Source organism: Emticicia sp. W12TSBA100-4 (assembly GCF_040253585.1).
Classification (GTDB): domain Bacteria; phylum Bacteroidota; class Bacteroidia; order Cytophagales; family Spirosomataceae; genus Emticicia.
The window spans coordinates 1-40500 of the sequence record NZ_JBELAU010000023.1; the positions used below are offsets into that span (position 1 = coordinate 1).

Here is a 40500-nt window from a genome sequence, read left to right on the forward strand (position 1 = left end):
CACAATACATTTTGTTTTACAGACTTATTTCTATCGTTTCTGGTTCTTGTTTTTGATTATATCCATTGTCTTTTTCATCGGTAGATTTATCTAATTCTTCTCGGATAACCAAGCTATCTAATCCATCTTGATTAATTTTTTCAAGGTCAAATTTTTCAATTTTATGTACCGATATTTCACCATCTTTTTGTACTTTGACTGAATAATCAGCAATGGCAAGTATTTCGCCTTGTGTATCAGTTATGGTAATTTCTTTCAAGTTCAAATCTTTTTTCAACAATTCCACTTTACTTGTGTTATCCATTTTCTCAATGTTTTGCTCATTACGTTTTACAAATTTCTCTCCCAACAATAGACTTTCATGCAAAACTGGAACTGAAAGAAGTGTTATGCTATCTTGTTTAAAAACAACAGAACATTTATCTGTGGAAGCAGCATTAATCTTCTCCATGAATACGGTATCATTACTAACCATTGCTTGTAATGGTGTTTTACTAACCGTTTGGAATCTACATTCCAACGAATTATCTTCTCTGTGGTGCGTTGATAGCAAAACCAGTTCGTTTTGTTTGAATATAGTATCAGTAATCGAAATGGCTATTAACTTCTGTTTTTCTAAGGCTTGTTGTTCTTGGAATTGTTTTTGACTGGCGGCAATATCTTTCTTGAAGGTTTCATTCCTAAATTCAATATCCTTATTTTTAATCGTCGCTACCAATTCGGGAGCTTCATATTCTTGATAGGCTGTATATTTCTCCAGATAAATATTGGCTGCTTTACTATCTTTTGTATCCAAACTTTGGGCATACGCTAACGCCTCGATAGGTCGAGCGAAGCGATTCATAGCCAGTTCAATAATCTTAGATTCTTTGGTAAGTGTTTCTTGGCTTACTACAAAAGGTTTATTTCTGCATATTTCTAAGTTATAATCTTTTTGTTTTGGATGTTCTAAGGAGATGGTATCTTCTAAGCCTTTCATGGCCACCAAACCTTTTTCGGCTTCGATAAGATAATTTTTGTGGTAAGGAAACCTAATTTCTATCTGTTGATGATGGGCTGAATCAGATAAAATACTGTACTTAATGGTATCTTCACTTCCTTGATAAATTTTACTTTCTAAGGGTTTTATCAGTTTATCTTCTACCTGTTTTTGTTGAGTTAATTTATCCTCAGCATTGATAATTGGCATTTGAAGTCTCAAAACGACCTCTTTTTTGTGAATACATGAAAAATCACCTTTGATAAGCTCAGAGGTTGGTGCGTTTGGGTGAGAAATCTGACCAATGATATTCAAACTATGCCGATACCCACCATTGTCATTATCAAAAGCAAGGATTATTTTTTCGGGCTGGGTTTGGTTAATTACTTTTTGAAGGGTAGCATAAGCCGCATTGGCTGGTGTACCTGCGGTGGCAATATAAATGTTGCCTTCTTGTTTTTCTCGAATAGCTTTGTGGTGTAATTCAAGATAAGAAAGTGTATCTATTGGACTTTCTGCAATGATGAGTTTATCAATCTTTTTTGAATCAAAAATACCCAAATTAGAAATGTGCATTGCACCGTCCCGTTCATTCGTTAACCTATTCCACTGTTCTTTTCGATAACCATTTTGTTCATCACTTCGATTAATAGCACACACAAAGGCTTCATCGGTTCGTAATGGGAAGCTTATATTTTTCCAACCATAAACTCTGCTATTGAATATTTGACCTTGAAATTCGGGAGAATGAAAAGAATTTTCAGTCAATCCACGACTTTCCAAATATCGGGTGTCAGTCAATGGATTCATGTTTAGGTGAAAAGAATCTACCTGTTTTTGTAAATCCTTATCAGGTTTGGGTGGTGAGGGGGGCAGTTGTACATGGGTAGCATTACCCATATAGTTGTTCAAATGAGCAAATATTTTTGCCCAATCTTCTTTTTCAACAATAGAAAAGTTTTCTTTCTTTACCAAAAAATCGACAATTGTTCCTCTGTCTGATGGGTCGCCATCTGTGATGTAGCGATAACCTTTTTGGTTGTCTTTACGAACCAAAATTGTTTCAACACTTCTGTCGTCTTCTAAACGTTGAACGACTGTGCAGTTTTTATCACTTTTACTTTGGTTGATTTGCCAACCTTTCGATACTGCATAAGATGCAATGTTAATTTCCTGCCTAAATCTACCTAGCAAACCGTTGCCCGAATTATTTTCCATAAGAATAGATAATGTTTGTAAATGAAAACACAAATGTTGTAAAAATACTATTATATATTTTCATTAAATATAAAAAATATTTGTTTATGAAAATATAAATATTTACGTTTGTACCCAAAGTATTCTTATTTCATTTAAAAATGGTCGAATGGGAGCGTAAAGAAATAATACTATTAGCCAAAGGGTTAGGACTTTTTTCAATAGGCATTTTTCTTATAGCATGGTTTGGAAACTGGGCTATTTATTTTTGGATGAATGATGTTACGACACTTCCAATCAAAGAGTTGAGAGGTGTATTGTTAGGGCTTTCATGCTTCTTTTTGGGTATAGGGTTCATCTTTGGGTCAGTTTTTATTTTTGAAAAAACAGTAAAATACAAACGGTCGGCGTTCCGAGAGGCGGTATTCCTATGGACAGTACTTAGACATTGGACACTGGAATGGGTAGGCATAAAACAAAAGGAAGAAATATTAGCGGTAGAATGGCAACATTTCAAAGCCAAAGAATTAACCAAAGAAACTAATAATCCTGAGAAAAATATCCCTAAAGTTATTGACGAACAAAAAACTTCACCTAAACATCAAATGCTAACAAGGTCAAACAAGGAGATAATCAAGACCACCCAAGCAACCGCAGTATTGAATGAGGAAGACGTTGCCAAAATCAAAATCAGTTTAAATTTCACAAACATCAATTCAAAATTATGAAAACACTAAAACTTCGTGTAACCAATCAAAACTTACAATTGTTTGGCATCTACCTAATTCTGAGCATCATTTTTTCTGTGTTGCCAAATGAAGTCATGGCACAAGGCGTTGTTGGCGGCTTAAAAAATATTAGTAAAACGGTGCAGCTTGTAGTAAATGTTGTTTTCACGATTGCTATTGTCCTCGGACTTATTTCTGTCATTATTGGATTCATCAGTGATAGCCCCAATAAAATCATGCGATTGGTTTATTTGATAGTGGCGGTTCTACTTTGGTTCGGATTTACGTTTGTTTTTGAGCAAATCAAAACAGATGTGGGTGGACAAGGTGGCTTTAATGGTAATTGAGGTGAATATCAGAAAATCATTAGAAAAACCAACCCTTATTGCAGGAGCAGAAATGGGTGATTTGATGCTATTTCTTATTACAAGTTTTGGGTTTGTAATTGTGCTTAGTATCATGCGTACATTTTTGCTGATTCCTTCATGGGTTAATATGGTTTTGTTGGGATTACTGATAGTTGGTTTTATTGCTTTACGAAAAATGACAGCGAATAAGCACGCCACATTTTTGAAAAGCCTAATCTATTGGTATTTGTCTGCTCCCAAAAAAGTAGAGATGTCTAAACCTAAATTACTCAGAGAGTATCATTCTAAATTTCTAAAATCAAACCAATGATAGACCAGCACAGAAATTTCGAGCAAGTGTTTCCCTATTTTGCTTTTGAAGATAATCTATTGATAATGTCTGATGGAAGAGTGGGAATTGGCTACCGTGTGCAAGGTGTTGAAATGGAGCGATTAAGCACGGGTGAATATAACAAGATTGGCGAAAATGTTTCGCAAGCCTTGAAAAGTTTAGAAATCGGTGCTTGTGTTCAAATGATGGGTTTTTATTATTATGACCAAGCTAATCTTTCGGTGAAGGATAAAAACTATTACGAGCAGCGTTTCATTCATTCTTTTGGTGAAAGACCTATTCAACGCCACGAACAATACTTGTTTATCAGTTTTGGGGAAGAAAAAAACAAGGATTATACCTTGACCAATAATTGGTTTGGTCGGGGCGGTCGGGTCTTTGAAAATATATTTAAAGACATCTCATCGTACAAAAGAAAAATAGAAACGATTGCCAATCATTTTATTTCGATGGTCAGTATAGGCGATTTGAGCTATCAACGCTTGACTGAAGATGAGGTAATGAAAGTTCTTTGTCAATATTTCAACCTTGATTTTACACCTGACCAATATACTATCTTCAAAACCTTCACACCCGATAAAGAACGCTTGGTTTTGGGAACGGATACTGTCAATATCATCAGTATGTCGGGGCAACCTACAAATGTCAATAATGACATGGATAATGGTTATAATGTATCTTCTCCACAGTTGTATGCCTTGATGAATGAGTTAGAAATTCCTCATGTGCTGAGTGTTACATTCAAACCTTTGGATACCCAAAAGGCATATAACAAGATTGAATTTGAAGCAAAGAACATTGCTCGTCTGGATTTTTTGATGTCGGAACAGCACCGTGCCAAAAGTAGAGATATGTTCGAGTTTTTGAATGAGATTACGACCAATGGCAATTCTTTGTTGAATGTATCCGTGCAATGTGTCGTTTGGAAGCCTTCGGGCGGGATGCCGCCCAGCGGCGTTCCGCACAAACAAATAGAAGATTCCATTCAAAAAGTAATGAAAGCCTATCGAGAAATCGGAGCGGAATCTTATTTAGAAAATTTGGATACTACTAACCTTTTTGTCAGTAATGCTCCTTGTAATTCGTATCAGAATTTTCGTTGGTTATTAATGGATAATATGGTGGCAGCTTGTTATTTCACTACGACTGCCTTACTAAAAAGCGACAAGAAAGGTGATTTATTGTGCGATAGAATGGGCAATCCACTATTGGTTGATTTTTACGATACGATAAGATTTGAAAACAATAATTCTTTGACAATTGGGGTGCCAGGTTCGGGCAAAAGTTTCACGATGGGTAATTTGATTTTACAAAGATTTTATAGAGGTGAAAGACAAATAATTATTGATGTGGGTGGTACGTATCTTTCTATCTTCTATGCCATTCCGCCTGATAAATGCCGCTATTACGAGTACGACCCCGAAAAGCCATTAAGGTATAACCCTTTTTTAGTAAACTATGATGAAATCTCTGGCGAGTTCAGATTGACAGAAGCAAAAATGGAGTTTTTGATTAATTTGATTGCTACGATTTGGCGAGGTAATTCAAATCTTACTAATGCTGAAAGGAGTATTCTGAACAAGTTTTTGAATCAATACTTCGACGAGTATAACCAACAAAAACAAAGTACAATGCCTTGTATTTGTGGCTTTTATGATTTTTTAAATACTTTTCAGCAAGAAAACGATGGGCAAGAGGTCTATCAAAAGATTGAAAAGAACCTCAACATAGATGAATTACTCATCACCTTAGAACCCTTTGCAGTTGGTAATTACAAGGATATACTCAATGCCGAAACCCTTGACGATATATCCGCTTACCCTCTTATTTGCTTCGATTTAGCCAAAATAAAGGCTAACCCTACATTATATCCAGTTGTCGGAATGCTCATCATTGAACTATCCTGCGATATTATAGATAAATATCCCAAAGTAATCAAACGCATTTATATTGATGAAGCATGGTCGATGTTAGATGGTTTGTTGGGTGGTTTTATAGAATATATGTATCGAACTGTTAGAAAATGTGAGGGGACAATAAGCATCATTACCCAAGGCATTTCGGAAATCCAAAACTCTTCCATTGGTACTGTTGTCAAAGATTTATCTTCAACAGTTTTCATACTTCGACATACCGATTCCAACATGATTGATAAAAACGTCAAATTCTTTGGATTGAACAAACACGCCGAAGACTTATTGAAGTCTTTACGAAAAGATGCCGCTGATAAATGGCGAGAAATTTTTGTCAAAAGAGCAGATTTAATCAATGTTTATCGGGTAGAAGTGCCGTCGAAAATTATCCCATTGCTTACCTCTCGTGCAGAAGAGCGTAACAAAATTCGAGAAATGGCAGAAGGTGGAAAATACTTTGATTATGCTATTAACCGCTTCGTAGAAGAATGGGAAGCAGAATACCATCCAGAGTGGCGATTCCCGACGGAACGCCGCCCGAAAGAACATGAAATTTAAACTAAATAATTATGACAGACACTATTTTGCAAGTTACCATTAGTGGTGATGCCTTATTTAAAACGGCTCAATTACTCGCCACCAAAGCAAAAGGAAATTGCTTAGAATTGGCAGGAATCATGCTATTCATTCATTTTGCTTATATGCTATTCAAGGTCTTAGTTTTTGGCGAATCTTATGGTTCAAATGTATTGAATCTAATTCGTGTCGTGGCATTAATGTTTCTGATTGGTTATTACAATGAATTGATGGGCTTGGTGGTTGGTGCAATCAATGAATTAGCCAATACCTACACGAAAGTTGATGACATATTGGCTCAAATGAAAAAGGTTTCAGGCGATGCCAACAATCCTTCTACCGAAGCAAGCGGTTGGGATTTATTAACAATGGATTTTGGAAAACTAATCAATGTAGTGCTGACCGCTATTCAGAATGGCTTATCTATGATTATTAGGCTTTTGTTAGAAAATGTCAAAAATGTGTTAGTCGCATTTACTTACTCGGTAGGTATTTTTGCCACTGCCCTCAGTACCGTTCCAGGTTTAGGCGGAACAATTACACATTGGTTTCGCTCAATGCTGAACATTCTCTTTTGGACACTTACGCTATCTATTTTGGACAACTTGGTGGTTGGTTTATCAACCACAATTCAGACCACAACACAAGGAAGTGATATTGTCAATATGTTGGTTATCAACCTTGCTTTGATTCTGATGTATCTCGGAGTTCCGCTTTTAACCACACTTTACATTGGCTCTTCGGCGATTGGTGGCATTATCAGAAGTATTCAAGGAGCAACAGGGGGCATGGTCGCTGCTGGGGCAAGTGTAGCAGGAAAGTCAGTTTGGGAAAAATCAGCAGGAGCAAGAACCAAAGCATGGGAAGCAACTAAGCAAGGTTTTTCAGATGTTTTTAGTAGAAATGACACTACAAATCGTACAAAATCATGATAGAAAATACCCAAACGGCGATTAGGCATTTCTTTGCCGCTAATGATGTCAATAAATACATTGATAGACTTTTTAACCTTTTGAAAGCGAGTATGTTTCTATTGCTTCTTTCAAATATTCTTTGGGGAACTTTGTTTTGGGATGCTACTAAAAACTCAGACCAAAAGGTATTTGTACGTTCGGGCAAAGAAATGTTTGCCGCTTTATTAGCTGATAACGATACTCGCAACATCGGACAGGTAAGAGGCTTGATAAACACATTTGCCAAATTGTTTTTTGAAAGCGATGCAAAATCATTTAGTGAACGACTCAATGAAGGTTTTTGGCTACTAAACAAGCAAGATGCACAGGCCATTTACAAGAACTTTATTGATGAAAAAGTACAAGAAAATTACACCAAGTTCAATGCTTATTCCAAGATAAAAATAGATAGCATGGGTGTAGATATGTCGGTTGTACCTTACAAATGTACCTTACTTTTCAAACAAGCTATCTATTTCAACGAACAAGAAAAAATAAGCAACGTAGGGGCAATTTTTGAATTACAGCCAGTACCATATTCAGAAAAGAACCCGTATGGATTACAAATTCAAAATTTTAACTATATCGAGTATAAACCAAAACAATAAAAATTATGAAAAAGCTATTACGAGCGGCGTTCCGTCGGGAGTCGCTACTCTGGACAGCATTCCGCTTTTCTTTGTTATTCATCTCATTTGCGGTCTTTTCTCAAAAAAAGATAGACACCATTTATGTTAATGCTACATCAACAACTTACTTGATTTTTGATGATGCCATTACTCTTGTCAATTTGGGTAATACTGATTATCAAGCACAACCCGCATCAACCAATCAATCAAGTGTAGCTACACAAGTTCTGTTTTTAAAGGCGAAAAGTACGAGTGCCAAGCCAACAACTTTACTTTTGACACACGGGAATCAAATTTATGAAGCCTATGTAAACTACCAAGAACCCTTATCAAAAGCCTTTTATGATTATAGAGGCTTAGAGAAAAGAGTAGAAACACTCAAAATAAAGGACGATAATATGCTACTGAACGATAAGTTTAAAAAGTTAGCATCTCTTAGTCCAAACATTTTATTTAAAGGCTATCAATCGGGTATTGCTGTTAAATGTGAAAACCTTTACAATGATGAAAATGGTACTTATCTTAAATTCTTGGTGAAAAATGAGAGTTCCATTACCTATGAAATAGATAATGTTTCCTTTTCATACATATCCAAAATGAAGAAAAAAGCTATTAATCGCTTGCAATCATTAGGTATTGAGGAAGTAAATGCCTTGAAAAGTATTGAACCAACCAAAACCATTTCCCCACAAAAGCAGATTACCTATCTCTATTATGTGCCACTCTATGCAACAACGGACAATGGTTATTTGCAAGTGATTTTCAGGGAAAAGAATGGTTTACGCAATGTAAGCATTGATATTCCTTTCAAAAAAATCCTAAAAGCTGAAATGCTCTAATGACAAGCAAAATGGAAACTGCGAATCAAAATGAAGGTGTGAAAGAAGAAACTAAAGCATTAACTTCTCCTGCAAAAAAAGCAAGCGGACGGCGTTCCGTTTTCAGTGAAAAGATGTTGAGCTTGTTTAGTAAAAACAGACTTGTCTTCATTTTAATAGGCTTGTTTTTACTACTAATTGTTTTCTATGGCGTGTCAAAATACGTTCGTCAAGAGATTGTTAAAAACATGACTTTTTCGATGCCCAAAATTGATGTAAGTCAAGATAATGAAAGGGCGGCTCTCCACAATAACGGCAAGAAGGATACTTCTGGTGATATGCTTGATGAAGTGAAAAAATCAATTGATGAAGATAAAACTTCATCGGGCGGAGTTCTGCTGGGCGGCACTCCGCTAAAAGTCCATGACAAAGGTTTGAAAAACTATGGTGTGGGTAATGTATTCAAAGAAAATACATCAGAAACGAATAATTCATCTGAAATAACAGCCTCAAATCCACCTTTGACTACTCATTTAATTGAGCAAGTGTCAGTCCCAAAAATAAGAAAAGAAGGTTATGGGGAAAGAAAAAGAATTGTAAAGTCTCGTGAACCTATCAAAGTAGCCACAGGAGAAAATCCATTTAATACGATTGTTTTGGAAAACACTACCAATAAAGTCCGTAACACACCGATTCATAAAAAAGAACTCGTCAAAGCAGCTATTTATGGTACGCAAGTGGTGCGAAATAATTCATCGGTCAGAATACGATTATTAGAACCAATGATAATTGATGGTATTATCATTCCTGCCAACGCTCTATGTAGTGGCATAGCCATGATGGGTGGAAATCGCTTGATAATTATGGTAACGGCTATCAAATCAGGAACTGAATTTATTCCTACAAAAATGGTGGTTTATGATAGTAACGATATGTTGCCAGGCATTGCGTATCTAAGTGATGATACCAAAGGGCAAATTCGTCAGCAAAATAATCAAGCAATTGATAACATTGACAATGCAGTTTATAACATTGGCAGTGCAACAGGAGTAGTTGGGCAAGTGGGGGCTGGCGTGGTAAGTGGTATTTCTCGGTCATTGCGTTATGGTGGTGTTCAGAGAAAAGCAGGAGAAATTGAGTTAAATGAAGGTTATAAAATATTCTTAAAACAAAATTAAATGATGAAAAAACTATTACGGGTGGCATTCCGCCTAAGTTGTTTGTTGTGCATGAATCTTGACGTTCAAGCCCAAGTATCTATTGACCCAACAGCAATAGAGCGATTAATTCAGTTAAAAAATTTGGTAGATAAAGCCAAAACTCAGATTGCACAATTAAAAAGTGTAACTAAACAAGGTGCTGCAACAAAGGCTAATACTACTGGTATTTTGGAAACAGGTTCAAAAATTGAAGACCTCCTGCGAAGCCCCGATGAGTATCTGAAACTGGCTTACCATTCAATGATGTACAACGATGCCACCGCCATCATGAAGTTGAATAGTGCTTTAAAAGGTTCTTTTACCTCTAACTTGAATACCAATTTTAAAATCTCAGATTTAACACCCTATATGGATGGTAAAAACTATTCCGATAAAAGTGGTTCAACTTTATACGACCTTGTAATGAGGGGAACAACCATTGATAACAAAAATGGTGTTCAGTCATTCAGTGGTTTTTTGAGTAGTCAAAAATCCTTTATGAGTCGCCAATATGCCCTACAAACTGCTTTACAAAAAAAGAAGATGCAGCAAGCCATGACTTACTATCAAATGGCTGAAGAATTAGAAAACAAAGCGATGGCAATTAATGATGGTGTAAAAAGCCGAAACAATGGCACGGCTTTTCGATTGAGTAATCAAGGCGTATTTGGCGATATTGGTAGCGATTTGGGCGGAGATTTATTTGGAGATTTATTTTCTTCGGAGGGAATTTCAATGCCTTCCTTTTCATCGGGAACAATGACTGTCAATGGGAAAAATTATGTCATGGATGCGGTAGGCAATGTTTATGATGCTAACGGCACATTAATTACCAAAGATTTAAGTTTTGGGGCAAAAGAACAAGCATTAGAGGCATTTCTAAAAGATAATCCTAACCTAAAAGCTACACTGGGGAATGCTTTTAATGATTTTATGTCAAATCCATTTGGGTCAATTGGGGCTTTATTTAAAGGTGGTCCCAAAACTCCAGCCGATTACTTGGACGAAATTTTGAAACAAAGAATGATGACTTTGGAACAAAATGAAGCCAGTGCTATTCAAAATGAAATCTACAATAACATTATGAAAAATGCGTTCGCTGCAAAAAATGACGATTATTCTTCTTTGGCTAATAGTTTTGATACAAGCCCAATCGGGAATATATCGGGAATGTCAGCAGGACTACGCATGACAACTGGCGAACGAATGCTTCTCAATAAAGCAAGCCTTGATTTACTGACTAAAGCCCAAGAATTGCGAGAAAAAGGTGATAAGTTGATGTTGGAAGCCTTAGACCGTACCGAAACACAAAAACGCTTGGACGGTATTTGGTCAGCACAACTATTCAGAAATACACTTGCTAACATTAAACTCTGATGCAGAAATTCATTTTTATAGGGCTAATTGCCTGTTTCTCCTCTTGTCAACATTCAAGTAATCATTTGTCTAAAAATCCACAAAAGGCAGCCATTGCTTATTGTCAATTAGCCAATGAAGGTATTAAGGGCGATACGACAAAATACAATTTGTATCGCAAAGGGTATCTCCAAGATGATGTTACCCAAAAAGATATTTTTGGTGCGATGCTCATTTACAGTACTGCAAAAATGACTCAGAAAGGAACAGTTACCAATTTTAAGCATTTGCGAGAACTGGTACTTAAAAAAGATGCTTCTGGTCGTGAGGTCGAAGTAGCTGAGAAAATTCTGTTTACTTTTGAGAATAGTTTAACGGATACCATTGTAGTAAAACTTGTTTATGATAAAGACGTTTGGCGTTTGAAATGGCAAAATAGTGATGATTTAGAAAGAAAATAAATGATACGTCTTGCTTTTCTATTTTCAAATTAAGTAATAGATTTGTGTAATTGAAAAATACGCTGTAAATATATTTTAATACACAAAATAGAAATGGAACGAGACAAGCAAGCATATTTAGAAACAATTGATAATTACGCCCAAATCATTGCTGAGTTACCCCAGTTTTTAGATAATGCCGATGATACAATTCACGAAATTGCCAGTAAGATTGAAATTTCCTTTTCGGCACTGAGCAATAAAAAACATGGTCGTCGAGATTGGAAATACGAGGAAGTCAATAAATTGATGCAATTACTCGGTAATGAAAAGCGGAAGGAAGTAGTTAAAAACTATATTTTAATCGTCAATGATATTTTGCCAATTATTCAAGAAAATGGTATTCGATTCAGCTTTATCTTTGAAAAAGCTGGTATGACAGTAGGGAATTACCAAGTGAGAAGTAAATCAATTTCAGCGTGGGATGTTTCAGAAGTTCGGCGAATCATTGATGCTTTGAAGTTTTAAATTGCATATCAAAAAAAATAAAGCCTGATAATCGTATTGTAGATTGTCAGGCTTTATTGTTAAAATATAATTTTTGAAAATGTTATTTTACAATCAAATGCAATTGTGTATTGCATATTGTATTGCATGTAGTAAACTTACGAAAAGGCTATAAATTAAAAAAGCCTCATAATCTGTTGATTATAAGGCTTTTAACTTGCTCCCGAAGCTGGGCTCGAACCAGCGACCCTCTGATTAACAGTCGTATTTAGACCTTATTTTGGCTATTCGTCTGTTTACCAATATTTACATAAACACCTGATAGTCAGTATATTATTTACATCTGTTTATGGTCTGTTTATCGGGAACTTTACAATTTGTAGTGAGACTTGTAGTGAGACTAAATTTAGTCTCACTACATTTTATTCTTTCAAATTTCATCAAAAAGTTCAATGAATTTATTTTTTCCTATCTTGCGAAAAAATGGAATTACCACATCTAATATGTATCAATCAAACTTCTACCAAAAAGCGTTTGAATCTGAAGTTTATCTCGAAGAAGTTAGGCTGTTAGCAAGTGTGCACGGGCTTTTTGAGATTTACCCTTTTTCCAATTCATTTATCGAGGAGTTTGTTTACCATGAACTTATTACATTCGATACTCGAAAAATCAATCTTGGTGATATACTCAAATCAATAGTGAATATTCTTTCTGAATGGAAAATAGTGATTGATACTTTCAGAAAAGCCACTCCTACCGATTTGATTAAATTTAATGAATACACAAATGATGTTTTGTTTGTTCTCGGTGGTATTTCAAATCGGGTGTTTTCGAGTACGATAAAAGATTACGTAGATTATTTATTGAGTACAATCAACGAAGTGTGGCTAAATAAACTGATGTTAGATTTTAGTAAACTCGAACGTTTAAGTCTCAATGAAATCAATTACGCTTTGTTGGTATTGAACGAAGGAATGATTACGCAAAAAGAACGTTTGAATCACTTGTTTTATCTCTTAGAGATAATTACCAAGCGATTTGAATTCATCAAAGAATCAAGCTCACAAGAAAAAAAACAAATAAAAACTATTGGGCTAAAGAAACAGGATGGACTTCCTTTATTTGAAAGTTTCTTGACCAATATTTCATTTCAAACAATGAAAGAGTGCTTCATTGAACATCAAATTTGTACGGTTGAAGGTAAATTTATTACAAAAATAGGTGGCAGAAATCCATTCCCAAGTCCAATAATGATTACTTTTTTACCTGAAATATTAGCTGGTTTATCTTTTTTCAATATTGAAGACTGGGAAGCTCTTAACTTAAAACAAAAAACCGAAATCCTGAGCAAAACATTCGGAGTAAAGTCAAATCCGTCCTTTTTTTCCAATGCAGTTTCTAAAAACAGTCGCCCGTCCGACGAGAAAATCCTACGTTTTCAAGAACTTATCAGAAGTTCTTTGCATAAATTCTTCATCTAATAAGCTCTGTGCTATTTGAAATGAAATATTTAAAAACATTTCATTTCAAACAAGCTTTTATAAATTTCCTTCCCCTTGTTTTGCAGCAGTATTAACTAACACCTCATACGCTGTAATGATGAAAAAACTATTTCCCAATCAAGCTAAAAGCACATCAGATTTACCAGTAGAAGGCTCATTTGATTACTTTATTCAGCAAGCTGTCGAAAAGGCATTAATGAACGTTTCTGAGCCTCTTTTGGAAAGTGTAGTCGATAGAATTATAGCTCGTAAAATGACTGAAAATAAAGATGAGCCTCTAACGATTGACCAAGCTGCTGAATTGATACACAAGAAAAAACAAACCATTTACAGCTACTGTTCTTCGGGAAAAATTCCATTTCATAAAAACGGTAATCATAATATTTTCTTTCGCAGTGAACTTGTTGAGTGGCTGAAAGCAAACTGATAAGCTATAAACATTTGAAGAAATAATATTTATTTTTCGATTATGTATCCGCTTAATAAGTTTAAAGCCTTGATTCTTAGGATTTGAGTTGCCATTTGATGAGTTAATAGTCATAATTGAAATAAACCAAATAACTGAAAACAATCTCAGCCTGTCTGAAAATATAAAAGGGGTATATTTCAAATAAAACACCTACGAAATTGAGATGAATTTTACTGGAAAAATTGCTCATAAAATTTTACATATGAAAGATTGTAACGCATTTGAAAAAATGTGTTTCAATACAGCAAAAAAGATAGGGATTCTATACCTGTCTTTTTTGTCCTTCCGCTTATACTGCGAGAATGAAATCGAAGTAGAAAAGCAATCGCATTCTCCCCCACAAAATAATTATTTACAGAATAGTTGTTTTCATCTAAAACCTTTATTCACCTCCTTCCTAACTTTCTAAATCCTTTAAATAATATAAGTAGTGCATCACTGAAAACCCATATAAGCAATGAAGTCCCAAACTGAAAAAATCGCTGTTGACATAAAAGATTACATACCCGAATTAAAACAAAAGTTCATCATAGCTGTCGGACCAACCAACCAAATGGAACAAATTCTGATTAATGCTGCCTTTGAAAACTATGAGTTATATTTAGCGTTTAGAGGCAATAATAATGTTATCTCGGTCGAATCCACAGAAAGAATGAAAAAGTCAGGCGAAAGCGACCATCTTCAACTGGCTTCAATAGCATTATACTACGATAAATTGACGAAGCATTTCAAACATGGCAACTTTATTGAAGTTGACACCAATTTATTACGAGAAATTTTTCAGTTCTATCGAGAAAGTATGCTCCATTTTAAATTTCAAAAGGTCGCTTTTAAGGCTATCAAAACTTCATTGAGTAATATCATTAATGCCTAAAATACATTAAAAAATTCAGACTTATATACACTTTAAAAATTATTAATTATGCCCAAATTTACTTCAATTATTGCTCTCAAATATCTGCGAGCAGACTTTCCTCCATAAAATAAGTACATAAACCATCGACAATAACGCAATTCGGCACGAAGGACGCTCATTCGTATTGTAATTTACGTTATTCTCAGCAACGGAAAAAGCGAGTCTTTTTGCCGAACAGATTTTTATTGTCCAAAATGTCGATTTTTCCACATTTTTTTGAAGTTTCCTCAGTTTCCAAAAGTAGAAACTATGAACTTTTAGAACTATGAACTTTAGAAGGAAACTTAGAACTTAATTTTATAAATTATTTTTTTCTTTAACGGAAACTGTAAAAAACGAAAAAAATGTGGATAAGTTTCTCTCAAAATAAATCACAAAAATGAATACTTATCCGAAAAACTTGACCAATCCATCTTACCACAAAAAGTCAGAAAACTTCCTGAATGCAGAGTTAGACCTGATTAATTCGAGTTACAAAATGCTTATGTATCGAGAAGGATTTTCTCATCCAAATACGTATTACAGCAAGAAAAAACACTTTGCCGAGCCACAAGACAAAGAATACTTGATGTTATCAATGATTGAGCGTTTTGTTGGGCGAAACAATTGCTTTTTCAGAAAGCATGACCAATTGAACGGTAAAACGTATAGTCCCGCAACAATGATTGAGTTTTGGCGAATCTTCAACGATGATAACCAAGAACGTTTAGTCTTGCGAATGTTTCACCCCACCAATAATATTCTGTCTTACGAAGTATTTGATTATTTGCTTGAAAATTTTCAAGTAAAATCAAGACTTAATCTGTACTACGAATTGATGCGAGTGGGGAAAACCGAAGCAATTGGGGTATCCAAGCCAAGAAGTTTAGAGCAAGATGAACTCACCGATTTCACTTGGAAGAAAATGCCGAAGCAAGATTTTGCCAAACACATTGCTCATTTGTACGCCAAATATCCCTCACGTGGTAGAATTGATATTTATAAAGAAACCTACATGGAAAAACATTTTTGCGAAAAAAAGCTACTCACAGAATATAACAAGTACACCGCAATAGCAGGCGAACAAACAAATAAAAATGTAATGAAAGTTTGGGCAAAATGTTTAGAATTTATTTGCTTAAATGTAGATGAAACTACTTTTCAGACTTGGTTTCTGCCAATCCTTCCATTAAAACTGGAAAATAGCAAATTAACTTTACAGCTTCCCAGCACCTTTTTTTATCATTGGATTGAAGAAAACTATGTCGATTTACTACGAAAAACTATTGACCATCACATCGGACAAGATACAATTTTAGAATATATTGTGTAGAATAATTTTCATTTTAATACTATTTTAATATTATTTTAGAATATTTGTTTTTACATTTGTTTTCAATTTAATATATAATAAACTATTTTAATGAAAATATTTAATCTATTTTTTGACTCAAGTTGATACACTTATATCAAAAAAACTAAGTATTAAGACTTACTTAAATAAACTCAATTCAGAAAATGAAAAACAAATTTTATCTTTTATTGCTGTTCTTAACAGCAATAGTGGTTTTACCCACTTCGGCTCAAATCACTTTCAAATTAAAAAGTGTAGTAGGCCAACAAAACCCCAGTTCCAATGGACTGTTTAGTTATGGTACAATTGATGGAAACAATAATTTTGTACCTTTTCCTGCGTATGGCAATGATAATACTTATGGCGGCGGAACGGCTGGACAACTCGGTTGGACTTTTAATGTAGGTCAAGAAAGTTATCCATTTTTGGCATACGAGCAGTTGAATGCAGGCGAGGTCACTCCCCAACCCTTTCCACCGTTTGGGGTTTTCTTACACCCTGGCGAATCCCCTTCTGTCGTTAGATTATCTGTTCCAAATAATGTGCATATTCTTGGCATTACCAATGCTCTTCAACGAGCCACTTTTGGCTGTGGCGATAATATTGGTTACACCATTAAAACCGATAATTTGACCCTATTTCCTCGAACTATTATAGCCACTTCCAGTAGTCCGACCACTTATAATGTTCCAGCAATTAATGTAAGTGCGGGGAGTTATATCTATTTTATTGTCGATAAAGGTGATGATGGGAGTACCTATTGTGATGATACTGCTTTGGATGTGGAAGTAACTTTACAATACGATAAAATAGTTACCCCAATTTTATCGGGTACATTGAATTGTGGTGCTACAAGTGCCACATTTGATATTGCGTTCCAACAATCAGGGACATTAGAATTATATAAACTCGGAAACCCAAGCCCAATTGCAAGTACTACTATTTCACAGGTAGGGAATACTTTTAATGGACAAGGTACATTCACGGGTTTAAATTTATTGGCAGGTGGAAGTTATTATGCCATTGCAAAAAATACAGGACAAACACAATCGGAGCAAAGTGCAATAATGAATGTAACACCTTGTTGTAGTAATGCAGTTGCCCCAAATATCACAGTAAATAATTTATCCTTATGTCAAGGTGAAATTGGTACGCTTACTGCCACAGGCTGCACCAATGGAACAATTACTTGGAGTAATGGAATTATCGGAACGAGTACAACAGTGAATGAAATGGGAACGTACACGGCTACTTGCAAGGTACTGGCAACGCCTCCGTGTGCTGATGCAACAAGCACAGCTTCTGGCATAGTTACTATCAACACATTACCAATACTTACCATTGGCGGAACAACTTGTAGTTCAGATTTACTGACTTATACTGTCAACTTTTCAGGCATTGGAGCAATCACAAGTACTGCTGGCACAGTTTCTGGAAATTCAGTAATCAATATTCCCGCAGGATTAGATGTTCAATTAACAGCAACCAGTAGTGCAGGTTGTGCTGTTACTAAAACGGTCAATTCACCTACCTGTAATTGCCCTGTGATTAATTCACCTGTGAGTGGTGGAAATAAAAGTATTTGTCAAGGACAAATTATTCCAAGCCTGACTGTGAGTGTCGGAGAAAATACCACCGCAGATTGGTTTGATGCCAATTTAATCATAGTAGCCAGTAACACATTAAGTTACAAGCCTACTACGTCTGGCACCTATTATGCCCAAGCTCGAAATCTACAAAATAGTTGTGTAAGTGCTACTCGAACACCCATAAGTTTATCTATTAATGACTTACCAACTTCGAGTGCAGGAATACCCGCTTGTTCAGCAGATTTATTGACTTATTCCCTATCTTTTGCAAGTAATGGAGTAATTACAAGTTCCGTTGGCATAGTATCTGCCGCAGAAGGCATCGTTTCAGGCATTCCAACGGGTACAAATGTTGTCTTGAATGCCACAAGTAGTGCTGGTTGTATTACCACGCAAACGATAAATTCACCCTTGTGTACTTGTCCTACTGTTAATATTCCAATCAGTGCAGGAGATAAAACCATTTGTGCAAGTCAAGCAATTCCAACTTTATCTGTTAGTATTGGAAATAATGAAGTAGCGGAATGGTACGATGCTCCAAGTGGGGGCAATTTATTGGCAACGGTTTTAAGTTTTACACCGAGTTCGGAAGCTGCAAACAATGGTCTTTTCTATGTTCAAGCAAGAAACACTACTAATAACTGTAAGAGTAATGCAAGAGTCTTGGTCAAATTAATCATTAACGCAAATGGTGCTACTCCAACAATTAGAGCTTCTAAAAATCCTTTAGTTTTAGGTGAAACAGCTACATTGAGTGTTGCAAATTGTAACGGAATTATTTCTTGGAATACGGGTGAAAGTTCAACCATTATTTCTGTAACTCCGAAAGCAACAACTGAATATTCAGCTATTTGCACCGCCAATGGTGGTTGTGTTGGAGGAAATGGAAAGATAGTTATTGAAGTAAACGCTCCCAAAATTACAGTAAAGGCTTCTCCTAATGTAGTTTGTATTGGCGGCTCAACAACTTTGAGCATGAGTGGTTGTCCATCAAATGATATTTATTGGACTTCGCCAGAATATGGTCGAAGGAATGAAGCTTCTCCTACGTTTAATGGAGTAATTCAAGCAGTTTCGTTCAAAGGCCATTGTGTCACATCAGCGGGCGAAGCCACCGAAACCATCGGTGTAAATATTAGACAGCCACAGGATTTTCAGATAATGGTCACAAAAAATTCAGTTATTTTAGGGGAATCAACGATTTTAAGTATAACTGGGTGCGATGGTGTGGTTAGTTGGCAAAATGGACAAGCGGAAGGGAATCCAATTACCGTTTGGCCAACCGATAAATACACAGAATATGTGGCAGAATGTTTAAGTCCGAATGCTTGTGGTGGAAAAGGTAAAATAACCATTGAAGTAAAACCTCCCATGATTCAGGCTAATGGAAAAGATGTTTGTTGGGGTTCTACGGCTATACTTGGTCAAAGTGGATGCTCTACTGCATTTTATTGGGTGGTTTGGCACAAGGATGATTTTACAGATGCCAAACCAATTGAGAATCCTAATTCATACCCAATTACTCAGAAAACTAATTTCAGAGTGATGTGTTCAACTCCGGTTGGTGAAGGGGCTGGGGATATTACGATAAATCCAATTTCATTGCCCAACAAACCTAACATTGGTAGTGAAAGAACAACCTATTTCTTAGGAGAAACAGTAAGAATCGGCACTGGTGGCTGTAACGGTTCTATTAGATGGTCAACTGGTGAAAATGATGTAAATACTATTGAAGTTAAGCCAAGACGAAGCACAAAATATACTGTTACTTGCGTAGGCGGCTTTGGTTGTACAAACGCAAATGAGATTGAAATTACAATGATAACTCCACCGCCAACAGCCAAAGACCAAACAATCTGTTATGGCGATACTATAAAATTGGTGAGTGGCTGTATGACTGGCACGGAGGTTCATTGGACGAAAAATTGGATGGATATTCCGAACAGAGTAGAAGTAACAGAAGGATTTCAAGAGCGATTGACCGAATCAAATACTTATGCCGTCTCATGTTATAGTCACGAAACTGGTTGGAGCGAAGCGGTGACCATCAAAGTTACTGTCAAAGCAAAAATAGCCCCACCAATAATTACAGTCAAAGATGTTGAAAAAACTGCAATTATTGTCAAAGGAGAAATAATTGAATTATTGGCAAATGCTTGCAATCGTACTGAATGGAAAGCCAAAAGTGTTTTACTGGCAGATACTTTGAGTAAGCAGAACGCCGCCCGAATTCAAGTAAAACCCTTACAAACGACTACTTATTCTGCACGGTGCTATATTGATGGTTGTTATAGCGAATGGAGTCAATTCAAGGTTTATGTAAGACCTAAAATGCCCGTTGTGACTGCAACTGCTGATACTTTATGTATCGGGGCTTCAACAACAATTACTGCAAAGAATTGTGAAGATGGTGGAACTTTGGTTTGGTTAGACAATCAAGATTTAAAAGAACTATCATTTACTGTTTCACCCAAATCTGATATTACTTACAAAATTATCTGCATAGGAGTTGACTCAACGGAACGCCGCCCGTTAGTCTCAGATACAACCACAGTTTTTATCAAAGTTTATCATACTCCCAAAAAGCCAATCATTAGTGGAAATTTAGTAATTCTTGATGGTGAGAAAACTACGCTAACTGCCAGTGGCTGTGAAGAAAACTTACTTTGGAATACAGGAGATAAATCGCAAAATATTACTGTAAGACCAGATAAAAATACGGTTTATTCCGTTACTTGTGGTACTTGGCAATGTATTTCTGATACTGCATCGGTCAAAGTGCGAGTAAGACCTCGCCCGATTGAGATTGAAACGAGTAACGGTATTCGTGGTTATTCCATCAACGATACACTTTGTTTGAATAAGCAACTAATCCTATCTACTCTCACGCAATGTAATGGCACGATTGTCTGGTCAAATGGTCAAAGTGGTGAAAAGATTGAGGTAACGGGAACGAAGGTTGAAACACAGAAATACAGTTTGTACTGCATCAATGCTAATAATGAAAAATCAGATGAATCAACGGTGACTATTACTGTTTTAGATTATAACATCAACGAAGCAATAGCTTACCCAAATCCGACTTCGGGCAAATTATACATCAAATCGAAAGGATGTATTGATGGGGTAAAACTCATTCTTTACAGCCAACGAGGAGAAGTTCTCTACGAAGGTGGTGGACAGGAAAGGTATTTGGACAATATCGTACTCGACTTGTTCAATTTACCATCAGAAACCTACATTTTATACATCGTTGGCACAGATGGAAACAAACCAGTTACCTTGAAAAAACGCATTGTTAAAGTAAATAATTAACACATTCACCAATTCCTTGTCAGTCAAGCTGGCAAGGAATTTAATCATAAAATCAAATGAAAAATTTAAAAATGATTGCCTTGCTATTTTTAGTAAGTCTTCAAAGCATAGCACAAGCCTACACACCTGTAAACGAGAATAGAATTTTAGTCGGAGCATTTCCTTTTCAAAACTTCACCTATGATGCTCGTAGTGCAGCACTGGGAGAAGCAGGCATTGCGATTTCTCCCGATGCCAATAGTGCATTGATAAACCCAGCGAAATTGGTATTTCTATACAATAAGGAGACAACCGATAGCATTGAAAAAGCAAAAAACTTGGGTTTATCGTTGCATTATACACCCTATTACAGAAACCTCATTCGAGGAATGAATTTATATGCGTTGAATCTATTTCAAGCCAAAGAAAGGACTGCGTATGGATTTGGTACAAAATATTTTGATGCTGGCAGTGTAGCAATATATGGCGACAACAGAGCGTTTATCAAAAACTTCAAATCAAAAGAGTTTTCACTTAATGGTTTTTATAGCCTTAAACTTAGTGATAAAAAGAGCCTTTCCTTTGGTTTGAAGTATATTTATTCCAACTTATCGGCTCGTTCAACTACTCGAAATATTACCACAAAACCAGTCAATGCCATTGCAGGAGATTTGTACTTTTACCACGATGGAAGAAATACAAAAAAGCGTTGGTTAAATTATGGAGCATCATTGACTAACATTGGTGGTAAAGTTTCTTATGGAGATTACAAGCGTAGAACTTTTCAACCAACTTTACTAAAACTTGGTGTAGCACAAAATTTTATTTTGGGAAAGAAACAAAACATCTTAATGTTTACCATCGATGGCAACAAATTGCTCGTGCCAACGCCTTCTGTACGAAATATTCAAAATGAAGTGATTGCAGGACGAAATGAAGTAAATATCACAGGCATTGGCACAATTTTTCAATCGTGGGGTACTGCACCAGACGGTTTGCGTGAAACCATGAGAGAAATTACTTATTCATTTGGTACAGAATTTCAGTTTCGGGAGTTCCTTTATGCACGTGCTGGATATTATACCCAAAATAAACAAAAGGGAGATATAAAATACTTCACACTTGGCTTAGGTGGGAAATTCAAGAATTTTGGACTTGATTTATCATTTTTAATTTCTAATGAACAGGGTCAAGTTTTGGCAAATACCTTTCGAGTTTCGTTGAATCACTTAGTCAGTAAATGATAATTTTACCTATTTTCTAAAATTTAACACAAATATTTTATGCAAATAACTCAATCTATGGGTACTATTTGCATAAAATATTCATTGTAATAACAATCAAACTTATACAACAATAAAAAGAAACATTGAACCTACATTCAAAAACGAGTATCTTTGGTCACTTAATTCATTTCTAATGGCATGAACACTGCGAAAATTTATAGTTGTTATAAAGTTATTTTATGTTTAGACACAGAGGTAATAAGAGAACATTTATAGATAATTTAAGAATTGCTTCATTATTATCTTTTGTGGCAGGAACTGTAAATGTTACCAGTTTTTTTAGCCGTTCAGCGTTTAACGACTAATGTAACGGGGTATTTCGCTTTTTTTATTGATGAAGTCTTTAAACTCAATATATCTGAAGGGTTTATCTACTTTCTCTACATTTTCTTTTTGGGTTCATATATACCACTTGAATAATTAGATGAAAATACCTAATATTACAGAATGTTTTAAACCATTTTAATTTAAATCATTACCTATTTATCGAATAACCAAAATTATGCCAAGAAATGTCGCTTATTTGAGGGTTTCAACCATTGACCAAGACCTTGAAAAAAACAAATCTCAATTACTACACCTTGCCAATGATAAAAATTTAGGTAAAGTTGAATTCGTTGAAGAAAAGGCTTCGGGCAGAATTCATTGGAGAGAAAGAAAAATTGGAGATATTGTTGAAACGCTTACTTCGGGAGATACCATTCTATTAAGTGAATTTTCTCGATTGGGTAGAAGTATGCTTGAGTGCATGGAAATAATTTCGATAGCCACTCAGAAAGGAATAAAGATTTATACAGTTAAAGGAAACTGGCAATTGGACGATACCATTCAGAGTAAAGTGATGGCAATGGTCTTTTCGATGGTAGCTGAAATAGAAAGAGATTTAATTTCTAAAAGAACAAAGGAGGCACTACAAACTAAAAAAGCGAATGGGGTAAAACTCGGAAGACCAATAGGTGCAGGGAAAAGTAAATTGGATAAATATAAAGTTGAGATTGAAGCACTTCTCAATAATGGCTCAACTAAAAAATTTATTGCTAAACGTTATAACTCCTCAGAGTCGAATCTTTTTAACTGGTTGCAGAAAAATAAATTGACTTAACCATTTTCAGAATTAAACTTCAAAAACATAAATTCGAGATTTTGTTTGGTCGTTTTTCGAGATTTCGTTTGGACCACTACACTCGATGCACTTGAAAAAGCAGGTTGTGAAATCATATTTGCAGAAACAGCATTAGGAGCTAAAACGGATAGACCAGAACTGATTAAATTATTAGCCCAAATTCGTAAAGATGATATTGTGGTGGTTTATAAACTTGACCGTTTGGGACGTTCATTAAAGCACCTTTTAGAAGTAGTAGCTCAACTGAACAGTAAACAAGTAGGCGTTCAAAGTATTAGTGATGCTATTGATACAACCACACCACAAGGACGTTTATTTTTTAACATCTCAGCTTGCTTTGCTGAATTTGAAAGAGATTTGATTCGGGAAAGAACCAAATCGGGCTTGGAAGCAGCAAGAGCCAGAGGCAGAAAAGGCGGTCGCCGACAAGGTATGACAAAAGAAGCCGAACAAAAAGCAATTTTAGCCGAAAGTTACTACAAAGAGGGAAAAATGGGGGTAAATCAAATTGCTACTGAAATAGGCGTTTCAAAAATGACACTCTAAAAATATCTCAAGCATAGAAAAGTCACGATAGGAGCTTATCAAAAAGTAAGTAATCCTGAAATTTAATTTTTATTCGAGTGCAACTAAAATTAGTTGGAAACCGTATATTTCCGCAGATTTGGAAGAAGAACCTCAAAACACATTATGGATTATTCCGAAAATTATATAAACTAAATAGAATAAAATATCACAGATAATATATAGAATGATTGCATATTTGCAATTATTTTCATAAAATGAAACAAATACTTACTCGCATATTGTGTCTCTTCATGGCGTTTCAAGTGCTTTTTGCAAGCACTGGATTTGCTATGATAGAGCATTTATGTAAAGTAAAAGGTAGAAAAACTTTCATTTTATCCAGTCCGCCTAAATGTTGTCCACAAAAAATGCTTAAAAAGGAAGCGAAATCCTCGAAAGCAAATTTTAAACGGACTAAGTGTTGTGAAGAACATTCTACTTTTGTTCATATTAACACCGCTTCATCAAGTGTTAATCAAGTTTTACTGAGTACCCCTATTTTTATCAGTGAGTGTTGTTCTTTTTCACCTTTTTGTACTTTCAACTGGTCGAGTGAGCCTGTATTATTTAAAGTAAGTCATTACTATAATACAGCTCCCCCAAATGCAGGTAGAAAACTGCTCGTACACATCCAATCCTTCTTAATTTGATTCTATTTATTGAACTTCTTGTGCCTATTTTTCAATAGGTAGTTTTTCTATTGTTCAATAAATTGAATCATTTTATGTTAAAAAATATCATTAAAATGGTAATACTATTTGTATTACTATTTACTTCAACAGTATATTCGCAAAACCTACAAGGAATTGTATTAGAAAAGAAAATTGACGGCAAAACCGAACCCATTATTGGTGCGGTACTCCGTTGGAAAAACAGTAAAAATGGAACTTCTGCCGATATTGAAGGAAAATTTTCTATTCCTAAGACTTCTCAAAATCATGAATTAATTATCAGTTCGATTGGCTATAAAACCGATACGATAATGGTTCATTCAAATGATTTTCAAACGATTTATCTCCAAACGGAATCTTCTACCTTACAAGAAGTAGTTGTTAGAAGTGAAGCCAGTGTGATAGACCGCCTGAATCCTATTCAAACTGAGATTATAACCACCAAAGCACTTGCCAAAGCCGCTTGTTGTAACCTTTCTGAGAGTTTTGAAACCAATGCAAGTGTATCAGTAAGTTATGCTGATGCCGTTACAGGTTCAAAACAAATCCAATTGTTAGGGTTGAGCGGAAATTATGTTCAAACCAATACTGAAAACATTCCAAATATTCGTGGATTAAACACAACGTTTGGGTTAAACTATGTGCCAGGTACTTGGATAACATCAATTGATGTTGGTAAAGGAGCTGGGTCAGTAGTCAATGGCTATGAGTCAATGACTGGTCAAATCAATATCGAACTCCAAAAACCAGATATGGCTGACAAATTGTATTTGAATACCTATGCAAATAGCTTTGGGCGTGGCGAAGTCAATCTAAATTTAGCAAAGAAATTAAATAAGAAATGGTCAACAGCTTTGCTTACTCATGCTTCTACCTTACAAAATCGCATTGATAAAAACGGAGATAGTTTTTTAGATATTCCACTTTATAATCAATACAATGTGATTAATCGTTGGAAGTTTCAGAATGAAAAGATGATGGCTCAGTTCGGAGTTAAAGCCTTATATGAAGACCGTTTGGGTGGACAATCTAACTTCAAACCCGAATTACAAGGTTCGTCTTTGGTCTATGGTTTTGGCAGTCAAACCAAACGAATTGAGTTTTTTAGCAAAACAGCCAAACTATTTCAAAGTACCCCCTATCGAGGTTTAGGTTTAATTGTAAATGGTACAATTCACAATAATCAATCATTCTTTGGATTACGCAATTATTCTGGTCGCCAAAATACGATTTATGCCAATCTAATTTATCAAGATATTATCAATAATACCAATCATCAATATAAGGCAGGTGCAAGTTATTTATTAGATGATTATAATGAAACATTTACAGGCATTAATCCTCGTTTACGCACGGAGTCTGTGCCAGGTGTATTTGCTGAATATACCTATACTTACCCTGAAAAACTAACAGTTGTAGCAGGTGGTAGAGTAGATTTTCATAACCTTTATGGTACTCGATTTACTCCCCGAATTCATGCCAAATATGATATTAGTAAATCGGTACATCTAAGAGCCAGTGCTGGAAAAGGTTGGAGAGTACCCAATCCATTAGCCGAAAATTATGGTCTATTGGTAAGTTCAAGGGCCATTTCTATTGAAAACAACTTAAAACCCGAAGAATCTTGGAATTATGGATTAAGTCTATCAAACGAGTTTGAATTATTCGGGCAAAAGGCATCCTTTATTGTTGATGCTTACCGTACTAATTTTCAAAATCAGTTGGTAGTAGATATGGAACAGGCTGGATATTTAAGTTTCTACAATCTGAAAGGTCGCTCTTTTTCTAATAGCTACCAAGCAGAACTAAATTTCGCTCCAATCAAGCGTTTTGACTTCAAATTAGCCTATCGTTGGTTTGATGTGAAAAATGATTTTCAAACAGAAAACGGAACGTTGGCATTAATGACCAAACAATTTCTGAATCGAGACCGTATCTTATTAAATATGGGATATGCACTGCCTTATGATAAATGGAAATTTGATTTTACTTGGCAATGGAACGGCTCTCGACGAATGCCCGCTATGTCCGAGCATTCGATGATGGCAGCAGGTACTGGTACACTTACCACTGCACCTGCTTTTTCAAACATCAATGCACAAATTACCAAGACTTTCTTAAAATGGGATATGTATGTTGGGGGAGAAAATCTCAACAATTTCACTCAGAAAAATCCGATTATTTCATCTAATGACCCTTTTGGACGACATTATGATGCTGGTATGACTTGGGGACCAGTCATTGGCAGAATGGTTTATGCAGGAATGCGATATAAAATAAAATAACCAAAACATCAAAAATCATGACTTTATATATAAAAAATATGGTTTGCGACCGATGTAAAATGGTTATCGCTGACCTATTCAAAAAAACAGAGATTACAATCAAAAATATAGAATTAGGTGAAGTTGAAACGTTGAACGAATTAACTCCCGAACAATTACAACTGATTGAGAAAGGCTTGCAAACTGTTGGTTTTGAGTTATTGGATGATAAACGCAAGCAAATCGTTCAGAGAATCAAAACAATTATCATAGAAATCGTACAAAATCAATCGAAAATTTTACAGAAAGTCAATCCATCAGTATATATCGCTGAAAATATTGGTCGAGATTATAAGTATCTGACAACCTTGTTTTCTGAGGTTGAAGGTACTACGATTGAACAGTTTTTTATTCATCAAAAAATAGAAAAAGTAAAAGAGTTATTGGTGTACGATGAATATACATTGAGTCAAATTGCCGATATGATGTTTTATAGTAGCGTGCAGCATTTGTCAATGCAATTCAAAAAAATAACAGGGCTTACACCAAGCCATTTTAAAGAATTGAAAGCCAATAAACGAATTTCCATCAATCAACTATAAATAATTTCAAGATGAAAAAAGTAATTTTCTCCGTTTTAGTTTTGGGCGTAGTAGCGTGTATGGACATGAGCAATGTTCAACCCGAACAAAATATCAATTATCCAGCAGCATACATTGTCAATGGTGAAAGTAGCACCTTATCGGTTATCAATCTAAATACCAACGAAGTTGCCACCACTATTCAACTAACTGATGGTTCAAGCACTTCAACTCATGGAGCAGGACATACCGCAACGCCAGGCTTTTTAGCTTATCCCCATCATATTTATATCAATGCTGCAAAATCTCAAATCGCAGTGGCGGCACCAGGTGTTGATTTAAGTGCAGGTCATGCAGGAGGTACTCACGCAGGTACAGGAAAAGTCGCCGTTTTGGATGCAATGAAAGGTACAAATGTGAAAATTTTTGATGTACCAATGTCCAATCATAATGCTGTTTTTTCACCTGATGGCAAAGAGATTTGGACATCTCAAACTGATGGAAAAGTATTGGTTTATGATGCCACTACCTATGCCCTCAAAAATACAGTAATGGTTGGAAATGGTTCTGCTGAAGTTACTTTTTCTTTTGATGGAACAGTGGCTTTTGTTGCCAATGGTGAAGACAATTCAGTTTCTGCCATAAGCCCTATAACTAAAACTGTTTTAGCAACAATAGCCGTTGGAAAAAATCCTGTTGGAGCATGGATTGGTGCTGATAATAGAATGTATGTAGATAATGAAGATGGGCAAACTGTCTCAATTATTGATGTGAAAACATTAAAAATAGTCGAAACCGTTGCATTAGGTTTTATGCCAGGTTTTGTTGCTTACCAAGCCGATATGAAAGAAATGTGGGTAACAGACCCCACCGCAGGAAAAGTACATTGGTGGACAAAAGGAGCTGATGGGAAAATGACACGAACAGGCTCTTTTTCAACGGGAGCAGGTTCTCATGCTATCGCTTTTAATGCAATGACCGCTTATGTTACCAACCAAGAAGCCGCCAGTGTATCAGTTATTGATATAATGCAGCATAAGGTTACAAAAACACTTACCGTTGGCTTAAAACCCAATGGAATTGTTATTAAACTTTAATTTATTTAACCTATTATTTAAGAATGTACAAGCAAATTAACCGTAGAGATTTTCTCGAAAAATTAGGATTTGGACTAAGTTCTACCGTCCTAATGTCAAGTTGTATGGGTAATATGGACATGGGAGGTAGCGACCCTGTTCCTGTCAGTGGCGACACCACTTTTAAAAATGCTTTGAAAATTCCTGAGACAATCACAAGCCCAAGTAGTATGATTGCCCAAGCGGTGCAAGATACCGTTATGGATGGGAAAAATGCCAAATATATCGGTTATCGTTCGGGCCTATTAGGCCCTACTTTTAGGCTTCAAAAAGGAGCAAATTTTAATGTAAAATTCAGCAACCAATTAGCCGAGCATACTAATATTCACTGGCATGGTTTGGTTATTCCTGCCGAAATGGATGGACACCCCGACCAAATGGTAATGCCAAACGAAAATTTTAACTACCAATTTACTATTAATCAGCAGGCTGGTACAAATTGGTATCACCCACACCCGCACGGATTAACAGGAAAACAAGTAACACAAGGTTTAGCAGGTTTTTTCATCGTTGAAAGTCCCGAAGAAAAGGCTCTAAATCTACCTAATGGTAGCTACGAAGTGCCTTTGGTTATTCAAGATAAACGCTTTAATAATGATGCAACAATCAAGTATAGTCCTACCATGATGGAAATGATGTCTGGTTATATGGGCGATAATATTTTGGTCAATGGTACTGCTTCGCCTTACCTAAATGTTTCTACACGTTTTTATCGTTTTAGGGTATTAAATGGCTCATCAGCGAGGATTTATAATTTAGCTTTAAGCAATGGAGCAAATTTTTATGTCATTGGAGCTGATAGCGGAATGCTTGAAAAACCTGAATCTGTCAACTCATTGCTCCTTGCTTCTGGTGAAAGAGTCGATATTTTGGTTGATTTTACCAATATCGCCCTTAATACAGAAGTGTATTTGGAAAATAAAACCTTTACTGGTATGGGTACGGCACAAGGAACACAAGCATTTAAGGTTATGAAATTTATTGTTAATAAGCAAGAAACGGATACTTTCAAAGTGCCGAGTAGTTTAATTTCACTTGCAAAATTGAGTAATGCCACCAAAAATAGGTCTTTTGCTTTAACAATGGATATGGCAAATATGAGTGGTGGAATGCACAAAATTAATGGCAAAATATATAGTGCTACCCGAATCGACGAAACTGTTGCCATTGGCTCAACCGAGACTTGGGAGTTTGATAATTCTACTGGTGATGAACCACACCCGATGCACATACACGGTGTTCAATTTCAAGTCGTCAGTCGTTCTGGCGGAAGAAACACTATTTTTCCTCATGAAAAAGGCTGGAAAGATACTGTTTTGGTAGCACCTAAAGAAAAAGTACAAGTAATCATAAAATTTGAACAAAAGGGGAAATTCGTTTTTCATTGCCATAATCTCGAACATGAAGACGATGGTATGATGCTCAATTTTGAAGTAAAATAGTTTTAAACATCAAAACATACAATACAATGAAAAGGAGATTTTTTTTAACCACTGGATTAGCAATAATTGGTTCTTTATCAATGGCAAATATTCAAGAACCACCTGCAAAACTTAGAATCAAAACATCGGCAATATGCGAAATGTGTAAAGAACGTATTGAAAAACAATTAGCTTTTACAAAGGGAGTAAGCGAATCAAACCTTGATTTAAACGACAGGGTTGTAACCGTAACTTTCAACCCAAAGAAAACGGATGCCAGCAAAATCAAGCAAGCCATCAATGATGCAGGTTATGATGCTGACGAAACCCTTGCCAATGATAAAAGTTATGAAAAACTCCCATCATGCTGCAAGAAGGATGGCGAACCAATGAAAAACTAACATTCTTTTAACCAAAATAAAATTGAAATGAAAAAAATTGCAATCATATTATTTCTCAGCATTTCTTATTTGGCAAATGCCCAAGTTGAACTAAAAACGCCACCACCAAGCCCCGAAGCTGAATGGAAACAAAAAGTAGGTTTCACAGAGATTGGCCTCAAATATGAAAAACCATTGATGCGTGGTCGTAAAGTGTTCGGCAACTTAGTAGCATTCGACCAAATTTGGCGAACAGGTGCAGGTGAAAGTACACGTATTCGTTTGAGCGATGACATGACTATTGGCGGACAATTAGTAAAAAAAGGGCATTATTCACTGTTTACAATTCCTAATCCAAGCGAATGGACAATCATTTTGAATACTGATACTACCAGTCACGGAGCATTTAGTTATGATGAGAAAAAGGATATATTACGAGTGAAGGTGAAACCTGAGACGACCACTCGTACTTACGAATCGTTTTCAATTACCTTAGAAGACATCATGCCTGACCATTCGGCAAATTTGTACTTAAATTGGGAAAATACACAGGTCAAAATTCCAATGCAAAGCAATGCCGATGTGGTTGTAATGAATGAAATCAACAAGAAAATCAATGTTGAAAAATTAGAAGATGCCAAATTTTTTAATGCTTCGGCTCAATACTATTTTGCAAATAAGAAAGATTTGAAACAAGCCCTTGCATGGTCAAAGAAATCAGAAGAAATGGTTGACGACAATTTTGTTTACGCCAATTTGACTACAAAAATCTTAGAAGAACAAAAAGATTATCCAGCCGCCATCAAATCAGCTCAAAAAGCAATTGAGTTAGGAGCTAAAAAGAACATGAAAACCGCAGTTGCCAATTGGCAAAAGAAGGTAGAAGAATGGCAAAAAATAACGGGCGTAACTGCACCTGCCGCAAGTCCAATGACTGCCAACAACCATTCTGAACACAGTGGGCATGACATGGCTTCGATGAACAACGACAAAGCACAAGCTAAAACCAATCTACAACCACTATTAGATGCTTATTATGCGATAAAAGATGCCTTAGTAAAATCCGATGCAAGTGCATCTGCCAAATCGGCAACAGCATTAGTAACAGCCATGAAAGCCGTCGATATGGGTAAAATGGAAATGAAGCAGCACATGGAGTTTATGAAAGTAAACACTAAAATTATTGCTGATGCTCAGAAAATTGCTGATTCAAATGATTTGAAGAAGCAAAGAGAAACTTTCCAAAGTCTTTCTGATAATTTTTATGTGATGGCAAAAGGCGTAAAACTATCAAGTGAGCCTATTTATCAGCAATATTGCCCAATGAAAAAAGCAGCTTGGTTGAGTAATGAAAGTGCCGTTAAGAATCCTTACTATGGTAGCTCTATGCTCACTTGTGGAAATGTAACGGATACCATAAAATAATACAAAAAGGGGGTAATTCTTGCAATTCACCCCCTTTTTGACCAATAATTATATAAATCATAGCCCCAATTTTATAACAACTTTTAGGTGTAAGTATCAGACATTTGTAGTGTAGAAATGCTTCTACCATAGACAAATAATTATATGAAAAATCACCAAAATTGTATTGATGCTTGTTTGGCTTGTGTAGCCGACTGCGAAAATTGTAATTGCCCCGAATGTTGTGATACAGATGGTTGTAATTGTTGTAAAGACTGTGCAGATATAGCTGCTTTATGTGCTAAACTATGCTCAAGAAACTCTATTTATGCCGAAACCGTAATGGCTCTTTGTGTACAAGCCTGTGAGCGTTGTATCGAAAATTGCTCAAAACATGACAAAGATTGTTGTCGAAAATGCGTAGAAAGTTGTAAAAAATGTGCGGAAGCCTGTAAAATCTAAAATTCATACCAATGACACATACATATCAATTAACTGGAATGACTTGCGGAAGTTGCGAAGCAAAGGTAAAGTCTGCTTTGCTAATGGTAGAAAACGTAACGAAAGTTGATGTTTCAAAAGATGAAAACTCGGCTACTATCACGATGGATAAACACATTGCCTTACAAGACTTTCAAAAGGTATTAGACAATAAGTACCAAATTTCAGCAATAAATCATAGTGAAGCTGTCGAGCAGACAAAATCTTGGTTTGAAACCTATAAACCAATTTTGCTTATTTTTGGATACATCACAACGGTAAGTTTATTGATTCAGTTGAACAACGATTCTTTCAACTTGATGCAATGGATGAATCATTTTATGGCAGGTTTCTTTTTGATTTTTTCATTTTTCAAAATGCTAAACCTTAAAGGTTTTGCAGAAAGCTATGTAATGTATGATGTTTTAGCCAAACGTTTACCTATTTGGGCTTATCTCTACGCATTCATTGAACTTGGTTTAGGATTGGCTTTTTTAAGCAATTTTCAACCAATTCTGACAAACTGGCTAACACTTATCGTAATGACAATTAGTATTATTGGAGTTTTGCAAAGTGTTTTGAACAAAAAGAAAATACAATGTGCTTGTTTAGGAGCAGTTTTTAATCTGCCCATGAGTACCGTAACCATCATTGAAGATGCTTTAATGATTGCCATGAGCGGAGCAATGCTTCTAATGATGAACAATTAAAATAGTCTTTACACCGATTTTAACAATTATTCCAATGAAAAATACATTCGCAATTTTCGCATTCTTTTTTATCGCTTCATTCGGCGTATTTGCTCAAAAAACAACTGAGATGATTCCAAAGGTTGATTACAAAGGGCATGTCCATTACGAAAAGAAACAAATAGGTTCGATAACCGCCAAAGGTGGTCTTGACCAAACAGGCAAACCAATGACAATGGTGGATAATAATGGAAATATAGTAGATGCCAATGGTAAAGAAATAGGAAAAGCTCCTAAAAATGGAACATTTGTCTATTATAATAATGGCGTTGAAGAAAAATATACTATTGGCAAAGCAGCACATACTGGTATGTGCGAAGTGAAAAATGCCAAAAGAGAAGTAGTAATGCTTTTGCACAATAACTACAAACAGCAAGCTGCCTGTGCAATTCATTGTTTATATGAAAACCATTGTATGCCCACTGATAAAATGGCAGAGCATAAGCATTGATTCCTGACGAAGTTTGTTTTTTTCTTCATCTATTTTAAAATGGCAAATCAAATGAAAAACGTACTAATCAAGGTCTTTAAATTTCTTTTTATAAAGAAATGTTGTCAATAAACCATTTATCGTCCATTATTTAATGTTAAAAAAATGAAAAAATCAATGTTTTCAGCCATTGCAATGGCATTCGTATTCACCGCTTTCAATGCCAATGCAGACACAACAAGCGGAATGAAGGTATCATCAGCGACAGTCCAAAAAACGTCGATTATTGATGAAATAGTAAGCAATTACTTGGTTTTGAAAAATGCCCTAATCAAAGATGATGCAAAAGGTGCTGCCAATGCAGGAAAAGCAATCATAGTAGCAATGGCTAAGATTGACATGAAAAGTTTGTCAGCCAGCCAAATGAAAGGCTATATGGATGTTGCCGATGATTTAAAAGAAAATGCCAAGCATATTGAAGAAAATGCTGGGAAAATAGCTCATCAAAGAGAGCATTTTGTGATGCTCAGTAAAGATGTGAACGATTTACTTAAAACCTTTGGCAATAATGGACCAAAACTTTATCAAGATTTCTGTCCGATGGCAAATGGAGGTAAAGGTGCAATGTGGATTAGTGAAACAAAGGCAATCCAAAACCCTTATTATGGTAAAGCAATGATGACTTGTGGTTCAGTAAAAAAAGAGATTTAAGATGAAAAAAGTCCTCTTTTTTAGCTTAATTGTTTTTTTACTCCTGCAATTCTACCAACCTGCCCGAAATTCAAACAACGGGCAGGTTTTGCCGATTCATATTGCCAAAGTCTATAATATACCCACCAAAGTACAGCAAATTTTGCAAAACTCTTGCTACGACTGCCACAGTAACAACACACATTACCCTTGGTATTCTTATTTACAGCCATCAAGGTTTTTAATGGAATACCATATAAAAACAGGGAAAGAGAACCTAAATTTTAGTGAATGGGGCAATTATAGTAAAAGAAGACAAGAATCTAAATTAGATAGAATTGCTAAACAAATCGAATCAAACGAAATGCCGCTGGCATCTTATACGCTGATTCATCAAAAGGCTAAATTATCGGAACAACAAAAACAAGACATAATTACTTGGATAACCACTATCACTACGGACGAATAACTACTCATGCAAACAACTCAAAGCTATATACCCGCATTAGGCTATGATTTTTTGACGGCATACTACGATTTAGCAATCAAACTAACCATGCCCGAAAAGAAATTTCGTAGGCTTTTGGTTGAAAAAATCAAACCAAATCCCAAGGAAAAGATTTTAGAATTTGGATTTGGCACTGCCCAAAATTTACTATTGGTCAAAAAAGAGTGTACGGATGTAGATTTGCAAGGTGTTGATATTGACCTAAAAGTAAAAGAAATAGCAGCCTATAAAATAGCAAAAAACAATCTTTCCATTCCATTAGACCTTTACGATGGCGTTACGTTGCCTTATGCCAACAATCAATTCGATAAAGTTTATAGCTGTTTGGTATTTCATCAGTTAGATGTTGAAACCAAGATAAAATGCCTAAAAGAGTTATTTAGAGTTTTGAAACCAAACGGAAAGTTGATAATTGCAGATTGGGGCGAAGCAGCAAATATACTCATGCGACTAACTTTTGGACTGGTTCAGATTTTAGATGGTTTCAAAACCACCAACGATAACGTAAGAGGACTAATGCCCAATTTCATAGAACGGGCTGGTTTTGATAATATTTTTATTGCCCATTCAATCAATACCGCCATCGGTACATTTTCATACTTTACTGCTCGAAAAAATGAAATTATTAAAGTGGATTTTCAAAAAAATGGGTGGCATTCTGCTGGTTAAAAAGTGTTATCAATCTATTGCTTTGATAATGCTCTCTAACTGCGTATTTGCTATGAATCACGTAACTAAAATTGAAATTGTTGGTAAACAACCAAGTCAGATTTATGATTTTATGTTTAGTTTAGATAAACCCAAATACATGGCATGGCATCCCAAAGACCATGCTGGTTTTATAATAATCAAGCAAACGGATTTAAAAAGAGGGTCGGTTTTCTATTTCGATGAGAGAATAGGCGATTTTCGAGTAAATCATCAGTGGGAAGTAGTTGGGGTTATTAAAAATCACAAAATCATTATGAAAGCTAAATACAAAATCCCTATCTATTTGATTTTAACCTTTGATAAAACACTAAATGGAACACTCGTAACACATGATTTACAAATAGGTAATCAGCATAAATCTGATGGAATTAAAGATTGGTTTATCAAAAAGTTTATTTTTACTCTTTCAAGACAAAATGCACTCACAAAGCACGCCATCGAAGAATTTAAAAACTTGGAAAAACTAATCGAATGACAACACATCTAACCCAAATCATTCAGCAATACAAAAACGACAGCCAGAGTGTCTTTAATACTTGGTTTATTGATAACGACCAACGCCTCAAAGCCTTTCGCACCATCCGAAGGGGTGTTTTGCAGGTGGTCGAAGACATTAAAAACAAAACTTTTCCTAACGATTTTAAAGGCAGTTCCTTAGAGTTTGTCTTGAATTGTATTGCCGAACAAAAACAAGTTTTTGTAGGGGTGTCGCATCCGTTTTATTGGAAACCCAAACTTAGGATTCCTGATATTTATGAAAACCAAAACAACAAAATTGCTTTTGGTCAATTTCTCGAAAACTGCATCAATGCCAAGACTGAGGAACAAATTGTTAAAGAAATTGTACGTTTAGATGCCCTTAAAATCAAAGGTTTAGGTCCAGCCGCAGGAAGTATTTTATATTTTTTACATCCTACTTTATTTCCCCCTTTCAATACCGCCATAGTCAATGGCTTCAATACGTTGTTTAACGACAAAAAGAAATTAGGCTCATGGTCTGAGTATTTAAAAATTAGAGAGGTTTTGATGGAAACCAATCAAAAACACAAGGCTGAATTATCAAATGATTTAGGAGCAATTGCAGGGCTTTGTTTTGAAATAGGAACACAAAAAATGCTTATTGGCAATGATGAATATTTGAGTGAAGAAGAACCAAACAAATTAGAAAAAAGCATTGAAAAACGCCAAAAGGAAATTAGAGATGAAAAATTGGAAGAAAACCTTCATTCTGAAATGCAATTTCATTTATTGAAAATTGGTCAAAGTTTGGGTTATGATGCTTTTGTGGCATCTAATGACCGTTCGAGGTCTTATGATGGCAAAAGTTTTTCATTTATGAGTCCTGATAAGTTTCCTGCTATTGATTGCGAAAAAGACACAGCAAACACCATCAAATTGATTGATGTTTTGTGGTTTGAAAAAAATACAAACAATGTGATTTGTGCTTTTGAAGTAGAAAAAAGTACAAGTATCTATTCAGGAATTTTACGATTGACAGACCTTTCCTACTCAATCGCTGATGGTGATGAAATCTTTTATTTGGTTGTTCCCGAAAGTCGTGAAAAAGATGTGGTGATGCAGCTTTCACGTCCATCAATCAAACAAATCAAAACGCCCATAAAGTATATATTATTTACAGAATTACGCCAAAATTGCGATGCACTTTGCCGATTTGGCGACAGTCATAGAATCATGGAAAAAATCTCGAAAACGGTTTAAATAAAATGAAAAAAGCAGAATTTCATAGAAAGATTCGTAAAACACACCGTTGGTTAGGTCTTATCTTGGGTATTCAATTTCTATTTTGGACAATTGGGGGCTTGTATTTCAGTTGGTCGAATATGGACGAAGTACATGGCGACCACCAAAAAGCTCACATTCATCCGCTTGAAAGTGATATAAAATTAGCAAATCCACAAGATATTATTCAAAAAATCAAACTGAAAGATACCGTTAATTACATTTTTGATATTCGGTTAATTCAGCTTTTGGGTGAACCTGTTTACCAAATTTTTTATTCAAAAGAACATGATAGGGACAAAAAAATACAGTTAGCTTACGCTACATCAGGGGAATTACGTTCTCCTTTAACAAAAAAAGAAGCCACCGAAGTTGCCCAACAAAACTTTTCAGATGATGGAAAAGTAAAAATTGTGGAATATTTGACCACCACCAATGGGCATCACGAATATCGAGAAAGCCCATTGCCAGCTTATGCGGTAACTTTTGACCACCCATCAAATACAACAGTTTATGTGAGTGCTGAATTAGGAACAGTTCAAAAATTCAGAAACAACAAATGGCGAATCTTCGATTTCCTTTGGATGCTACATACAATGGATTATCAAAGCCGAGATAATATTTCTAATTGGCTATTAAGAGCATTCTCAATTTTTGGCTTGCTTACCATTTCAACAGGGTTTATTCTATTTTTCGTAAGTCAAAGAAAATCAAAATAATATGAAATTTACAGTTTCTTTAATCGTAGGTATTTCCTTTGTGGCTTTTTCTCTAAAAGCCCAGCATGAGCATCATACAACGCCTATGCCTCAAAAAACGACCACAAACATTGAAAAAGTCAATGATAATATCTCAAATAAAAAGGAGAATTATACATCTAAAACAGTTCGCTATGACTTATATGTAAGAGATACTATCGTGAATTTTAGCGGCAAAGAAAAAAGAGCTATTGCTGTAAATGGACAAATTCCGATGCCTACACTTACTTTCACTGAGGGCGATACTGCCGAAATTTATGTTCATAACGAACTCAATGAAAACACTTCATTGCACTGGCACGGTTTGCTTTTACCCAATAAAGAAGACGGTGTGCCTTATCTAACACAAATGCCAATCAAGCCCCACACAACGCATTTGTATAAGTTTCCTATTATTCAACATGGCACACATTGGTATCATAGTCATTCGGGTTTGCAAGAACAAATCGGAATGTATGGCTCATTTATTATGAATAAAATCGACGAACCAACAATACCCACAGTACCAATAGTATTGAGTGAATGGACAGACTACAATCCTGATAATGTGCATCGAATGTTACACAATGCTTCTGATTGGTTTGCTATCAAAAAAGGGACAACACAAAGTTATGGCGAAGCAATCAAACAAGGGTATTTTAAAACCAAAATAGCCAACGAATGGAAACGAATGAACGCAATGGATGTAAGCGATGTCTATTATGAGAAATTTCTAATAAATGGTAAGAATGAAAGTCAGCTTTCACAATTCAAAGCAGGAGATAAAGTACGTTTGCGAATTTCAAATGGCGGAGCTTCAACCTATTTTTGGCTAAATTATGCAGGCGGAAAAATAACCGTTGTAGCCAACGATGGTAATGATGTAGAACCAGTGGAAGTTGATAGACTGATTATTGCCGTTTCTGAAACGTATGATGTAATCGTTACCATTCCAGATGATAAATCGTATGAATTTTTAGTTACATCCGAAGACCGCACAAAGTCAGCCTCCTTATTTGTAGGAGCAGGGAATCAGGTAAAAGCCAAACCAATGCCAAAACTCAAATATTTTGAGGGAATGAAAATGATGAATGGCATGATGAAAATGAATGGCGATTTGGATGATATGGGAATGTCTATGAGCCTTAATCAGATGGATATGAATGTGGTGATGTACCCCGAAATTACAGGAGAAGCAAAAAAACATGACATGAAAAACATGGAAATGGGCGATATGAAAGGGCATGAAATGAAAATGGATGAATCTCAATACAATAGCAACGAGCTTTCGGATATTGTTACATTGAACTATGCGATGCTAAAATCGCCTACAATTACCAACCTTCCCAAAGTTGCACCAGTCAAAGAATTACGTTTTGAATTGAGTGGAAACATGAACCGCTATGTTTGGAGTTTAGACAATAAAGTAGTTTCGGAAGCTGACAAGATTTTAATAAAAAAAGGCGAAAATGTACGAATTGTCCTTTATAATGGTTCTATGATGCGACACCCAATGCACTTGCACGGACACGATTTTAGGTTACTAAATGGGCAAGGTGACTATTCTCCATTAAAAAATATCGTTGATATTATGCCAATGGAAACCGACACCTTAGAATTTAATGCCAATGTTGAAGGCGATTGGTTTTTTCATTGCCATATTCTCTACCACATGATGAGTGGCATGGGTCGAGTTTTTACTTATGAGAATCAAGCAACAAATCCTTTGATACCTAATCCTAAATTAGCTCAAAGAAAACTTTTTGCTGATGATAGAAAGTTTCATTTGATGGCTGAAAACGACTTTGCTACCAACGGAAACGATGGAATGTTAATGCTACAAAACACTCGTTGGAGTATCGGTACTGAATGGCGATTGGGCTACAATGATATGCACGGCTATGAAACCGAAACCCATATCGGGCGATACATTGGTAAAATGCAATGGTTTATGCCATTTATTGGATTCGATTGGCGATATAGAAAATTTGGCATGGATGAAGTAGAAAAAAATATTTTCGGACAATCCAATACCAAAGATAATCGTAGTTTATTGAGTTTAGGTTTCAATTATACTTTACCTATGTTGGTACGTTTGCAGTCAGAGGTATTTACTGATGGTAATTTTCGTATTCAATTATCAAGGGAAGATATTCCATTGGGCAAACGAGTCAGAGGAATGTTTATGCTCAATACTGATAAAGAGTATATGGGTGGGTTTGATTATATTTTTTCAAGAAATATAAGAGGTCGAATCCACTATGATAGTGATATGGGCTTTGGTGTGGGGATTAGTTTGAATTATTAAAGTATGATAATAACTACAAATGAGTTGATGGATTTAACCAATCCGTCAACTCATTGTTCTATTAAACCACCCTTTTCTGAAACTCTCAATTCGAGATTTCGTTTGGTCTTTTTTCAAGAATTTGTTTGGACCACTACATTTTGTCACATCCATATTTATCCAAAAGGTCGATTTGGGTGTCGAGATTTTGGTCAATGGTCGAAACACGGGCATAGCC

At 35.5% G+C, this 40500-nt stretch carries 39 protein-coding genes; 36 read left to right on the top strand and 3 right to left on the bottom strand.

The window, feature by feature from the left end:
• Nucleotides 1-16: 16 nt before the first annotated feature.
• Nucleotides 17-2197 (bottom strand): toprim domain-containing protein, encoded by a 2181-nt coding sequence (locus ABR854_RS24080; protein ID WP_350268413.1) that lies wholly within the window; start codon nucleotides 2195-2197, stop codon nucleotides 17-19.
• 140 nt (nucleotides 2198-2337) lie between these two features.
• Between ABR854_RS24080 and ABR854_RS24085 the strand changes: the two genes are divergently transcribed.
• From ABR854_RS24085 to ABR854_RS24150, 14 genes are all read left to right on the top strand, one after another.
• Nucleotides 2338-2904, top strand: a complete 567-nt coding sequence (locus ABR854_RS24085) for a hypothetical protein (RefSeq protein WP_350268414.1) — start codon at nucleotides 2338-2340, stop codon at nucleotides 2902-2904.
• Nucleotides 2901-3251: a hypothetical protein gene (locus ABR854_RS24090; RefSeq protein WP_350268415.1), complete on the top strand. Its 351-nt coding sequence runs from the start codon at nucleotides 2901-2903 to the stop codon at nucleotides 3249-3251. Before ABR854_RS24085 ends, ABR854_RS24090 begins: the two co-directional genes overlap by 4 nt.
• Nucleotides 3217-3582: a type IV conjugative transfer system protein TraL gene (locus ABR854_RS24095; RefSeq protein WP_350268416.1), complete on the top strand. Its 366-nt coding sequence runs from the start codon at nucleotides 3217-3219 to the stop codon at nucleotides 3580-3582. Before ABR854_RS24090 ends, ABR854_RS24095 begins: the two co-directional genes overlap by 35 nt.
• A complete protein-coding gene (locus tag ABR854_RS24100) occupies nucleotides 3579-6074 on the top strand; it encodes a VirB4 family type IV secretion system protein (RefSeq protein ID WP_350268417.1) in 2496 nt (831 codons plus the stop codon). Before ABR854_RS24095 ends, ABR854_RS24100 begins: the two co-directional genes overlap by 4 nt.
• An 11-nt stretch (nucleotides 6075-6085) precedes the next feature.
• On the top strand, nucleotides 6086-7024 hold the full coding sequence (locus ABR854_RS24105) for a hypothetical protein (protein WP_350268418.1): 939 nt from the start codon (nucleotides 6086-6088) through the stop codon (nucleotides 7022-7024).
• Nucleotides 7021-7653: a hypothetical protein gene (locus ABR854_RS24110; RefSeq protein WP_350268419.1), complete on the top strand. Its 633-nt coding sequence runs from the start codon at nucleotides 7021-7023 to the stop codon at nucleotides 7651-7653. The genes ABR854_RS24105 and ABR854_RS24110 overlap by 4 nt, the downstream gene beginning before the upstream one ends.
• Nucleotides 7654-7658: 5 nt before the next feature.
• Nucleotides 7659-8513 carry a DUF4138 domain-containing protein gene (locus ABR854_RS24115; RefSeq protein ID WP_350268420.1) on the top strand — a complete coding sequence of 285 codons (855 nt, stop codon included), beginning with the start codon at nucleotides 7659-7661 and terminating at the stop codon, nucleotides 8511-8513.
• Between the two features lie 11 nt (nucleotides 8514-8524).
• The gene (gene traM, locus ABR854_RS24120) at nucleotides 8525-9670 is read left to right on the top strand and encodes a conjugative transposon protein TraM (RefSeq protein ID WP_350268421.1); all 1146 of its coding nucleotides are present in this window, start codon (nucleotides 8525-8527) and stop codon (nucleotides 9668-9670) included.
• 3 nt (nucleotides 9671-9673) lie between these two features.
• Nucleotides 9674-11068, top strand: coding sequence for a hypothetical protein (locus tag ABR854_RS24125; protein WP_350268422.1), 1395 nt, complete (start codon nucleotides 9674-9676; stop codon nucleotides 11066-11068).
• Complete coding sequence (locus ABR854_RS24130; protein WP_350268423.1) at nucleotides 11068-11508, top strand: hypothetical protein; 441 nt, start codon at nucleotides 11068-11070, stop codon at nucleotides 11506-11508. The genes ABR854_RS24125 and ABR854_RS24130 overlap by 1 nt, the downstream gene beginning before the upstream one ends.
• Nucleotides 11509-11601: 93 nt before the next feature.
• Entirely contained in the window at nucleotides 11602-12015 is a 414-nt protein-coding gene (locus ABR854_RS24135) for a hypothetical protein (RefSeq protein WP_350268424.1), read from the top strand.
• Between the two features lie 431 nt (nucleotides 12016-12446).
• Nucleotides 12447-13475 carry a hypothetical protein gene (locus ABR854_RS24140; RefSeq protein ID WP_350268425.1) on the top strand — a complete coding sequence of 343 codons (1029 nt, stop codon included), beginning with the start codon at nucleotides 12447-12449 and terminating at the stop codon, nucleotides 13473-13475.
• 118 nt (nucleotides 13476-13593) lie between these two features.
• Entirely contained in the window at nucleotides 13594-13923 is a 330-nt protein-coding gene (locus tag ABR854_RS24145; protein ID WP_350268426.1) for a helix-turn-helix domain-containing protein, read from the top strand.
• 499 nt (nucleotides 13924-14422) lie between these two features.
• Nucleotides 14423-14839, top strand: a complete 417-nt coding sequence (locus ABR854_RS24150) for a hypothetical protein (RefSeq protein WP_350268427.1) — start codon at nucleotides 14423-14425, stop codon at nucleotides 14837-14839.
• A 63-nt stretch (nucleotides 14840-14902) separates the two neighbouring features.
• Here the strand turns inward: ABR854_RS24150 and ABR854_RS24155 are convergent, their stop codons facing one another.
• Nucleotides 14903-15091, bottom strand: coding sequence for a hypothetical protein (locus ABR854_RS24155; RefSeq protein WP_350268428.1), 189 nt, complete (start codon nucleotides 15089-15091; stop codon nucleotides 14903-14905).
• Nucleotides 15092-15260: 169 nt separating this feature from the next.
• Here ABR854_RS24155 and ABR854_RS24160 point away from each other — a divergent pair, with 169 nt between their 5' ends.
• From ABR854_RS24160 to ABR854_RS24260, 22 genes are all read left to right on the top strand, one after another.
• Entirely contained in the window at nucleotides 15261-16193 is a 933-nt protein-coding gene (locus ABR854_RS24160) for a DnaA N-terminal domain-containing protein (protein WP_350268429.1), read from the top strand.
• Between the two features lie 185 nt (nucleotides 16194-16378).
• A complete protein-coding gene (locus ABR854_RS24165) occupies nucleotides 16379-21118 on the top strand; it encodes an Ig-like domain-containing protein (protein WP_350268430.1) in 4740 nt (1579 codons plus the stop codon).
• A gap of 56 nt (nucleotides 21119-21174) precedes the next feature.
• Complete coding sequence (porV, locus tag ABR854_RS24170) at nucleotides 21175-22341, top strand: type IX secretion system outer membrane channel protein PorV (protein ID WP_350268431.1); 1167 nt, start codon at nucleotides 21175-21177, stop codon at nucleotides 22339-22341.
• A gap of 544 nt (nucleotides 22342-22885) precedes the next feature.
• Nucleotides 22886-23485: a recombinase family protein gene (locus ABR854_RS24175; protein WP_350268432.1), complete on the top strand. Its 600-nt coding sequence runs from the start codon at nucleotides 22886-22888 to the stop codon at nucleotides 23483-23485.
• 45 nt (nucleotides 23486-23530) lie between these two features.
• Nucleotides 23531-24052 (top strand): recombinase family protein, encoded by a 522-nt coding sequence (locus ABR854_RS24180; RefSeq protein WP_350268433.1) that lies wholly within the window; start codon nucleotides 23531-23533, stop codon nucleotides 24050-24052.
• A gap of 236 nt (nucleotides 24053-24288) precedes the next feature.
• A complete protein-coding gene (locus ABR854_RS26090) occupies nucleotides 24289-24723 on the top strand; it encodes an HYC_CC_PP family protein (protein WP_502881235.1) in 435 nt (144 codons plus the stop codon).
• Nucleotides 24724-24818: 95 nt separating this feature from the next.
• Complete coding sequence (locus ABR854_RS24185) at nucleotides 24819-27029, top strand: TonB-dependent receptor plug domain-containing protein (protein ID WP_350268434.1); 2211 nt, start codon at nucleotides 24819-24821, stop codon at nucleotides 27027-27029.
• A 17-nt stretch (nucleotides 27030-27046) separates the two neighbouring features.
• Nucleotides 27047-27610 (top strand): helix-turn-helix domain-containing protein, encoded by a 564-nt coding sequence (locus tag ABR854_RS24190; RefSeq protein ID WP_350268435.1) that lies wholly within the window; start codon nucleotides 27047-27049, stop codon nucleotides 27608-27610.
• An 11-nt stretch (nucleotides 27611-27621) separates the two neighbouring features.
• Entirely contained in the window at nucleotides 27622-28686 is a 1065-nt protein-coding gene (locus ABR854_RS24195) for a YncE family protein (RefSeq protein ID WP_350268436.1), read from the top strand.
• 23 nt (nucleotides 28687-28709) lie between these two features.
• The gene (locus ABR854_RS24200) at nucleotides 28710-30167 is read left to right on the top strand and encodes a multicopper oxidase family protein (protein WP_350268437.1); all 1458 of its coding nucleotides are present in this window, start codon (nucleotides 28710-28712) and stop codon (nucleotides 30165-30167) included.
• Between the two features lie 26 nt (nucleotides 30168-30193).
• Nucleotides 30194-30547 (top strand): heavy-metal-associated domain-containing protein, encoded by a 354-nt coding sequence (locus ABR854_RS24205; protein ID WP_350268438.1) that lies wholly within the window; start codon nucleotides 30194-30196, stop codon nucleotides 30545-30547.
• A gap of 27 nt (nucleotides 30548-30574) precedes the next feature.
• Nucleotides 30575-31951: a DUF2911 domain-containing protein gene (locus ABR854_RS24210; RefSeq protein ID WP_350268439.1), complete on the top strand. Its 1377-nt coding sequence runs from the start codon at nucleotides 30575-30577 to the stop codon at nucleotides 31949-31951.
• Between the two features lie 144 nt (nucleotides 31952-32095).
• Nucleotides 32096-32392, top strand: a complete 297-nt coding sequence (locus ABR854_RS24215; RefSeq protein ID WP_350268440.1) for a four-helix bundle copper-binding protein — start codon at nucleotides 32096-32098, stop codon at nucleotides 32390-32392.
• Between the two features lie 11 nt (nucleotides 32393-32403).
• Entirely contained in the window at nucleotides 32404-33120 is a 717-nt protein-coding gene (locus ABR854_RS24220; RefSeq protein ID WP_350268441.1) for a heavy-metal-associated domain-containing protein, read from the top strand.
• A gap of 34 nt (nucleotides 33121-33154) precedes the next feature.
• Complete coding sequence (locus ABR854_RS24225; protein WP_350268442.1) at nucleotides 33155-33610, top strand: hypothetical protein; 456 nt, start codon at nucleotides 33155-33157, stop codon at nucleotides 33608-33610.
• Between the two features lie 144 nt (nucleotides 33611-33754).
• A complete protein-coding gene (locus ABR854_RS24230) occupies nucleotides 33755-34300 on the top strand; it encodes a DUF3347 domain-containing protein (RefSeq protein ID WP_350268443.1) in 546 nt (181 codons plus the stop codon).
• 1 nt (nucleotide 34301) lies between these two features.
• Entirely contained in the window at nucleotides 34302-34748 is a 447-nt protein-coding gene (locus ABR854_RS24235) for a heme-binding domain-containing protein (RefSeq protein WP_350268444.1), read from the top strand.
• Between the two features lie 6 nt (nucleotides 34749-34754).
• Nucleotides 34755-35456: a class I SAM-dependent methyltransferase gene (locus tag ABR854_RS24240; RefSeq protein WP_350268445.1), complete on the top strand. Its 702-nt coding sequence runs from the start codon at nucleotides 34755-34757 to the stop codon at nucleotides 35454-35456.
• A gap of 52 nt (nucleotides 35457-35508) precedes the next feature.
• Complete coding sequence (locus ABR854_RS24245) at nucleotides 35509-35973, top strand: hypothetical protein (protein WP_350268446.1); 465 nt, start codon at nucleotides 35509-35511, stop codon at nucleotides 35971-35973.
• Nucleotides 35970-37217, top strand: coding sequence for a type II restriction enzyme NmeDI-related protein (locus ABR854_RS24250; RefSeq protein WP_350268447.1), 1248 nt, complete (start codon nucleotides 35970-35972; stop codon nucleotides 37215-37217). Before ABR854_RS24245 ends, ABR854_RS24250 begins: the two co-directional genes overlap by 4 nt.
• A 5-nt stretch (nucleotides 37218-37222) precedes the next feature.
• Entirely contained in the window at nucleotides 37223-37957 is a 735-nt protein-coding gene (locus tag ABR854_RS24255) for a PepSY domain-containing protein (RefSeq protein WP_350268448.1), read from the top strand.
• A gap of 1 nt (nucleotide 37958) precedes the next feature.
• Entirely contained in the window at nucleotides 37959-40283 is a 2325-nt protein-coding gene (locus ABR854_RS24260) for a multicopper oxidase domain-containing protein (protein WP_350268449.1), read from the top strand.
• Between the two features lie 133 nt (nucleotides 40284-40416).
• On the opposite strand, the gene ABR854_RS24265 is transcribed toward ABR854_RS24260, so the two are convergent.
• Nucleotides 40417-40500: recombinase family protein (locus ABR854_RS24265; protein WP_350268450.1), on the bottom strand; the 84-nt coding region annotated here is incomplete at its 5' end.

Excerpts from the sequence above, each read along its gene's own strand:
- ABR854_RS24080 (WP_350268413.1), bottom strand. The coding sequence starts at position 2,197 with ATGGAAAATAATTCGGGCAACGGTTTGCTAGGTAGATTTAGGCAGGAA.
- ABR854_RS24085 (WP_350268414.1), top strand. The coding sequence starts at position 2,338 with ATGGTCGAATGGGAGCGTAAAGAAATAATACTATTAGCCAAAGGGTTA.
- ABR854_RS24090 (WP_350268415.1), top strand. The coding sequence starts at position 2,901 with ATGAAAACACTAAAACTTCGTGTAACCAATCAAAACTTACAATTGTTT.
- ABR854_RS24095 (WP_350268416.1), top strand. The coding sequence starts at position 3,217 with ATGTGGGTGGACAAGGTGGCTTTAATGGTAATTGAGGTGAATATCAGA.
- ABR854_RS24100 (WP_350268417.1), top strand. The coding sequence starts at position 3,579 with ATGATAGACCAGCACAGAAATTTCGAGCAAGTGTTTCCCTATTTTGCT.
- ABR854_RS24105 (WP_350268418.1), top strand. The coding sequence starts at position 6,086 with ATGACAGACACTATTTTGCAAGTTACCATTAGTGGTGATGCCTTATTT.
- ABR854_RS24110 (WP_350268419.1), top strand. The coding sequence starts at position 7,021 with ATGATAGAAAATACCCAAACGGCGATTAGGCATTTCTTTGCCGCTAAT.
- ABR854_RS24115 (WP_350268420.1), top strand. The coding sequence starts at position 7,659 with ATGAAAAAGCTATTACGAGCGGCGTTCCGTCGGGAGTCGCTACTCTGG.
- traM (WP_350268421.1), top strand. The coding sequence starts at position 8,525 with ATGGAAACTGCGAATCAAAATGAAGGTGTGAAAGAAGAAACTAAAGCA.
- ABR854_RS24125 (WP_350268422.1), top strand. The coding sequence starts at position 9,674 with ATGAAAAAACTATTACGGGTGGCATTCCGCCTAAGTTGTTTGTTGTGC.
- ABR854_RS24130 (WP_350268423.1), top strand. The coding sequence starts at position 11,068 with ATGCAGAAATTCATTTTTATAGGGCTAATTGCCTGTTTCTCCTCTTGT.
- ABR854_RS24135 (WP_350268424.1), top strand. The coding sequence starts at position 11,602 with ATGGAACGAGACAAGCAAGCATATTTAGAAACAATTGATAATTACGCC.
- ABR854_RS24140 (WP_350268425.1), top strand. The coding sequence starts at position 12,447 with ATGAATTTATTTTTTCCTATCTTGCGAAAAAATGGAATTACCACATCT.
- ABR854_RS24145 (WP_350268426.1), top strand. The coding sequence starts at position 13,594 with ATGAAAAAACTATTTCCCAATCAAGCTAAAAGCACATCAGATTTACCA.
- ABR854_RS24150 (WP_350268427.1), top strand. The coding sequence starts at position 14,423 with ATGAAGTCCCAAACTGAAAAAATCGCTGTTGACATAAAAGATTACATA.
- ABR854_RS24160 (WP_350268429.1), top strand. The coding sequence starts at position 15,261 with ATGAATACTTATCCGAAAAACTTGACCAATCCATCTTACCACAAAAAG.
- ABR854_RS24165 (WP_350268430.1), top strand. The coding sequence starts at position 16,379 with ATGAAAAACAAATTTTATCTTTTATTGCTGTTCTTAACAGCAATAGTG.
- porV (WP_350268431.1), top strand. The coding sequence starts at position 21,175 with ATGAAAAATTTAAAAATGATTGCCTTGCTATTTTTAGTAAGTCTTCAA.
- ABR854_RS24175 (WP_350268432.1), top strand. The coding sequence starts at position 22,886 with ATGCCAAGAAATGTCGCTTATTTGAGGGTTTCAACCATTGACCAAGAC.
- ABR854_RS26090 (WP_502881235.1), top strand. The coding sequence starts at position 24,289 with ATGAAACAAATACTTACTCGCATATTGTGTCTCTTCATGGCGTTTCAA.
- ABR854_RS24185 (WP_350268434.1), top strand. The coding sequence starts at position 24,819 with ATGGTAATACTATTTGTATTACTATTTACTTCAACAGTATATTCGCAA.
- ABR854_RS24190 (WP_350268435.1), top strand. The coding sequence starts at position 27,047 with ATGACTTTATATATAAAAAATATGGTTTGCGACCGATGTAAAATGGTT.
- ABR854_RS24195 (WP_350268436.1), top strand. The coding sequence starts at position 27,622 with ATGAAAAAAGTAATTTTCTCCGTTTTAGTTTTGGGCGTAGTAGCGTGT.
- ABR854_RS24200 (WP_350268437.1), top strand. The coding sequence starts at position 28,710 with ATGTACAAGCAAATTAACCGTAGAGATTTTCTCGAAAAATTAGGATTT.
- ABR854_RS24205 (WP_350268438.1), top strand. The coding sequence starts at position 30,194 with ATGAAAAGGAGATTTTTTTTAACCACTGGATTAGCAATAATTGGTTCT.
- ABR854_RS24210 (WP_350268439.1), top strand. The coding sequence starts at position 30,575 with ATGAAAAAAATTGCAATCATATTATTTCTCAGCATTTCTTATTTGGCA.
- ABR854_RS24215 (WP_350268440.1), top strand. The coding sequence starts at position 32,096 with ATGAAAAATCACCAAAATTGTATTGATGCTTGTTTGGCTTGTGTAGCC.
- ABR854_RS24220 (WP_350268441.1), top strand. The coding sequence starts at position 32,404 with ATGACACATACATATCAATTAACTGGAATGACTTGCGGAAGTTGCGAA.
- ABR854_RS24225 (WP_350268442.1), top strand. The coding sequence starts at position 33,155 with ATGAAAAATACATTCGCAATTTTCGCATTCTTTTTTATCGCTTCATTC.
- ABR854_RS24230 (WP_350268443.1), top strand. The coding sequence starts at position 33,755 with ATGAAAAAATCAATGTTTTCAGCCATTGCAATGGCATTCGTATTCACC.
- ABR854_RS24235 (WP_350268444.1), top strand. The coding sequence starts at position 34,302 with ATGAAAAAAGTCCTCTTTTTTAGCTTAATTGTTTTTTTACTCCTGCAA.
- ABR854_RS24240 (WP_350268445.1), top strand. The coding sequence starts at position 34,755 with ATGCAAACAACTCAAAGCTATATACCCGCATTAGGCTATGATTTTTTG.
- ABR854_RS24245 (WP_350268446.1), top strand. The coding sequence starts at position 35,509 with ATGAATCACGTAACTAAAATTGAAATTGTTGGTAAACAACCAAGTCAG.
- ABR854_RS24250 (WP_350268447.1), top strand. The coding sequence starts at position 35,970 with ATGACAACACATCTAACCCAAATCATTCAGCAATACAAAAACGACAGC.
- ABR854_RS24255 (WP_350268448.1), top strand. The coding sequence starts at position 37,223 with ATGAAAAAAGCAGAATTTCATAGAAAGATTCGTAAAACACACCGTTGG.
- ABR854_RS24260 (WP_350268449.1), top strand. The coding sequence starts at position 37,959 with ATGAAATTTACAGTTTCTTTAATCGTAGGTATTTCCTTTGTGGCTTTT.